The organism is Arthrobacter sp. 05L45_2, from assembly GCF_056397525.1.
The window spans coordinates 1-45,991 of sequence record NZ_JBFTNO010000002.1; the positions used below are offsets into that span (position 1 = coordinate 1).

At 68.7% G+C, this 45,991-nt stretch carries 43 protein-coding genes, 6 tRNA genes and 1 riboswitch; of the genes, 29 read left to right on the forward strand and 20 right to left on the reverse strand.

The window, feature by feature from the left end; genetic code table 11:
* Positions 1-288: 288 nt before the first annotated feature.
* The 4 genes from dut to AC1DHD_RS00250 all read left to right on the forward strand — a co-directional run bounded on the left by dut (position 289) and on the right by AC1DHD_RS00250 (position 2,799).
* Complete coding sequence (dut, locus tag AC1DHD_RS00235) at positions 289-819, forward strand: dUTP diphosphatase (protein ID WP_476877751.1); 531 nt, start codon at positions 289-291, stop codon at positions 817-819.
* A gap of 78 nt (positions 820-897) precedes the next feature.
* Entirely contained in the window at positions 898-1,626 is a 729-nt protein-coding gene (locus AC1DHD_RS00240; protein ID WP_476877752.1) for a DUF3710 domain-containing protein, read from the forward strand.
* Complete coding sequence (locus AC1DHD_RS00245) at positions 1,619-2,068, forward strand: hypothetical protein (RefSeq protein ID WP_476877753.1); 450 nt, start codon at positions 1,619-1,621, stop codon at positions 2,066-2,068. Before AC1DHD_RS00240 ends, AC1DHD_RS00245 begins: the two co-directional genes overlap by 8 nt.
* Positions 2,068-2,799, forward strand: coding sequence for a DUF3159 domain-containing protein (locus AC1DHD_RS00250; protein ID WP_476877754.1), 732 nt, complete (start codon positions 2,068-2,070; stop codon positions 2,797-2,799). Before AC1DHD_RS00245 ends, AC1DHD_RS00250 begins: the two co-directional genes overlap by 1 nt.
* Here AC1DHD_RS00250 and AC1DHD_RS00255 read toward each other — a convergent pair.
* Both AC1DHD_RS00255 and AC1DHD_RS00260 read right to left on the reverse strand, forming a co-directional pair.
* A complete protein-coding gene (locus AC1DHD_RS00255) occupies positions 2,796-3,560 on the reverse strand; it encodes a potassium channel family protein (protein ID WP_476877755.1) in 765 nt (254 codons plus the stop codon). The two genes, AC1DHD_RS00250 and AC1DHD_RS00255, sit on opposite strands and share 4 nt — an antisense overlap.
* Positions 3,557-4,231, reverse strand: a complete 675-nt coding sequence (locus AC1DHD_RS00260; RefSeq protein WP_476877756.1) for a potassium channel family protein — start codon at positions 4,229-4,231, stop codon at positions 3,557-3,559. Before AC1DHD_RS00260 ends, AC1DHD_RS00255 begins: the two co-directional genes overlap by 4 nt.
* 169 nt (positions 4,232-4,400) lie before the next feature.
* Between AC1DHD_RS00260 and AC1DHD_RS00265 the strand changes: the two genes are divergently transcribed.
* From AC1DHD_RS00265 to AC1DHD_RS00315, 11 genes are all read left to right on the forward strand, one after another.
* Entirely contained in the window at positions 4,401-6,377 is a 1,977-nt protein-coding gene (locus AC1DHD_RS00265; RefSeq protein WP_476877757.1) for an APC family permease, read from the forward strand.
* Positions 6,374-7,723 (forward strand): class I SAM-dependent RNA methyltransferase, encoded by a 1,350-nt coding sequence (locus AC1DHD_RS00270; protein ID WP_476877758.1) that lies wholly within the window; start codon positions 6,374-6,376, stop codon positions 7,721-7,723. Before AC1DHD_RS00265 ends, AC1DHD_RS00270 begins: the two co-directional genes overlap by 4 nt.
* A 147-nt stretch (positions 7,724-7,870) precedes the next feature.
* Entirely contained in the window at positions 7,871-10,684 is a 2,814-nt protein-coding gene (locus AC1DHD_RS00275; RefSeq protein ID WP_476877759.1) for an aconitate hydratase, read from the forward strand.
* 131 nt (positions 10,685-10,815) lie between these two features.
* Entirely contained in the window at positions 10,816-12,789 is a 1,974-nt protein-coding gene (dxs, locus tag AC1DHD_RS00280; protein ID WP_476877760.1) for a 1-deoxy-D-xylulose-5-phosphate synthase, read from the forward strand.
* A 41-nt stretch (positions 12,790-12,830) separates the two neighbouring features.
* Entirely contained in the window at positions 12,831-13,388 is a 558-nt protein-coding gene (locus tag AC1DHD_RS00285) for a hypothetical protein (protein WP_476877761.1), read from the forward strand.
* Between the two features lie 93 nt (positions 13,389-13,481).
* The gene (locus AC1DHD_RS00290) at positions 13,482-13,700 is read left to right on the forward strand and encodes a helix-hairpin-helix domain-containing protein (RefSeq protein WP_476877762.1); all 219 of its coding nucleotides are present in this window, start codon (positions 13,482-13,484) and stop codon (positions 13,698-13,700) included.
* Between the two features lie 100 nt (positions 13,701-13,800).
* On the forward strand, positions 13,801-14,778 hold the full coding sequence (locus tag AC1DHD_RS00295) for an aldo/keto reductase (protein WP_476877763.1): 978 nt from the start codon (positions 13,801-13,803) through the stop codon (positions 14,776-14,778).
* Positions 14,779-14,850: 72 nt separating this feature from the next.
* Positions 14,851-15,867, forward strand: coding sequence for a nucleoside hydrolase (locus tag AC1DHD_RS00300; protein WP_476877790.1), 1,017 nt, complete (start codon positions 14,851-14,853; stop codon positions 15,865-15,867).
* A gap of 112 nt (positions 15,868-15,979) precedes the next feature.
* The gene (locus AC1DHD_RS00305) at positions 15,980-16,810 is read left to right on the forward strand and encodes an ECF transporter S component (RefSeq protein ID WP_476877764.1); all 831 of its coding nucleotides are present in this window, start codon (positions 15,980-15,982) and stop codon (positions 16,808-16,810) included.
* Positions 16,811-16,813: 3 nt separating this feature from the next.
* The gene (locus AC1DHD_RS00310; RefSeq protein WP_476877765.1) at positions 16,814-17,566 is read left to right on the forward strand and encodes an energy-coupling factor transporter transmembrane component T; all 753 of its coding nucleotides are present in this window, start codon (positions 16,814-16,816) and stop codon (positions 17,564-17,566) included.
* Positions 17,563-19,110 (forward strand): ABC transporter ATP-binding protein, encoded by a 1,548-nt coding sequence (locus AC1DHD_RS00315; protein ID WP_476877766.1) that lies wholly within the window; start codon positions 17,563-17,565, stop codon positions 19,108-19,110. The genes AC1DHD_RS00310 and AC1DHD_RS00315 overlap by 4 nt, the downstream gene beginning before the upstream one ends.
* Positions 19,111-19,186: 76 nt before the next feature.
* Here the strand turns inward: AC1DHD_RS00315 and AC1DHD_RS00320 are convergent, their stop codons facing one another.
* The 9 genes from AC1DHD_RS00320 to AC1DHD_RS00360 all read right to left on the reverse strand — a co-directional run bounded on the left by AC1DHD_RS00320 (position 19,187) and on the right by AC1DHD_RS00360 (position 29,380).
* The gene (locus AC1DHD_RS00320; RefSeq protein WP_476877767.1) at positions 19,187-21,352 is read right to left on the reverse strand and encodes a 3-hydroxyacyl-CoA dehydrogenase NAD-binding domain-containing protein; all 2,166 of its coding nucleotides are present in this window, start codon (positions 21,350-21,352) and stop codon (positions 19,187-19,189) included.
* Positions 21,349-22,608, reverse strand: a complete 1,260-nt coding sequence (locus AC1DHD_RS00325; protein ID WP_476877768.1) for a thiolase family protein — start codon at positions 22,606-22,608, stop codon at positions 21,349-21,351. The genes AC1DHD_RS00320 and AC1DHD_RS00325 overlap by 4 nt, the downstream gene beginning before the upstream one ends.
* A 137-nt stretch (positions 22,609-22,745) precedes the next feature.
* Positions 22,746-24,128 carry an HRDC domain-containing protein gene (locus tag AC1DHD_RS00330; RefSeq protein ID WP_476877769.1) on the reverse strand — a complete coding sequence of 461 codons (1,383 nt, stop codon included), beginning with the start codon at positions 24,126-24,128 and terminating at the stop codon, positions 22,746-22,748.
* A gap of 63 nt (positions 24,129-24,191) precedes the next feature.
* Positions 24,192-24,836 carry a DUF3000 domain-containing protein gene (locus tag AC1DHD_RS00335; RefSeq protein ID WP_476877770.1) on the reverse strand — a complete coding sequence of 215 codons (645 nt, stop codon included), beginning with the start codon at positions 24,834-24,836 and terminating at the stop codon, positions 24,192-24,194.
* 70 nt (positions 24,837-24,906) lie between these two features.
* A complete protein-coding gene (locus AC1DHD_RS00340) occupies positions 24,907-26,007 on the reverse strand; it encodes a threonine aldolase family protein (RefSeq protein WP_476877791.1) in 1,101 nt (366 codons plus the stop codon).
* 35 nt (positions 26,008-26,042) lie between these two features.
* Entirely contained in the window at positions 26,043-26,777 is a 735-nt protein-coding gene (locus tag AC1DHD_RS00345) for an SDR family NAD(P)-dependent oxidoreductase (protein WP_476877771.1), read from the reverse strand.
* Positions 26,774-28,162 (reverse strand): DUF6421 family protein, encoded by a 1,389-nt coding sequence (locus tag AC1DHD_RS00350; RefSeq protein ID WP_476877772.1) that lies wholly within the window; start codon positions 28,160-28,162, stop codon positions 26,774-26,776. Before AC1DHD_RS00350 ends, AC1DHD_RS00345 begins: the two co-directional genes overlap by 4 nt.
* Positions 28,163-28,352: 190 nt before the next feature.
* Positions 28,353-28,874, reverse strand: a complete 522-nt coding sequence (gene msrB / locus AC1DHD_RS00355; protein WP_476877773.1) for a peptide-methionine (R)-S-oxide reductase MsrB — start codon at positions 28,872-28,874, stop codon at positions 28,353-28,355.
* Between the two features lie 14 nt (positions 28,875-28,888).
* A complete protein-coding gene (locus AC1DHD_RS00360; protein ID WP_476877774.1) occupies positions 28,889-29,380 on the reverse strand; it encodes a hypothetical protein in 492 nt (163 codons plus the stop codon).
* Positions 29,381-29,634: 254 nt separating this feature from the next.
* Between AC1DHD_RS00360 and AC1DHD_RS00365 the strand changes: the two genes are divergently transcribed.
* Positions 29,635-30,852, forward strand: coding sequence for an alpha/beta hydrolase family protein (locus AC1DHD_RS00365; RefSeq protein WP_476877792.1), 1,218 nt, complete (start codon positions 29,635-29,637; stop codon positions 30,850-30,852).
* Here AC1DHD_RS00365 and ybaK read toward each other — a convergent pair.
* From ybaK to AC1DHD_RS00380, 3 genes are all read right to left on the reverse strand, one after another.
* Entirely contained in the window at positions 30,849-31,346 is a 498-nt protein-coding gene (gene ybaK, locus AC1DHD_RS00370) for a Cys-tRNA(Pro) deacylase (protein WP_476877775.1), read from the reverse strand. The two genes, AC1DHD_RS00365 and ybaK, sit on opposite strands and share 4 nt — an antisense overlap.
* Positions 31,347-31,355: 9 nt before the next feature.
* Positions 31,356-31,826 (reverse strand): SufE family protein, encoded by a 471-nt coding sequence (locus AC1DHD_RS00375; protein WP_476877776.1) that lies wholly within the window; start codon positions 31,824-31,826, stop codon positions 31,356-31,358.
* A 69-nt stretch (positions 31,827-31,895) separates the two neighbouring features.
* Complete coding sequence (locus tag AC1DHD_RS00380; RefSeq protein ID WP_476877777.1) at positions 31,896-32,813, reverse strand: sulfurtransferase; 918 nt, start codon at positions 32,811-32,813, stop codon at positions 31,896-31,898.
* Between the two features lie 213 nt (positions 32,814-33,026).
* Here AC1DHD_RS00380 and zapE point away from each other — a divergent pair, with 213 nt between their 5' ends.
* Entirely contained in the window at positions 33,027-34,064 is a 1,038-nt protein-coding gene (gene zapE, locus AC1DHD_RS00385) for a cell division protein ZapE (RefSeq protein WP_476877778.1), read from the forward strand.
* 273 nt (positions 34,065-34,337) lie between these two features.
* On the opposite strand, the gene AC1DHD_RS00390 is transcribed toward zapE, so the two are convergent.
* The 6 genes from AC1DHD_RS00390 to AC1DHD_RS00415 form a co-directional block, all read right to left on the reverse strand.
* Positions 34,338-34,604, reverse strand: a complete 267-nt coding sequence (locus tag AC1DHD_RS00390; RefSeq protein WP_476877779.1) for an antitoxin — start codon at positions 34,602-34,604, stop codon at positions 34,338-34,340.
* Between the two features lie 158 nt (positions 34,605-34,762).
* Positions 34,763-34,837, reverse strand: a tRNA-Val gene (locus AC1DHD_RS00395).
* A 49-nt stretch (positions 34,838-34,886) separates the two neighbouring features.
* Positions 34,887-34,959: transfer RNA gene (locus AC1DHD_RS00400), tRNA-Gly, on the reverse strand.
* Positions 34,960-35,015: 56 nt separating this feature from the next.
* A tRNA-Val gene (locus AC1DHD_RS00405) sits at positions 35,016-35,090 on the reverse strand.
* Between the two features lie 40 nt (positions 35,091-35,130).
* Positions 35,131-35,201 (reverse strand) — tRNA-Cys (locus tag AC1DHD_RS00410).
* A gap of 46 nt (positions 35,202-35,247) precedes the next feature.
* Positions 35,248-35,320, reverse strand: a tRNA-Gly gene (locus AC1DHD_RS00415).
* A 1,199-nt stretch (positions 35,321-36,519) separates the two neighbouring features.
* On the opposite strand from AC1DHD_RS00415, the gene AC1DHD_RS00420 reads away from it, so the two are divergent.
* From AC1DHD_RS00420 to AC1DHD_RS00475, 12 genes are all read left to right on the forward strand, one after another.
* Positions 36,520-36,591: transfer RNA gene (locus AC1DHD_RS00420), tRNA-Val, on the forward strand.
* 86 nt (positions 36,592-36,677) lie between these two features.
* Positions 36,678-37,523: a cytochrome gene (locus AC1DHD_RS00425; RefSeq protein WP_476877780.1), complete on the forward strand. Its 846-nt coding sequence runs from the start codon at positions 36,678-36,680 to the stop codon at positions 37,521-37,523.
* Between the two features lie 104 nt (positions 37,524-37,627).
* A complete protein-coding gene (gene def / locus AC1DHD_RS00430; RefSeq protein WP_476877781.1) occupies positions 37,628-38,218 on the forward strand; it encodes a peptide deformylase in 591 nt (196 codons plus the stop codon).
* Positions 38,215-39,135 carry a methionyl-tRNA formyltransferase gene (gene fmt, locus AC1DHD_RS00435; RefSeq protein ID WP_476877782.1) on the forward strand — a complete coding sequence of 307 codons (921 nt, stop codon included), beginning with the start codon at positions 38,215-38,217 and terminating at the stop codon, positions 39,133-39,135. The genes def and fmt overlap by 4 nt, the downstream gene beginning before the upstream one ends.
* On the forward strand, positions 39,132-40,721 hold the full coding sequence (locus tag AC1DHD_RS00440) for an RsmB/NOP family class I SAM-dependent RNA methyltransferase (protein ID WP_476877783.1): 1,590 nt from the start codon (positions 39,132-39,134) through the stop codon (positions 40,719-40,721). Before fmt ends, AC1DHD_RS00440 begins: the two co-directional genes overlap by 4 nt.
* 61 nt (positions 40,722-40,782) lie before the next feature.
* Positions 40,783-41,451, forward strand: a complete 669-nt coding sequence (rpe, locus tag AC1DHD_RS00445; RefSeq protein ID WP_476877784.1) for a ribulose-phosphate 3-epimerase — start codon at positions 40,783-40,785, stop codon at positions 41,449-41,451.
* 81 nt (positions 41,452-41,532) lie between these two features.
* A riboswitch (FMN riboswitch) is annotated at positions 41,533-41,683 on the forward strand.
* A 272-nt stretch (positions 41,684-41,955) separates the two neighbouring features.
* Entirely contained in the window at positions 41,956-43,029 is a 1,074-nt protein-coding gene (gene ribD / locus AC1DHD_RS00450; RefSeq protein ID WP_476877793.1) for a bifunctional diaminohydroxyphosphoribosylaminopyrimidine deaminase/5-amino-6-(5-phosphoribosylamino)uracil reductase RibD, read from the forward strand.
* Positions 43,029-43,697, forward strand: coding sequence for a riboflavin synthase (locus AC1DHD_RS00455; protein WP_476877785.1), 669 nt, complete (start codon positions 43,029-43,031; stop codon positions 43,695-43,697). Before ribD ends, AC1DHD_RS00455 begins: the two co-directional genes overlap by 1 nt.
* Complete coding sequence (gene ribB, locus AC1DHD_RS00460; protein WP_476877786.1) at positions 43,694-44,377, forward strand: 3,4-dihydroxy-2-butanone-4-phosphate synthase; 684 nt, start codon at positions 43,694-43,696, stop codon at positions 44,375-44,377. The genes AC1DHD_RS00455 and ribB overlap by 4 nt, the downstream gene beginning before the upstream one ends.
* A gap of 23 nt (positions 44,378-44,400) precedes the next feature.
* The gene (gene ribA, locus AC1DHD_RS00465; protein ID WP_476877787.1) at positions 44,401-45,096 is read left to right on the forward strand and encodes a GTP cyclohydrolase II; all 696 of its coding nucleotides are present in this window, start codon (positions 44,401-44,403) and stop codon (positions 45,094-45,096) included.
* Positions 45,097-45,156: 60 nt separating this feature from the next.
* Entirely contained in the window at positions 45,157-45,642 is a 486-nt protein-coding gene (ribH, locus tag AC1DHD_RS00470) for a 6,7-dimethyl-8-ribityllumazine synthase (RefSeq protein WP_476877788.1), read from the forward strand.
* 94 nt (positions 45,643-45,736) lie between these two features.
* The coding region (locus AC1DHD_RS00475; RefSeq protein WP_476877789.1) for a phosphoribosyl-ATP diphosphatase at positions 45,737-45,991 on the forward strand (255 nt) is incomplete at its 3' end.

A 45,991-nucleotide genomic window follows, 5' to 3' on the forward strand; every position in this document is an offset into this window, starting at 1 on the left:
GCAGAAATACTGATCGGGGCGAACACCAGGTAACCGGCCGAAGCCAGCCCTGCAGACACCAGCCAGATCCAAAAATTCGGCCACAGCTTCTCGCTGAACAGGACTGCGGCGTCGTCGGGGGTGCTGTTGGAGGCAGGCACTGCTGCACTGGATTCGGGCATGAGCCCAGCTTTTCACTTTTCCCGGACCATTTCACCTCGGCGCCGCCRGCGGCGCCCGGGCACGCCGGACCTGCCCGGCGCCGCCGTGGTAGTCCTAGGTTCGCCCCGGGCGTTACAGTGGGTCACTGTGACTGAAGAAACCACCGCCGTGAACACCCTGCCGGCAGAGCCCGCAGCCGGCGACATTCCAGCCTACGGAACCCCCACCCTCAAAGTGCAGCTGAAAATGCTCGACGACGGTCTGGAACCGCCGTCGTACGCGCACCCCGGCGACGCCGGCGCGGACCTGCGCGCCCGCGAGGACGTGGTCCTGGCACCCGGGGAGCGGCGCCTGGTGCCCACCGGTGTGTCCATCGCGCTGCCGGACGGCTTTGTCGCGCTGATCCACCCGCGCTCCGGCCTCGCGACCAAACACGGGCTGACCGTGGTCAACGCGCCCGGAACGGTCGACGCCGGCTACCGCGGCGAGATCGCCGTGACGCTCCTGAATACTGACCGCGACGCGGCCATTGAACTTCGGCGCGGCGATAGAATTGCACAAATGGTCATCCAGCGCGTGGAGTACGCGGAGTTCGTGCCCGTCCCGGAGCTCGGCGATTCCGTCCGCGGCGGCGGCGGCTTCGGTTCCACCGGTGGTTTCGGCGCACCCCGGGCCTAACCCCCGCCCGAGGGCGCGGCTGAACCCCCAGCGGCAGCCGGGCCCGTTCGTGCAGGATCACAACTAAGGAGACAACCCATGGTTTTTGGGCGTGGCAAGAAAGCCAAGCAGGACCAGTCGACGGACACCGTTGAGAGCACGGAAGACACCGCGGCCGAAACCGGCGCATCAGCCGGCGCCGGGGACGGTGCCCTGGATGGAGCACAGCGCAGCTCCGGGCCGTACGACGTTGCGGAGATCGAGAACCAGGACGGCTACGTGGACCTCGGCGCGCTGCTGATTTCCCCGCGCGAGGGCCTGCAGCTGCGCCTTGAGGTGGAAGAAGCCACCCAGCGCGTTGTTGCCGTCACCATGGACCTGGAAGGCTCCAGCCTCCAGCTGCAGGCCTTCGCCGCACCCCGCTCCGAGGGGCTGTGGGACGAAATCCGCGAGCAGATCGGCCAGTCCGTCGGCAGCCAGGGCGGCCAGGTCGAGGAGATCGAAGGCCACTTCGGCATCGAACTCGTCGCCAAGCTGCCCGCCGGCGACGGCAGCGACGGCTACCGCGTCGCCCGCTTCATCGGCGTCGATGGTCCCCGCTGGTTCCTCCGCGGTGTCCTCGGCGGAGAGGCCGCGCTGGACCGCGCCGCCGCGGCCGGACTCGAGGAGCTGTTCCGCCAGATCGTCGTCGTACGCGGCGAAAGCCCCATGCCGCCCCGCGACCTGCTGCAGCTGCGGCTGCCCAAGGACACCGGCGTGGCCGCACCCGCGGGCGCGCCGCAGTTCGAAGAGCCCGAGCGTGGACCGGAGATAACCCAGATTGGTTGATGGACCCGTCAGGAAAGCGCCCGCCACCGTCCCGGTGCGGGGCCTTCCGGAGCGCGGCCGGGTCCTCTGCCGGGGCTTCATTGAGTCCGTGACCTATGCCCCGTCCTGCGACGTCGCCGCGTTCACCGCGATCATCACCGACCACGACGCCCCGCCGCCCAAGGCCCGGCCCGCGGCCCGCGCAGCAGCGACGGAATCGGCAGTGCCGGGATCGGCGGCCGCCGGCGGATCCGGTGCCGCCCCGGCCGGCTCTGCGGAGAACCGCCGCAAGCGTCCCGTGGTGGCCGCCGACCGGCTGCGCGTGGTCTGGCTGGGACGGCGCCGCATCCCCGGGGTGACCGCCGGCCTGGAACTCCGGCTCGAGGGCATGGTCACCGTCCGCGACGGACTGCCCACCATGTTCAATCCGCGCTACGAAATACTCTCCCGCGAGGAGCACTAATGAGCACCCCCGAGAACCCGCCACAGGCCGACGCCCCGCAGCCCACGGTGGCGCAGCTCGCCGAGGGCTACGCCGCCAAAGCCGGCCTGCACCGCTCCGAAAACGGCAACATCGACGTCCTCAAAAGCGCCGGCGGCGTCCAGGGGATCGCCGAGAGCATCCTGCCCGGCCTGGTCTTCCTGATCGTGTTCACGGTTACCCGGGAGCTGCCGGCGGCTTTGATCGCCGCGTTGGCCGTCGCCGCCCTGTTCACCGTCGCCAGGCTGGTGCAGCGCAAACCCCTGACGCAGGCGCTGGCCGGAATTGTCGGCGTCGGGCTCTCCGCCTGGCTGGCGAACTCCACGGGGAAGGCCGAGGACTTCTACGTCCTGGGCTTCTTCACCAACCTCGGCTACATCCTGGCCATGGCCATCTCGATCGCGGTGCGCTGGCCCTTCGCCGGCCTGCTTTTCGGATTCATCCGCAACGAGGGCCTGGACTGGCGCAAGCACCCGGCGCGGGTGAAGTCCTACCGGATTGGCACATGGGTAATCATCTCGGTCCTGGCCCTGCGCCTGATCGTCCAGGTCCCGCTGTACCTGATGGGGGAGCAGGGCCTCGCCGGGCTCGCCACCACCCGGCTGATCATGGGCGCACCGCTGTACATCCTGGGTATGTGGGTCGCGTGGCTGCTGACCCGCCCGGCCCCGGCCCCCGTGGGGGAGCCGGTTGCGGAGCCGGCGGGGGACTAGCCGTCGAAGCCGTCGTCCCCGGCGGGCTGGGCTTCGCGGCCGTGATGCTCGGCCGTGACCGGGTGCTGGCCGTCGCCTGATTCGCCGGCGCCGTCGGGGGATTCCGGGGCCGAGAGCAGCGCCCGCAGTCCGTCTTCCGCCGCGATGGTGGTGACGAAGAAGAGTTCGTCGCCGCCGTCGATCACGTCATCCCGGCTGGGCGTGATGGGCGCCTGGTCGCGCAGGATGGCCACCAGCGTGGCGTCCTCGGGCCAGTCGATATCGCCGACAGTCAGGCCGATGACGTGGGAGTCGTGCGGCACAGTGAACTCCACGAGTGAGGACACCCCGGTCTGCAGGGTCAGGAGCCGGACGAGGTCGCCGATTTCGACAGCTTCCTCCACCAGTGCCGTCATCAGCTGCGGAGTATTGACCGCGACGTCGACGCCCCAGGAGTCGTCGAACATCCAGTCGTTCTTGGGGTTGTTGACCCGGCCCACCGTGCGGCCGACGCCGAACTCGGTCTTGGCCAGCAGCGACACCACCAGGTTCACCTTGTCGTCGCCGGTCGCCGAAACGACGACGTCGGCGTCCTCCAGGCGGGCGTCCTTGAGGGTGCTGAGCTCGCAGGCGTCGCCCACCAGCCAGTGCGCGCCGCGCAGCCCGCTGCGGCCGATCACCTCGGGCTTGAGGTCGATCAGCAGGATCTCGTGTTTGTGGGCCAGCAGTTCACGGGCGATGGAGGACCCGACGCTGCCCGCCCCGACGATGACAACTTTCACTTAGACTCCTTGGCGGGGGACTTGGCAAGAATGTGGGCGACCTCGGAGGTGCGGTCCACGCTGAGCATGGCGTGGACGGTATCGCCGTCCTGGTAGGAGGTGCCGGGGCCGGGGAGGATTCCCTCGCCGAACCTGGTCAGGTAGGCGACGCGGATATCGGCAGCCTTCTCTAGCGCGGACACGGGGTGGCCGATCCAGCCGGAGTCAACGTCCACCTCGGCCAGCACCAGCCGGCCGGAGGGGTCGCGGAAGTCACCGGCGAGATGCTGCTCCGGGAGGATCCGGCGGAGGACCTGGTCGGCGCTCCAGCGCACGGCGGCGACCGTGGGGATACCAAGGCGCTGGTAGATCTCGGCTCGGCCCGGATCGTAGATCCGCGCCACAACGTGGGGGACGTGGAAGGTCTCGCGGGCCACACGGGTGGCCAGGATGTTCGAGTTGTCGCCGCTGGAGACGGCCGCGAAGGCATAGGCCTCCTCGACGCCGGCCTGCTTGAGCGTGTCCCGGTCGAAGCCGACGCCGGTGACCTTACGGCCGGAGAAACCCGTCCGGAGCCGCCGGAACGCGCGGTCGTCCTGGTCGATGATCGCGACCGAATGGCCTGCGTCCTCCAGTGTGTGCGCCAGGGTTGCCCCAACACGGCCACAACCCATGATCACGAAGTGCGCCACACGTGCCTCCTCAAGCTTCCTTTTTGTACTGCTGCGGTTCTGTTGCTGCGTAAAACTCTACCGGCCAGCGGCCGTCCGGAGCCGGTGCGACGGCGGCGCGGCCGGCCGCGGGCGTGCGGGCAGGCTCCGCCGTCATGACATCGCGTCCGAATCAGACTAGCTTTGTCTGGTGCTGACAATTTTCAATGCGGTGAAGCGGGTGCTGGTCGGCCGGCCCTTCCGGAACGACCGTCTGGCCCATACCCTGCTGCCTAAACGGATCGCGCTTCCGATCTTCGCCTCGGATGCACTGTCCTCAGTGGCCTACGCACCGGACGAAATCCTCCTCACCCTGGCCCTGGCCGGCGTCAGCGCGGTAGCGTTCTCGCCCTGGGTAGGCCTCGCCGTGATGGTGGTGCTCCTGACGGTGGTGGCCTCCTACCGGCAGAACGTCCACGCCTACCCCTCGGGCGGCGGCGACTACGAAATCGCCAACGAGAACCTCGGCAAGTACGCGGGACTCACCGTGGCCTCCGCGCTCCTGGTGGACTACGTGCTCACCGTGGCCGTGTCGATGTCCTCCGCCGCGGCCTACCTCACCACAGCCGTCCCGTCGCTGCACGGCCAGCAGGCCACCATCGCCACCATCGGTGTGGTGATCCTGGCCCTGGTCAACCTGCGCGGCATCCGGGAGGCCGGCAGCGTCTTCGCGGTGCCGACCTACATCTTTATGTTCTCGATCCTCGGCATGACCGCCGTCGGCATCTTCCAGGCCGTCACCGGGCAGCTCGGCCAGGCGCCGTCGGCCCAGTTCGAGATCATCCCGGCCCCCGGCTTCGACCAGGGGCTCGTCGGCCTGACCGGCGCCTTCCTGCTGCTCCGGGCCTTCTCCTCGGGTGCCGCCGCGCTGACGGGCGTGGAGGCCATCAGCAACGGTGTGCCGAACTTCCAGAAACCCAAGAGCAAAAAYGCGGCCACCACGCTCCTGCTGCTCGGCGTGATCGCCGCCGCCATGCTCGCCGGCATCATCTACCTGGCCAACGCCACCAAGGTGCACATTGTGCTGGACCCGGCCAAGGAGTTCCTGCTCAACGGCAAACCGCTCGCTGATGACTACATCCAGAACCCGGCCATCAGCCAGATCGCGCAGACGGTCTTCGGCGCCGGCTCCATCCCCTTCTACGTTGTGGTCGCCGCCACCGGCGTGATCCTGGTCTTCGCCTCCAACACCGCGTTCAACGGATTCCCGGTCCTCGGCTCCATCCTGGCCCAGGACGGTTACCTGCCCCGGCAGCTGCGCACCCGCGGGGACCGGCTCGCCTTCAGCAACGGTGTGCTCGCGCTGGCCGCGGGCGCCCTGGTCCTGATCATCTCGTTCAACGCCGACGTCACCAAGCTCATCCAGCTCTACATCGTGGGCGTCTTCATCTCCTTCACGCTGAGCCAGCTCGGCATGATCCGGCACTGGGGCCGCGAGCTGAAACTCGCCAAGGACCCCGCCACCAAACTGCGGATGATCAAATCCCGCACCATCAACACGATCGGTTTCGGCATGACCGGCCTGGTCCTGGTGATTGTGCTGATCACCAAGTTCGAGCAGGGCGCCTGGATCGCGCTGCTGGCCATGTTTGTCCTGTTCCTGATCATGTGGAGCATCCGGGCGCACTACGACAACGTCGCCAAGGAGCTCGCCGTGGATGAGGACTCCTCGCCGCGGGCCCTGCCCACCCGGGTCCACGCCGTCCTCCTGGTCTCGCACGTCCGCAAACCGGTGCTCCGCGCCCTGGCGTACGCCCGCGCCTCCCGGCCCTCCCGGCTGGACGCCATCACCGTGGACATCAGCCCCGAGGAAACCGAACAGACCCTCGAGGACTGGGAAAAGCTGGAGATTCCGGTCCCGCTGACGGTGCTGGCCAGCCCGTTCCGCGAGACGGTCACGCCCATCATGGAGTACATCAAGAACATGCGGCGGGATTCGCCGCGTGACCTGATTGTCGTCTACATCCCCGARTACGTCGTSGGCAARTGGTGGGARCARCTGGTCCACAACCAGACAGCSYTGCGSATCAARACCCGGCTGCACTTCGAGCCGGGCGTKATGGTCGCCAGCGTGCCGTGGCAGCTGAAATCCTCCGAAGAAGCCAAGAAATTGCAGGACATCCAATGAGCACCGACACCACGACGCCCGCCCTGACCGAGCTCGTCGTTGAGGTGGGGCCCGTCGCGCACGGCGGGCACTGCGTTGCCCGGCACGAGGGRCGGGTGRTCTTCGTCCGCCACGGCATCCCCGGCGAGAAAGTCAGGATCCGGCTCACCGACGACGGCGACTCCGCCAAGTTCTGGCGTGCCGACGTCGTCGAAGTTTTGGAAGCCTCCCCGGACCGGGTGCAGCACTTCTGGCACGCGGCCGACTCCCAGCGCTCCTGGTCCCACGGCCACCCGCCCGTCGGTGGCGCGGAACTGGGCCACATCACCCTGGAACGCCAGCGCAGCCTCAAGGCCGAGGTCCTGGCCGAACAGCTACACCGGCTGGCCGGCGTCGACCTCCCGGACCTCACCGTCGAGCCCGTCGGGGAAGCTGCCGCCGCGGACGCAACCGGCCTGGCCTGGCGGACCCGGGCCGGGTTCGCCGTCACCCCGGGTGGCAAGCTCGGCATGCACGCGCACCGCTCCGATACCGTCTTTCCCGTCCGGGAGATGCCCCTGGCCGTCGACGGCATCAACGCCCTCCGCCTCTGGGACATCGACCTCCAGGGCATTRAGCGGATCGAGGTCGCGGCCCCGGCGAACGGATCGCGGCCGCTGGTGCTCCTCGCGCCGGCCGCGGGGACCCGGGCGAAGCGCCTCAGCGCGATCCTGGCCCAGCTGCCCGACGACGTCTCCGTCGCCCGGGTGGATCCGGCCAACGGCGCGGTGACCCAGCTGCGCGGCCGTACCTGGGTCCAGGAATCGGCCGCCGGACATGAGTACCGAGTGACCGGCGACGGTTTCTGGCAGATCCACCGTGATGCCCCGGAGACCCTCGTGCAGGCCGTCGCCGGCTTCCTGCACGACGGCGGCTACCTTGGCGCCGGTGCGGTGGTCGCCGACCTGTACGCGGGTGCCGGCCTGTTCACCGCGCCCCTCGCGGACGCTGTGGGCGTCACCGGGTCGGTGCTGTCGGTGGAGGGCGCCCCCGGGACCAGCCGGGACGCGCGCAAGAACTTGCACGGCGCGGCCCAGGTGGAGATCATCCAGGGCAAGGTCGAACGCGTGCTGCGCCAGAAGCCGCGCAACTTCGACGCACTGGTCCTGGATCCGCCCCGCGCTGGCGCCGGCAAGGCCGTGGTGAACCAGCTTGTCGCGGCCGGCCCGCGGGCCATCGCGTACGTCTCCTGCGACCCGGCGTCCTTCGCCCGCGACGTGGGCTACTTTCAGGAGGCCGGCTGGGGGCTGGAACGGCTGCGCGCCGTCGACCTCTACCCGCACACCCACCACATGGAGACTGTGGCGCTACTGACTCCCCGGGGCTGAGGCCACTAGGATGGCAGAAGTAGTCCGACGCCGCGCACTGCAGTCCCTGACATGATCGCCAGACGGTCATGTCTTAGTTAGGATGACCTAACTAGCAAGGGGTCTGCGGCGCGACAAAGATGAAACTGTTGCGAGAGGAGTCCTGCGATGAGCATTGTGGACAGCTTCGGTTCAAAAGGCAAACTTAATGTAGCCGGTACCGAATACGAAATTTTCCGGTTGAACTCCGTTGAAGGTGCAGAAAACCTTCCGTTCAGCCTCAAGGTATTGCTTGAAAACCTGTTGAGGACTGAGGACGGCGCCAACATCACGGCCGATCACGTCCGAGCACTGGCCGGTTGGGATCCCAACGCCGAGCCCGACACTGAAATCCAGTTCACGCCGGCGCGCGTGATCATGCAGGACTTCACTGGCGTGCCCTGCGTTGTTGACCTCGCCACCATGCGGGAGGCCGTCAAGGAACTCGGCGGCGACCCCAAGCGGGTCAACCCCCTGGCGCCGGCGGAAATGGTCATTGACCACTCCGTCCAGATCGACGCCTTCGGCAACTCCGGCGCGCTGGAGCGCAACATGGAGATCGAGTACCAGCGCAACGGCGAGCGGTACCAGTTCCTGCGTTGGGGCCAGACCGCGTTCGACGACTTCAAGGTTGTGCCGCCGGGAACCGGCATCGTGCACCAGGTGAACATCGAATACCTGGCCCGCACCGTTATGACCCGCGACGTCGACGGCGCCCTCCGCGCCTACCCGGACACCTGCGTCGGTACTGACTCGCACACCACCATGGTCAACGGCCTGGGCGTGCTCGGCTGGGGCGTCGGCGGAATTGAAGCCGAGGCAGCAATGCTCGGCCAGCCCGTCTCCATGCTGATCCCGCGCGTCGTTGGCTTCAAGCTGACCGGATCCATCCCGGCCGGCGCCACCGCTACCGACGTTGTGCTGACGATCACCGAACAGCTGCGCCAGCACGGTGTGGTCGGCAAGTTCGTGGAGTTCTACGGCGAAGGCGTCGCGGCCGTGCCGCTGGCCAACCGCGCCACCATCGGCAACATGAGCCCGGAATTCGGCTCCACCGCCGCAATGTTCCCGATCGACGATGTCACCCTCGACTACCTGCGGCTCACCGGCCGCTCGGACGAGAACGTGGCCCTCGTGGAGGCCTACGCGAAGGAACAGGGCCTCTGGCACGATCCTTCCCGGGAGATCAAGTTCTCCGAGTACCTTGAGCTGGACCTCTCGACGGTTGTCCCGTCGATCTCCGGCCCGAAGCGCCCGCAGGACCGCATCATCCTCACCGAGTCCAAGGCCCAGTTCCGCGAGGACCTGCGCAACTACGTGAAGGAAGACCTCGCAGACGGCAGCCTGGACGAAGCCATCGACGAGAGCTTCCCGGCCTCCGACTCGCCTTCGTTCACCGCCTCGGCGACGCACCTCACGGAGCAGGCACCGCACGGACACGGCCCGAAGTCCAACGGCCGCCCGTCCAAGACGGTGGCCGTCAAGACCGCCGACGGCCGCGAGTTCGAACTGGACCACGGGGCGGTGTCGATCGCCTCGATCACCTCCTGCACCAACACCTCCAACCCGTCCGTGATGCTGGCCGCGGCACTGCTGGCCCGCAACGCCGTCGACAAGGGCCTCACCTCCAAGCCGTGGGTCAAGACCTCCGTGGCCCCGGGCTCGAAGGTCGTCACCGACTACTACAACAAGTCGGGCCTGACCCCTTATCTGGAGAAGCTCGGCTTCTACATCGTCGGGTACGGTTGCGCCACCTGCATCGGTAACTCCGGACCGCTCGACGCGGAGATCTCTGAGGCCATCCAGGCCAACGATCTTTCCGTGACGGCCGTCCTTTCCGGCAACCGCAACTTCGAAGGCCGGATCAACCCGGACGTCAAGATGAACTACCTGGCCTCCCCGCCGCTGGTCATCGCCTACGCCCTGGCCGGAACCATGGACTTCGACTTCGAGAACGACGCCCTGGGCCAGGACGAGGCCGGCAACGACGTCTTCCTGAAGGACATCTGGCCGAACCCCGTCGAGGTCCAGCAGGTCATCGACTCCTCGATTGACAAGGGCATGTTCGCCCGCGGCTACGAAGGCGTCTTCGAGGGTGACGACCGCTGGAAGGCGCTCGACACCCCGGCCGGTGACACCTTCGCCTGGGACGAGAAGTCCACCTACGTCCGGAAGCCCCCGTACTTCGAGGGCATGCAGGCGCAGCCGGAGCCCGTCCAGGACATCACCGGGGCGCGCGTACTGCTCAAGCTCGGCGACTCGGTCACCACTGACCACATCTCCCCGGCCGGTTCCTTCAAGTCGGACACCCCGGCCGGACAGTACCTGCTGGCCAACGGTGTGGAGCGCAAGGACTTCAACTCCTACGGCTCGCGCCGTGGCAACCACGAAGTCATGATCCGCGGCACCTTCGCCAACATCCGGATCAAGAACCAGCTCCTCGACGGCGTGGAAGGCGGCTTCACCCGCGACTTCACGCAGGCTGATGGCCCGCAGGCCTACGTCTACGACGCCGCGCAGAACTACCAGGCCGCGGGCACCCCGCTGGTGGTCCTGGCCGGCAAGGARTACGGYWCCGGCTCGTCSCGYGACTGGGCCGCCAAGGGCACCGCGCTACTGGGCGTCAAGGCAGTCGTCGCGGAAAGCTACGAGCGTATCCACCGCTCCAACCTGATCGGTATGGGCGTCCTGCCGCTGCAGTTCCCGGCCGGCGAAAACGCCGCCAGCCTGGGCCTGAACGGCACGGAAACGTTCTCCGTCGAAGGCGTCACCGCCCTCAACGAAGGCACCACGCCGAAGACCCTGAAGGTCACCGCCACGGCCGAAGACGGCTCCACCACCTCGTTCGATGCCRTCCTGCGCATCGACACCCCGGGTGAAGCCGACTACTACCGCAACGGCGGCATCCTGCAGTACGTGCTGCGCCAGATCTCCGCTAGCTAGCGGAGACAGAGCAGCACCACCCGAAAGCCCCGGTCCGTCCCGACGGACCGGGGCTTCCGCGTTCCGGCACCCGGCCCGGCTCCGAGGCGTTAGAGTTAAAAGGCATGTCTACTACCCGCAAGGAGGGGCCGTTGGGAATTTTGGAGACCATCCGGAATCCGCAGGACCTGAGCAAGTTGTCCCAGGCGCAGCTGGACCAGCTGGCGGCCGAGGTCAGGGAGTTCCTGATCGGCAACGTYTCCCAGACGGGAGGCCACCTCGGGCCCAATCTAGGCGTCGTTGAACTGACCATCGCGGTGCACCGGATCTTCGATTCCCCGCGCGACAGCATCGTTTTCGACACCGGCCACCAGTCGTACGTGCACAAACTCCTCACCGGCCGGCAGGACTTCAGTACCCTCCGGCAGCAGGGCGGCCTCTCCGGCTACCCGGACCGCGCCGAATCCGAGCACGACATCGTCGAAAGCTCGCACGCGTCCTCCTCGCTGTCCTGGGCTGACGGGATCTCCCGCGCCCGGCAGCTGACGGGCGACGGCGACCGGTACGTCATCGCCGTCGTCGGTGACGGTGCGCTGACCGGCGGTATGGCCTGGGAGGCCATCAACAACATCGCCGCGGACAAGAAGCGCCGCGTCGTGATCGTCGTGAATGACAACGGCCGGTCCTACGCGCCGACCGTCGGCGGCGTCGCGGACTACCTCGCGTCACTGCGCCCCACGATCGATTCGCTCCGCGCGGCCCCCGCCTACGAGGGCGCCCTGGACTGGTGGAAAAAGCGGCTGCAGAGCGGCGGCCCGGTGGGCCAGTTCACCTACAAGAGCCTGCATGCAATGAAGAAGGGCATCAAGGACTGGTGGGCACCCCAGGGCATGTTCGAGGACCTCGGCATGAAGTACATCGGCCCGGTGGACGGCCACAACCTCCAGGCCATGGAAAATGCCCTTGCCACGGCCAAGACCTACGCCGGCCCCGTGATCGTCCATGCCATGACCGAAAAGGGCCACGGCTACGCGCCGGCCCGGGCCCATGAGGCGGACCAGTTCCACGCCGTGGGCATCATCGACCCCGAAACCGGGGAGCCCACCGAAGCGGGCGGGGCGAAGTCCTGGACCTCCGTCTTCGCCGATGAGATCGCGGACATTGCGGACGAGCGGAAAGACATCGTCGGCATCACCGGGGCCATGCTGATCCCGGTGGGACTGCACAAGTTCGCCGCCCGTCACCCGGACCGGGTGTTCGACGTCGGCATCGCCGAGCAGCACGCCCTGACCTCCGCCGCAGGCATGGCGTTCGGCGGCCTGCACCCGGTGGTGGCCGTCTACGCGACCTTCCTGAACCGTGCCTTCGACCAGCTGCTGATGGACGTGGYCCTGCACAAAGCCGGCGTCACGGTGGTCCTGGACCGGGCCGGCGTAACCGGACCCGACGGCGCCAGCCACCACGGCATGTGGGACATGGCCATGGTCCAGATAGTGCCGGGCCTGCACCTCGCGGCGCCCCGCGACGCGTCCCGGCTCCGCGAGGAGCTGCGCGAGGCCGTGGCCATCGAGGACGCCCCSACCGTCATCCGCTACTCCAAGGGCACCGTSGGYGCSGAAGTCGARGCCSTCGAACGGCTSRGCGACGGCGTCGACRTSCTGGCCCGCCGGCCGGCAGGGTCAAACGAGAACGACGTCCTGATCGTCAGCGTCGGTGCCATGTCCGAACTCGCGCTGGACGTCTCGAACCGGCTGGGCGCCCAGGGCATCAGCTCCACGGTCGTGGACCCGCGCTGGGTCCTGCCGGTGCCCCGCTCCGTCATAGCCCTCGCCTCGCACCACCGCCTGGTCATCTGCATCGAGGACGGCGTCCGAGCCGGCGGCGTTGGATCCCGCATCCGCCAGGAAATGCGGGCCGCCGGGGTGGACACGGCACTCAATGAGGTCGGCCTCCCGGTGGAGTTCCTGGACCACGGCAGCCGGAGCCAGGTGCTCGAACGGGTGGGCCTGACTGCCCAGCAAATCACGCACGACGTCGTCGCCCAGGTCCTTGGGACCAAGGTGCCGTTCGCCCGGCCGCTGCCCGGTCAGCAGCACCCCAGCACCGGCAGCCTGCCGATCCTGTGACAGTCAACGCCGATCTTGTGTCAATTAACGAAGGGACAGCCGTGAGCGGCATTATCCGGGTCTACAAGCGCGACGACGAAGGGACCCTGCTTTTCCGGGAGGCCTGGATCGACGAGGAGTACAACGAGTTCGTGATGAACCACGGCGTCGTCGGGCACCAGAGCAAGACCGAGGAGACCGAGGCTGCGGACGCCGCCGCCGGCGAAGGACTGATGGAGGCCTTCGCCGCGCAATGCGCCGAAGACGGGTACGCGGAGATCCCCGACGAGGACCAGTTCTGGGTGGTGGCGCAGTACGCGCTCAAGACCAAGGACGGCACCAGCCGGGACCGTTACCTCGAGGAAAAGGCGAAGGACGCCCTGATCAGCCACCTCGCCTGGCGCGGCCTGGGAGTGGTGGACCGTTCCGAGTTCGCGGACGCGAAGCTCAACATCTTCTGCCTCACCCCGGACGTCAACAAGACCGTCAATGCCATCAAGGTCTGCATCCGCGGCGAGGACCTGGACTTCACCAAGCTCAGCATCGGCGCCGCCCCCTTCGGCGGGACGGAATTCAAGCTCAAACACTCGGCCAAACCGGCCAATAGTTTCTCGCTGTAGGCGACGCGGCCGGCGATGCCGGCCCGTGACCACCCGAACGGAGCCGGGCACGGCTCACACCCAATTGGGGGCAAACGACCGGAAGGCTACGCAATGACGCGAAAAACCCCTCGACCCGGCAGCACTCCACTTCCCGCGGGCCTGGCGGCGCCGGCGCGCAAGTCGCTCGCCCACGCCGGGGTGGAAACCCTGGAACACGTCCGGGAACTGGGCCGCCGCCGACTGACCGGGATGCCGGGCGTCTGCCCGCGCACCCTCGCCCAGCTCCAGGACGCCATGGATGAGCACGGGCTCGAACTGCCGGCCGGATAAGGCACCCCACCCCGCGTGCCCGCCGCCTCCGCGGGCTGACGCCGCCGGCACCTCCTTGGCCTGACGGGCCGCCGACCGCCGCCGTTATAGGCTGAATCCCATGACTGATTACCGCCGTGTGGGAAATTCCGGACTGACCGTCTCTGCCGTGGGCCTCGGGTGCAACAACCTGGGCCGCGCGAACACCGCCACCGAGTCCCAGGAGGGGACCGACGCCGTCGTGCATGCCGCCCTGGACGCCGGGATCACGTTCTTCGACGTCGCCGACGCCTACGGCCGCGAGCCGGGCCTCAGCGAAACAATGCTGGGCAAGGCCCTCGCCGGCCGGCGCGAGGACGCCATCATCGGCACCAAATTCGGCATGGACATGCGCGGGGCCAACGGCAACGACTTCGGCGCCCGCGGTTCCCGCCGCTACATCGTCAGCGCGGCCGAGGCGTCCCTGCGTCGGCTCGGCACGGACTGGATCGACCTGTACCAGTTCCACACCCCGGATCCGCTGACCCCTATCGACGAGACCCTCGCCGCCCTCGACGAGCTCGTCACCAGCGGCAAAGTCCGCTACATCGGCCACTCCAACCGGGCCGGCTGGCAGATCGCGGAGGCCGAATTCGTGGCCCACAACCGGGGCGGGGCGCGCTTCATCTCCAGCCAGAACCATTACAACCTGCTGGACCGCCGCGCCGAACTGGAAGTCACCCCGGCCGCCGAAGCCTACGGCCTCGGGGTGCTGCCGTACTTCCCCCTGGCCAACGGCCTGCTCACCGGCAAGTACTCGAAGGGGCAGGCGCCGGAGGGGTCGCGGCTCAGCCACACCCGCACCAACCTCGTCCACGACGCCGACTGGGACCAGCTCGCCAAGTTCTCGGCCTTCGCCGCTGAGCGGGACCTGAACGAGATCCAGGTGGCGTTCTCCTGGCTTGCCGCGCAGCCCTCCGTCAGCAGCGTCATTGCCGGCGCCACCCGGCCCGAACAGGTCCGGCAGAACGCGGCCGCGGTCGCTTGGGTCCCGGACGCCGCGGAGCTCGCCGAACTCGACCAGATCTTCCCGCGCACGCCCAAAGTCGCCCTGTTCTGAGCCGCCGGAGTGAGCAGCATCGTTCCGAGCCCGCGCGTGCCTGAAACCGACACCGACGTCCGCCGGATCCTGATGGACGTCGATACCGGGATCGACGACGCCCTGGCCATCGTCTACCTGCTGTCCCGGCCCGAGGTGCGGCTGCAGGCGATCACCTGTACTGCCGGGAACGTCGGGGCGCGCCAGGTGGCCCTGAACAGTTTGTCCCTGCTGGAGCTGTGCGGGCGGCAGGGGATCGAGGTGGCGACCGGCGCGGAGGTCCCGCTGCAGATACCGCTCGTGACCACCGAAGAGACCCACGGCCCGCAGGGGATCGGCTACGCCGAGCTGCCCGCCCCCGCCCAGCCGATCTCGCAGCGCCACGCCGTCGACGTCTGGGTGGAGGAGGCCCGGGCGCATCCCGGGGAAATCACCGGGCTGATCACCGGTCCGCTGACCAACTTCGCCCTCGCCCTGCGCCGGGAGCCGGAACTGCCGCGGCTGCTCAAGGGCCTGGTCATCATGGGCGGCAGCTTCTACTACCAGGGCAACACCACGCCGACGGCGGAGTGGAACACCGCGGTGGACCCCCACGCCGCCAAGGAGGTCTACGCCGCCTACCGCGGGCTGCCCGAGGAGAAACTCCCGGTGGTGTGCGCGCTGGAATCCACCGAGCGCATCGAAATGGTGCCGGCACATCTGCGGCTCCTGGGTGAGGCCGCCGGGGCCGCGGAACCCGAGCTAGTGCTGCCGGACCAGCCGGAGGGCCAGCGCAGCCGGTCCAGCAGCCCGCTGGTGGCCTGCCTGTCAGATGCGATCCGGTTCTACATGGAGTTCCACCGACTTTACGACCAGGGCTACATCGCGCACATGCACGACGCCTTCGCCGCCTGTGCCGCCGTCGAACGCACCCCGTTCAGCACCCGGCTGGCCACGGTGGACGTCGAGACGGACTCGCCCTTGCTGGCCGGGACCACGGTGGCTGACTTCCGCGGGCTCTGGGGCCTGGCGCCGAACGCCAGGATCGTGACGGGGAACAACCCGGAACACTGCTTCGACGAGCTGATCTCCTCCGTGGGCGCCCTGGCGCGCACCCTGGACGGCCGGTAGCACTGCCGAGGCCCGTCCGTGTTCCCGGGCGGGCCCGCGGATCGCTAAGATGATAGCTGCGCCGAGGTGACATGAGGCGGACGTTGCACAACCACGCCTAAGGACCCTTCCCATGTCACAGCAGCCCCTCACCCTCCCCGCAGCCGGTTCCGGGACCGGAACGGCACCCCGCCGGCGCCGGCTGCTTGAAATCGCCGGTGCCGTGGCCATCGCCGCCACCTACGTGTTCCTGGTCCTCACGCAGCCCGCGGACATCGCGAACGGGCCCACCAGCTTCTCCGCCCTGGTAGCCCTCGGCGGGTTCCTGCTGGGCGCAGTGCTGCTCCTTGTGGCCGTGCTTCCCGTCCTGCCCACCTCCACTTTGGTCCTGATGCCGGTCGCGATCGTGCTGAACGTGGGCCTCGGCCAGTTGATGGGCAACACCGGCCTGCCGTTCTACCTGGACGCGATCGGCACCGTCCTGATCGCCGTCCTCGCGGGACCGGCAGCCGGCGCCGCCACCGGCGTGCTCGGCAGCATCGCCTGGTCCTTTTTCAACCCCACGGTGCTTCCCTTCGCCGCCGGCGCGGCCCTGATCGGCTTCCTCGCGGGCATGGCGGCCCGCGCCGGACTCTTCCGCCGCTTCTACCTCGCGCCCGTGGCCGGCTTTGTGACCGGCATCCTCGCGGGCGTTGTGTCTGCGCCGATCGCGGCCTTCGTCTTCGGGGGCACCTCAGGGCTGGGCACCGGCGCCATCGTCAGCGCCTTCCGGGCAATGGGGGACACCCTCCTGGCCGCAATCACCAAGCAGGCCCTCATTTCGGACCCGATGGACAAGGCGATCGTCTTCACCATCGCGGCGCTCCTGGCCTACGCCCTGCCCCGACGGACCACCTTCCAGTTCGCGTTTGTCCGCCGCTTCCGGGTCCTCGCCGGCAAGGCCCCCGCGACGCCCGCTGACTGAGTCATGCGCCTGCACCCGTTGACGGCGCTGACCGCGGCCGGCTGCGCGGCTGTCATCACGACGGCGGCCGGCAACTGGGCGGTGTCCGTCGCCGTGGCGCTGGCCGCCGTGCTGCTCGCGGCACGTGCCCGGGTGGCGCTACGGGTGCTCGGGAGCGCTGCGGCTATCCTGGCGCCGCTGTTCCTGTCCCTGCTCCTGCTGCACGGCTTGTTCTTCCCGGAGGGCCGGACCGTCCTGGCCCAGTGGGGGTCGGCCCGGGTAACAGCCGAGGGGCTCAGCTTTGGCCTTGAGCTGGCCGCCCGAACGGCCGCATGTGTCTTGGTCTTCCTGCTGTTCTCCTTCACGGTCCGGGTCCCTGACCTCCTGACCGCCCTGGCCGCGCGGCGCATCCCGCCGCAGGCAAGCTTCGTGATCGCCTCCACCCTGTCGCTGATCCCGGCCATGGGCCGCCGGCTCGAACGGATCCGGCAGGCCCAGGAGGCCCGGGGACTCGTGATCCGGCGCGGACTCGTGCCCCGGATTGCCGCCGCCCGGCTGCAGGCCGTGCCGCTGGTCCTGGGCCTGGTCGAGGACGCCGGTGTCAGGGCACAGGCCCTGGACGCCAGGGGCTTCGGCGGACCCGGTCCACGGACCAGCTACCGGGAACTGYCGGACCCCGCCGGGCAGCGTATCTTCCGGGCCGCCGCCCTGGCATTGGCCACGGCCGCCGTCGTCGTCCGGCTCATCACCGCCTGGCCCGCCGCGGTGCCCTCGTGAACGGGGGGCAGCCGTTGCCCGCGCAGGGGCGTGCAGGGTCGGCGCCGGTTCCCGCCGGCCCCGCGCTTGCCGCGCACATCGGCAGCTTCAGCTTCCACGGCGACGACGCCGACGCGCTGCGGGACGTGCGGCTCGACGTCCGGCCCGGCACGCTCACAGCCGTCCTGGGCGGCTCCGGCAGCGGCAAGACCACGTTGGGCAAACTGCTCGCCGGCTGGCTCCGGGCCGGCCACTCCGGGGTCCTGCGCGGCAGCTTGGCCCTTGGCGCGGAAAGCTTGCAGTTCAACGGCGGCAGCGACGATCCCCGGGTGAACCCTGCGGCCTGGTCGGCCAGGGTGGGCTACGTGCCCCAGGACGCCGCCGCGATTCTCTCCACGGTGCGCACCACGGTGGCCGAAGAACTGGCGTTCGGGCTGGAGAACCGCGGTGTGCCCCGTCCCGACATGCTCCGGCAGGTGGCCCACACTGCGCGGCAGACGGGACTGTCCGAGCTGCTGGACCGCGACCCGGCCCGGCTCTCCGGCGGCGAGCTCCGGCGCCTGGCCCTCGGCTGCGCCGTCATCGCGGGCCCGGAGGTGCTGGTACTCGACGAACCCCTCGCCTCGCTGGACGCGGCCGGGGCCGGCCAGTTCCGGACACTGCTGGACGGGCTGCTCGAGGCCGGGACCGCCGTCATCCTGCTGACCCAGGCCGCGGACGCGCTGGCCCGCAGCGCCGGGCACTGGCTGGTCCTGAACAACGGAACCATGACGGCGGAAGGCCGGCCCGCCGACGTTGCGAGGGGCACCGCCCTGCGCGATGCCGCCGTCGTAGTCGACGGCATACACGCTCCGCTGCCTCCGGATCTGGGACCCGGCACCGGAGCCCCCGTCCTGGAACTGCGGGGGATCAGCTTCCGGTACCCGGCCGGAGACGCTCCTGCCGGGCACACGGACGCCCCGGACCTGCTGTCCGGCCTGGACCTCACCGTTAGAGCCGGCGAAATCGTCGCCATTACCGGCCCCAACGGCACCGGTAAATCCACGCTCCTGCGGCACATCAACGGTCYGCTCCGGCCGCAGGCAGGCGATGTCCGCGTGCTGGGCCAATCCATTGCCGGAGTTCCCACGGGCCGGATCGCGGCATCGGCCGGATTGCTCTTCCAGCAGCCGCGGGACCAGCTCTTCGAGCGGACTGTGCTGCGGGAGGCCGGTTTCGGGCTGCGCCGTCTTGTCGGTGCCGCCGCCGCGGCGGAGCAGGCCCGTGAGGCGCTGGCCACCGTCGGGCTTGCCGATGCCGCCCAAACGCATCCTGCGGAACTGCCGTCGTCCCGGCAAAGGCTGCTGGCCCTCGCCACGGTCCTTGCCCGGAGGCCCGCCCTGATCGCCCTGGACGAACCCACGGTGGGGCTGGACCGGCACGGCCTCGACCGGCTGCACGACGCGATCACGGCGGCGGCGGCGCGGGGCGCCGGGGTCGTAATGGTCACCCACGACGCCGCCTACGCCCGGGCCAACTCCCACAGGGTCCTGGCGCTCGACTGCGGGCGCCTGCGGGAGGCCTGACAAAACGGCGCAGCCGTCCCGGCCGGAAGGACGGGACGGCTGCGCGCTGGGCGGAGGGTGATCAGGAGGCGGGTGCTCAGGAGGCGGGCTCCGAAGCCACCCCCGGTGCCAGGAACTTCTTGCCGGTGACGCGCTCGGAGGCGCCCACCCGGTCCAGGTACGGGGTGATGCCGCCGAGGAACATCGGCCAGCCTGCACCGAGGATCATACAAAGGTCGATGTCCTCCGGGCCGGCCACAACGCCCTCGGCCAGCATCAGTCCGATCTCCTCCGCGAGGGCGTCCTGCGTGCGGCGCAGCACCTCGTCGGCGGTCGACGGCGAGTCGCCGAACGTCATCAGGGCCAGGGTTTCGGCCGGAATGACGGGCTTGCCGGCCTTCACCGACGCCGGATCCCAGATCGAGGTGATGCCGTTCTCGATCAGCGCCTGCAGGTTCCGCGAGACCGTAAATCGGTCCCCGAACGCGGCGTGCAGGGACTCCTGCACGTGCTGCGCCACCGGCAGGCCCACCATGGCGCCGAGGGTGAAGGGTGTCATCGGCAGGCCCATCGGCCGCAGGGCGTTGTCCGCCACCTCGGCCGGGGTGCCCTCGTCAAAGGCCGCGGTCACTTCGCCCATCAGCCGCAGCAGGAGCCGGTTGACCACAAAGGCGGCCGCGTCCTTGACCAGCACGGCGGACTTCTTCAGGCCTTTGGCGAGCTCGAACGCGGTGGCCAGGACGGCGTCGTCGGTCTTCGGCGCCCGGACGATTTCCAGCAGCGGCATCACAGCCACCGGGTTGAAGAAGTGGAATCCCACCAGGCGCTCCGGGTACTGCAGATCCTCGGCCATGGCCGTGACGGAGAGTGACGAGGTGTTGGTGGCCAGGATGCATTCCGGCGAGACGATCGCCTCGACCTCCTTGAACACCTGCTTCTTGACGTTGAGCTCCTCGAACACCGCCTCGATCACAAAGTCGGCGTCGGCGAAGGCCTCCTTGGACACCGAGCCGCTGACCAGGGCCTTGGTCCGGTTGGCGGCGTCCGCGCTGATCCGCTTCTTCGCCAGCAGCTTATCCACCTCGGCGTGGACGTAGCCCACGCCCTTGTCCACCCGGGCCTGGTCGATGTCCGTCATCACCACGGGGACCTTGAGCTGGCGGGCGAAGAGCAGGGCGAGCTGGCTGGCCATCAGCCCTGCGCCGACGACGCCGATCTTCGTCACCGGGCGTGCGAGCTTGCGGTCCGGGGCGCCGGCCGGGCGCTTGGAGCGGCGCTGCACGAGGTCCAGGAAGGCGTAGACGGTGGAGCGGAATTCGTCCGTCTGCATCAGGTCCGCCAGGGTCTCGCATTCGAGTTCCGCGGATTCGGACTGGGTCAGGGTGCGGTTGGCTTCCAGCACGTCCAGCACCTTGGCCGGGGCGGGAGAGGCGTTGGAGGTCTTGGCCTCCACGAAGGCGCGGCCGGCGGCAACGGACGCCGCCCAGCGTTCGGCGACCTCCGGGGCGGCGGGATCGACGGCGTTGGCCCTCTCGGGGCTCACGGCACCGGCAATGACCTGCGCGGCCCAGGCAACGGACTGCTCCACGAAGTCGGCGGGTTCGAAGATGGCGTCGGCCACGCCGAGCTCGTAGGCCTGCGGGCCGGTGAGGGTGCGGTTGTTGCTCAGCGGGTTCTCGATCATCACCTTTACGGCGTTCTCCGGCCCGATCAGCCGCGGCAGGATGTAGACGCCGCCCCAGCCCGGGATCAGCCCGATGAACGCTTCCGGCAGGGCCAGCGCGCCGGCCCCGGTGGAGACCGTGCGGTAGGTGGACTGCAGGGCAATTTCCAGCCCGCCGCCCAGTGCCAGGCCGTTGATGACCGCGAAGCTGGGCACACCGAGGTTGGCCAGGGTGGCGTAGACRTCGTGGCCGAGCTGGGCCATCCAGAGGCCCTGCTCCCGGCCGCTGACGGACTTGACCGTGGACAGGTCCGCCCCGGCCACCAGGAAGTACGGCTTGCCGGTGACCCCGACGCCAACGATCTCGCCGCGTGCCGCACGGTCCCGCAGCCCCTCGAGTACGGTGCCGAGTTCGATCAGGGTGTTCGGGCCCAGGGTGGTGGGTTTGGAGTGGTCCAGGCCGTTGTCCAGGGTCACCAGGGCAAACGTGCCGGGGCTCGTGCCGTTGACGGCGGGGAGCTGGATGTCCTGGACGTAGGAGTGCGTCACGGTTTCCTGCGGGAACAGCTCGGCAAGTTTGTGGAAATCGGCGGCGCTCATGCTGCGGCTCCAGTCTGGGTGGTGTAGTCGGCGTGGTGCGGGTTTTCCCAAATGACGGTCGCCCCCATGCCGAGGCCGATGCACATGGTGGTCATGCCGAAGCGGACGCTGTGGTCTTCCTCGAACTGCCGGGCGAGCTGGTTCATCAGCCGGACGCCGGAGGAGGCCAGCGGGTGTCCCACGGCGATCGCGCCGCCGTAGCGGTTGACGCGGGGGTCGTCGTCGGCGATGCCGAAGTGGTCCAGGAAGCTGAGCACCTGGACGGCGAAGGCCTCGTTGATCTCGAACAGGCCGATGTCCTCGATGCCCAGTCCGGCGTTTTTGAGGGCCTTCTCGGTGGCCGGGACCGGGCCGATGCCCATGACTTCGGGTTCGACGCCGGCGAAGGCGTAGCTGACCAGGCGCATCTTCACCGGCAGGCCAAGTTCCTCTGCGGCATCGGCGGAGGCCAGGAGCGCGGCGGTGGCGCCGTCGTTGAGGCCGGCGGCGTTCCCGGCGGTGACCCGGCCGTGCGCGCGGAACGGGGTGCGCAGCGCGGCGAGGTCCTCCACTGAGGTGCCCGGGCGCGGCGGCTCATCCACGGTGTTCACGGCCCAGCCCTGGCCCGGCTTCATGGTGGCGACGGGCACCAGGTCCGGCTGGATCTGTTCCTTGGCGTAGGCGGCGGCCAGCTTGTCCTGGGAGGCCACGGCGTAGGCGTCCGTGCGGTCCTTGGTGATGGCGGGGAACCGGTCGTGCAGGTTCTCCGCGGTGTTTCCCATGTTCAGGGCGGCGGGGTCCACGATCCGCTCGGACATAAAGCGCGGGTTCGGGTCCGCGCCCGCGCCCATCGGGTGGTTGCCCATGTGTTCGACGCCGCCGGCAATGACGACGTCGTACGCCCCAAAACCGATGCCGCTGGCCGTGGTGGTCACGGCGGTCATGGCGCCGGCACACATCCGGTCGATCGCGAAGCCGGGAACGGTCCGGGGGAGCCCGGCGAGCAGGGCCGCGGTGCGGCCGATGGTCAGGCCCTGGTCACCGGTCTGGGTGGTGGCGGCGATGGCTACCTCATCGATGCGCTCGGGCGGCAGTGACGGGTTGCGGCGCATAAGTTCGCGGATGCATTTGACCACAAGGTCATCGGCGCGGGTGCCGGCGTAAATGCCCTTCTCGCCGGCGCGGCCGAAGGGGGTGCGGACGCCGTCGACAAACACGACGTCGCGGACGGCACGGGGGCTTCCGGTGCCCTGCTTTGCGCTGCTGGCTTGGCTCACGTATTACTCCTCATTGAGACATGGGTGCCGGAATCCAGGCCGCTGCCGGTGACGGCGCGGCACAGGATGATCCTGGCGGCATCCCTAGCTATGTTACTCATCAGTAACATAGCTGGCAAGGAGTAGTGGCCGGCCGGTCAGGAACCGGCGCCCGGAGCCTCAGCCGGGGCTGCTTTGGGTTCCTTGGGCGGCACCGGCTGGGGGTTCAGGAACGCCTCGGTGATCAGCGGCGTGGCCAGCTGGATCTGCCAGAGCCGGGCGCCCAGGTTCTGGAGCTCTTCGGCGATGCCTTCCTCGCTGATTTCCGCCGGCGGACGCCACGCCACGCGGCGCAGGTAATCCGGGGTCAGCAGGTTTTCCACCGGCAGGTTCAGTTCCTCGGCCAGGGCCTGCAGTTTGGGCCGGGCCGTGGCCAGGCGTGCCGCGGCCTCCGGGTCCCGGTCCGCCCAGACGCGCGGCGGCGGGGGAGCGTTCGTGGGCAGGTGCAGCGGCGGCAGCTCCTCCAGGGTGCGGGCGGTGCTGATGCAGCGCAGCCAGCGCGGGGCCTCGCGCTGGGCCGCGCGGCCGTGGAAGCCCTTGGTGCCGAGCAGCTGCGGGACCGTGCTGGGCATGGCCTTGGCCGCGGCCACCAGGGAGGAATCGGGGATGAGCCGGCCCGGGGCGACGTCGCGCTTCTGGGCTAGGGAGTCACGCTCCAGCCAGAGTTCGCGGACCGCGGCGAGCTGCCGGCGGTCACGGATCTGGTGCAGTCCGGAGGTCTTGCGCCACGGGTCCACCCGCGGAGGAGCCTGGCCGGCCTCAAGGATCGCGGCGAATTCCTGTTCCGCGTAGTCCAGTTTGCCGTCGGCGGTGAGGAGCTCGATCAGCTCCTCGCGAAGTTCCGTGAGGACCTCGACGTCGAGGGCCGCGTAGCGCAGCCAGGGCTCCGGCAACGGCCGGGTCGACCAGTCGGCGGCCGAATGTTCCTTGGCCAGGCCGAAGCCGAGGAGCTGTTCGATGACCGCGGCGAGGCCCACGCGCGGCAGGCCGGCCAGGCGTGCGGCGAGCTCGGTGTCGAAGAGTTTGTCCGGCCACATCCCGAGTTCGGACAGGCAGGGGAGGTCCTGGCTGGCCGCGTGCAGGATCCATTCGACCCCGCGCAGCGCGTCGTTGATGATGCTGAGGTCGCCGAAGGGCTCGGGGTCGATCAGCCAGGTGCCGGCGCCTTCGCGCCGGATCTGGACGAGGAAGGCGCGCTGGCCGTAGCGGAATCCGGAGGCCCGCTCCGCGTCCACCCCGGCGGGGCCGTGCCCTGCGGCGAGGGCCGCGGCGCAGCGTTCCAGTCCTGACCGGGTCTCGATGACAAGGGGCACGCCGTCACGGGGGGCGTCGAGGTCGATGACCTCGGGGACCAGGCTGTCGAAGCCTTCCACCGTGATGTGGGCCGGGGTTTCCGCGGCCTCCGATGCGCCGGCGGCCGTGGCGGCCGCTGCAGTGGTGGACGGGCCCGCGGTGGTGGTTTCCGGATTATGAGGGGTCATGATGACCCCAGTTTACCGACATCGCGGGCGTTAGCGGCCGAAGCGGCGTCGGTCCGGGTCCGGTCATGACAGCCGCGGACGCCTGCGGGGCAGTGCGGAGACCCCTTCGGGCAGGGGCGGCAGGCCTGCGAACGTGCACACCATGTCCGACCACGCCTCCAGGTGGGCCGTGATGTCCTTGCCCTCGGGGGTCCAGGATGCACGCAGTTCGATGTCGATGGTGTCCGGCCTTCCGGCGAGGGTGCCGAAGCTTTCCGAGAGCACCCGGGTGGCCGTCCCGCCGGCCGAGCGGTACGGCGCGCGGTGGGTTTCCAGCGCCTCCACGAGCCAGGTCCAGGCCACGGAGCCGAGCATTTCGTCGTTGCCCATGTCCGGTTCCAGCTGGGCGCGGATGTAGGTCACGATGCGGAACTGACCGTCCCAGACTGCGGAGCCGTCAGGATCGTGCAGGAGGATAAAGCGGCCGGTGGCGAGTTCGACGTCGTCGCTGCCGGACGCCGGCGCCAGCGCAGCAGCGGCGGGGCCATGGACCGCCCCGGAGGCACCGTCGCCGGGGACCACAACCTCCGCGCCCAGCGCGACAGCGTACGGTGCGAGCCGGGCCGGTGCCGGGATCTCGTCCAGGCGCAGCTCGCTCCGGCACCGTGCTGATCGAAGGGTCCCCAGGGCGAAGAGGAAATCCGCCGGAACCTGGTCGAGTGCGTTCACAGTGAAAGGTTATGCACGGGCGTGGTCCCGGTCCGGCAGGCTCGCCGCCCGCCGGAACCGGGGTCCGATCCTAGCTGTCCGCGAGCTCGCGTTTGACCGCGGCGATGAAGGAATCAACGTCGTCCTCGGTGGTGTCGAAGGAACACATCCAGCGGACTTCGCGGTTCGCTTCGTTCCAGTCGTAGAAGCGGAACGACTTCCGCAGCCGGTCGGCAACGCCGGCGGGCAGGACGGCGAAGACACCGTTGGATTCGGTGCGCTGGCTCAGTTCGACGCCCGGGATGGACTCGACGCCGGCGCGCAGCCGGGTTGCCATCGCGTTGGCGTGCGAGGCCGAACGCAGCCAGAGATCGCCCTCGAGCAGGGCGATAAACTGTGCGGACATAAACCGCATCTTGGAGGCCAGCTGCATGTTCATTTTGCGCAGGAACAACAAGCCGTGGGCAGCCTCCGGGTTCAACGCAATGACCACCTCGCCGAACAACAGCCCGTTCTTCGTGCCGCCGAAGGAAAGGATGTCCACGCCGGCGTCGCGGGTGAAGGCGCGCAGCGGGACACCGAGGTGGGCCGCGGCGTTGGCCAGGCGGGCACCGTCCATGTGCAGTTTCATGCCCTTGGAGTGGACGTGTTCGGCGATGGCGCGAACCTCGTCCGGGGTGTAGCAGGTGCCGAGCTCCGTGGTCTGCGTGATCGAGACGGCCAGCGGCTGGGCGCGGTGTTCGTCGCCCCAGCCCCAGGCTTCATGGTCGATCAGGGCCGGGGTGAGTTTGCCGTCCGGCGTCGGGACCTGGAGCAGCTTCATGCCGCCGATCCGCTCCGGGGCGCCGTTCTCGTCCATGTTGATGTGGGCGGTGGAAGCGCAGATGACCGCGCCCCAGCGGGGGAGCAGGGACTGGAGCGAGAGGACATTCGCGCCGGTGCCGTTGAAGACGGGGAAGCATTCGATGCCCTCGCCGAAGTGCTGCTCCATCAGTTGCTGCAGCCGGGCGGTGTAGTCGTCCTCGCCGTAGGAGACCTGGTGGCCCTCATTGGCGGCCGCCAGGGCCGCGAGGACCTCGGGGTGCACACCGGAGTAGTTGTCCGAGGCGAAGCCCCGGACCGACGGATCGTGGAGCCGCGCCGCGGCGCTGGCAGGGGCAGTGTCTGTGGTGGTTTCGACCGTGGTGGTCATCTCGTTGCTCACACTTTCAGTTTAGGGGTGCCGGCTTACCGGGCCAGCGGCAGGCGCCGGCCGTTCAGTTCAGCGGCGGGGGTGCGGAAGAGGTCGACGGCGGCGGCGGCCAGGTCTTCGACGTCGGTGAAGCCGGCGAACGTGCGCTCGGGCGACGCCGCGCGCATGGCGGCGTCGACCAGGGCCTTGACCACAAAGACGACGGCAGCGCTGTGCTGCTCCACCGGGTCTTCCTTGCGCCCCGACTGGGCGCGCCGGAAACCGTCGGCCACGGCGAGGGTCCACGCCTCGGCGGCGGCTTTGGCGGCGGCGTAGCTGGCGCCGCCCGCCGTCGGCGCGGCCACGGCAGTGGACGAGACGATGGCGAGGCGGCCGTTAGCCGACGCGGCGAGGTTGTCATAGAACGCGCGGCTGACGTTGCGCAGGGTGGTGACGGCGTTGCGTTCCAGGAAGTCCCAGTCCTCATCGCTCTGGTCCGCGATGCCCTTCGCGCCGCGCCATCCGCCCACCAGGTGGATCACGCCGTCAATGCCCCCGGTCGGTCCGGTGAGGTCGGCATGGAACTGCCGGACGGCGGCCGGATCAGCGAGGTCGCAGGTCAGCGGAACGACGCCGTCGCCCGCTGCGGCTGCTGCCGCCTGGATGCGGCCGGCATCGGAACCGACCGTGAAGACCGTGTGGCCGGCACCCCGGAGGGCGCGGGCGACGGCGATCCCGGACGGACCGCTGCCGCCGGCCACAAGGATGTTCAGGGGCGTTTCACCGCTCATTCGGCGGCCGTGTCCTGGCGGTTGCCGGTGGACCCCGTGATGCCGGCGGTCGATTCGATGACGGTCCGCATCTTCTTCTCCAGCGCCTCGTAGAACATGGAGAGCGGGAATTCGTCGTCGAGCACCTGGTCGGTCAGGCCGCGCGGCGGCCCGTCCAGCGGCAGGGCGCCGGGCCCCTTGGACCAGACGGATGCCGGGTTGGGTGTCACCGTGCCGGAGATGAGCTCATAGGCGGCCAGCCAGTGGGCCATCTTGGGGCGGTCGATCGAGCGCCAGTACAGTTCCTCGATCTTTGCGCCGAGTTCCACCACGACGTCRGCGGCCTCGTCCCAGTCGATGCTGAGCTTGCTGTCGGTCCAGTGCAGCACGTGGTGCTGGTGCATCCAGGCGAAGAGCAGCTGCCCGCCGAGGCCGTCGTAGTTGCGGACCCGGCTGCCGGTGATGGCGAAGCGGAAGATGCGGTCGAAGATGACGGCGTATTGGACCAGCTTGGCGTGCCGGCGTGCTTCCGGATCAGCGTCCTCGTCCTTTTCGATCCTGACGGACTCGCGGAAGGCGGTGAGGTCGCAGCGCAGTTCCTCCAGCGAGTACAGGAAGAACGGCATACGCTGCTTGATCATAAAGGGGTCGAACGGCAGGTCGCCGCGCATGTGGGTGCGGTCGTGGATGAGGTCCCACATGACGAAGGTTTCCTGGGTCAGTTCCTGGTCCTCGAGCAGGGCGGCGGCGTCAGCCGGAAGCTGCAGGGAGGTGATGTCCGCGGCGGCGGCCAGGACCCGGCGGAAGCGGGCGGCCTCGCGGTCGGCGAAGATCGCGCCCCACGTGAAGGTGGGGGTCTCGCGGACGGCGACCGTCTCGGGGAAGAGGACGGCGGAATTAGTGTCGTAGCCCGGGGTGAAGTCGAGGAAGCGGATCGGGACAAAGAGTTTGTTGGAGTACTCGCCCGCCTCCAGGCCGGCGATGAACTCCGGCCAGATGACCTCGATGAGGACGGCCTCGACCAGGCGGTTGTTGCTGCCGTTCTGGGTGTACATCGGGAAGACCACGAGGTGCTGCAGGCCGTTGACGCGCTGCTGCTGCGGCTGGAACGCCTGGAGGGAGTCCAGGAAGTCGGGGACGCCGAAGCCGCCGTCGGCCCAGCGCCCGAAGTCGACGGCGAGCAGCTCGAGGTAGCTGGCGTCGTGCGGGAAGGCCGGGGCGAGGGCCGCGATGGCCGTGGTGATGGCGGTGACGTGGGCGGCGGCCGCCTCGTGGTCGGCGGCGTCGGGAACGGAACCGTCCTTCACCTGCAGGGCCTGGAGGGCGGTGGCGGCGGCCTTGAGGCGCTGCCACTCCGGGGATGCGGCGGTGATCGGGGCAGGTGCGGTGAGGGCGGTCGTGGTCATCGTCGGTCGCCTTTCTGGTTGCTGGGAACGTCTACGGCGAGCGTAGCAAGCAAACAGAACCTCTAACCCAAAAAGCAGCTGAGCATAAGAAACTCTGGGGCATCCGGACTGCGCCGGGCCGCCCAGCTCCAGCCCGGCGAGGGCTAGCGCCGGCTGGAGCTGGTTTGGCGTCGGTTTGGCGGAGAAAGGCTCAGGCGTCCGTGCCGGCGGCGGGTGCGTCCTCCGCGGCCACCAGCTTCAGCGAGACCGAGTTAATGCAGTAGCGCTGGTCCGTGGGCGTGCCGTAGCCCTCACCCTCAAACACGTGGCCAAGGTGCGAGTCACACGCCGCGCACCGGACCTCGATCCGTTCCATCCCTAGGGTGCGGTCGTGGATATAGCGGACGGTGCCATCAGCCAGGGGCGCCCAGAAGGAGGGCCAACCGCAGTGGGAATCGAATTTTTCCCGGCTGGTGAAGAGTTCCGCGCCGCACGCCCGGCACTGGTACACACCCTCGGTGTGCGTGTCCCAGTACTCCCCGGTGTACGGCCGCTCGGTCCCGGCCTGGCGCAGCACCCGGTATTCGTCCGGGGTGAGTTCCTCGCGCCACTGCTGATCGGTCTTTTCAACCGGGGACCGGCCTGCCGCGGCCGAATGGCCGGCCGCCGCGTCGGTGCCGGTTGCGGGGGAGGCGACGGGAGCGACTTTGGGTTTGTTGCTGAAGATACTCATGCCCTCATCAACGCTCAGGAGTCCCCGATAAATCCCGAGCCCGCATACAGGTGCAGCACCGGCAGGCCGAGCTTGTCCTGCGCCTCGTTGGCCCAGTCGGTGTGGAACGTGTCCGCGACCGCGTGCGGACGGGTAATCACGACGGCCTGCCCGGCATTCAGTTCCTTGACCTTGGCAACGAGGCCGTCCACGGCCCGGCCTTCCACGATCTCGCCACTCACGCCGCCGCCGATTCCGCCGAGGGCCGCCAGCGAGGTGGCAAGTGTTTCCGCCGCGGCGGTCCGTTCCACGCCGGGGTCGGGTTGCTTGGCGGTCAGCTGCCGGAAGGCCTTGGCGATTTCCAGCATGGAGAGGTTCTCCAGGAAATCCACCAGCAGATGGCGTTCGGTGTTTGCCGGTACCAGCACCACCAGCGGCGCATCGCCGTCGGCCACGAGGGTCTCGATGTTGACGCGGTCGTCCGCGCCGAGGGGCTCTTCTGTCAGGATGACGATGGGATCGCTCATGCCCCCAGCCTAGTCCCGCCCTCACCGGGCCGCACGGATTAGCCGACGGTGCGCCGGATGCCGTGCTTGGCGGGGAGTTCGGTAAGAATGGTTCCATGGCCTCCACCCAGCGCCTCGTCCCGCCAGCCCCCCGCACGCCCACCGCCCGGGCAACGTCCCGTGCGCTTCCGGTGCCCGCCCGCCGCGGCGCCGCGCCGGACCTGGGACTGCCCGAGACGCGGGTCTCGGGTAACGCGAAGTGGGYCGTGGGCGGCATGATCGGCGGCGGAGCGGCAGCGGGCCTCCTGGCCGCCGGTTCCTCGGCGCTGGCCCTCTACTTTGCCCGCAGGGTCATCACTCCGGTCCGGGTCCGCGAGGAAGACCAGGAAGTGCTGGCCGTCATCCGCGAAGGCCGCGGGCTGCAGGTCATCCTCAAGGCCACCCCGGATTCCACCGTGGAAGGGGTGTACGGCTTCTTCTTCGACGGCGGGCGCGGCCACGCACGGCTCGGACGGATCCTCTCGTATTCACCCGCCGAGCAAACGGTCCTGCGGGAGGTCGAGGCGGTCTACAGCGGCGACCTGACCACGGCGCGGCGCGGTTACTGGAGCGGGGCCGTCCAGCCCGATCCCGGGTCCATCGGGCTGCCCGCCACCGAAGTGCAGATCGAGGTCGACGGCGGCCTGGCCCCGGCGTGGCTGATCCCGGCCGCCCCCTCGGCCGATGCGCCGCCGTCGGAAGTCTGGGCGATTATGGTGCACGGCCGCGGCGCCACGCGCCAGGAGGGCCTCCGGGCCGTGCGCGTTGCCCGGGAGCTGGGGCTGTCCAGCCTGCTGATTTCCTACCGTAACGACGGGCTGGCACCCTCGGCCGAGGACGGCCGTTACGGCCTGGGGTCCACGGAGTGGCGCGATGTGGAGTCCGCCATCAGCTATGCGCTGGAGCACGGCGCGCGGGAGGTGGTGCTTTTTGGCTGGTCCATGGGCGGTGCCATCTGCCTGCAGACTGCGGACCTTTCCCGCCACCACCACCTGATCCGGGCCATGGTCCTGGATGCGCCGGTTATTAACTGGGTGAACGTGCTGGCCCACCACGCCGAGCTGAACCGGATCCCGTCCGCCGTCGGCCGCTACGGGCAGCTGATGATGAGCCATCCATTGGGGCGCCGGCTGACCGGGCTGGCCGCGCCGGTGGACCTGAAGGCGATGGACTGGGTCTCCCGCGCGGTGGAGCTCCGGACGCCAACCCTGATCCTGCATTCCGTGGATGACGAATACGTCCCCTACGGCCCGTCGGCCGCCCTCGCCGAAAAGAACCCCGAGATGGTGACATTCGAGGCCTTCGACACCGCGCGGCACACCAAGGAGTGGAACGTTGACCCGGAGCGCTGGGAGTCGCTGGTCAGCGCCTGGCTGCGGCAGCAGCTTGCTCCCCGGCCGAACCCGGGCAGGCCCGATCCCATGACTGCCCCGGACGCCACACCCGCGGGCTAGCTTCGCGGCGTGCCGATCCTGGCCGTGGCCGCCCCAGTCAGCCGGATGAGGTCGGACGGGCTCAGCTCCAGGTCCAGGCCGCGGCGGCCGCCCGAGACAAGCATGGTCTCCACGTCCAGGGCGCTCTCGTCCACCACGGTGGGGGAGGGCTGCCGCTGGCCCAGGGGAGAGATGCCGCCCAGCACGTAGCCGGTGCGGCGCTCGGCCGTTGCCGGGTCCGCCATGACGGCCTTCTTGCCGCCCAGCGCGGCGGCTATCGCCTTCAGGTCCAGGTTGCCGCTAACCGGTACGACGCCGACAGCGAGTCGCCCGTCGACGTCGACCATCAGGGTCTTGAACACCCGGGAGGTTTCGATCCCCAGCACCTCGGCCGCTTCGAGGCCGTAGCTGGCGGCGGCGGGGTCATGGCTGTAGGGGTGCGCGGTAAAGGGAACCCCGGCCGCCGCGAGAGCCGCGGTGGCCGGGGTTCCCTGGGACGCATGTTTGCGTGCCACCGGACTGGTTCAGCCCTGCTGCGGCAGTGCCGCGACCTTGCGTTTGATCCGGCCCAGCATTGCCGTCATGCCGCGCATGCGCAGCGGCGTAATAGCCCGCGTCAGGCCCAGCAGTTCGGGCATGTCGTCGGGGACCGCCAGGATCTCGGCCGGGCTGAGCCCGTCCAGGCCCTCGTGCAGGACCCCGGCGAAGCCGCGGGTTGTCGGTGCCTCGGGCGGGGCTTTGAAGAACAACCGGACCCGCTCCGGACCGGAGCCCGCACCGCCGTCGTCCGCTGGTTCGGTCTCAATGGTCAGGAACAACGGTGACTGGCACTCCACCACCTGTTCCATCAGTTCCGGGTGGTCCTGGAGCCGGGCAGGGGGATCCGGCAGCTCGCGCGAGAACTCGAGGAGCAGCTGGAGCCGCTCCGCCTCCTCGAGGGCCTGGAAGTCGTCCACAATGTCCGCCAGCGCGGCGGGAAGAGCTGAAGTATTCATCATTCCCAGCTTACGCACGGCCCGCTGGTTTTGGCGTGCCGGCGTCTAAGCTCCTCGCGCCCATCCCGGCTACCGTCCGGCCGGAACGGTGCCGCGGTCGGTGCCCTTCGCGATCGGGACACGCACGGCGTTGCCCCATTCGGTCCAGGAGCCGTCGTAGTTGCGGACGGTTTCGAAGCCCAGGAGGTACTTGAGGGCGAACCAGGTGTGGCTGGAACGTTCGCCGATCCGGCAGTACGCCACGACGTCGTCGCCGTCCTTCAGGCCGGCTTCCTCGAGGTAGAGGGCTTCCAGTTCGGGGCGGCTGCGGTAGGTGCCGTCCTCGGCCGCGGCCCGGGCCCACGGAATGGAAGCTGCGGTGGGGATGTGGCCCCCGCGCAGGGCGCCCTCTTCCGGGTAGGCAGGCATGTGGGTGCGCTGGCCGGTGTATTCCTCGGCCGAGCGGACGTCGATCAGGGGCTTGCCGAAATGCGCCAGGACGTCTTCCTTGAAGGCCCGGATCGGGGCGTCGTTTCGCTCCACCACGGGGTAGTCGCCCGGGGCTGGCACCGTCTTGTCCGTGGTGATCGGGCGGCCTTCGGCGATCCATTTGTCGCGTCCGCCGTCAAGCAGCCGGACGTCCTCGTGGCCGAACAGGGTGAAGACCCAGAGGGCGTAGGCAGCCCACCAGTTGGACTTGTCGCCGTAGATCACTACGGTGCTGTCCCGGGAGATGCCCTTGGCGGCGGCAAGGGCCGCGAAAGCCGCGCCGTCGACGTAGTCACGGGTGACCTCGTCGTTCAGGTCGGTGTGCCAGTCGATCTTGACCGCGCCGGGGATGTGGCCGGTCTCGTACAGCAGGACGTCCTCGTCGGACTCGACCACCACGAGCTTGCCGCCGTCGAGCGCGCCGCCTTCCATGGCCGCCGCGAGCCACCCGGTGGACACAAGGCGTTCGGGGTGGGCGTAGGCGGTGAATTTCTCGTTCTGCTCAACGGGGTAGGGCATGAAGTTGGCCTTTCACTGGGCGTCGGGGAGGCCTGGCGTGAGGTGCTGCGCGGCGCCGGGCCTTTACCCACACTAACCACGCCCCGGCGGGATTGCTTCCCCGACTACATACTCTGAAATATGGGCTTGCTCACTCCCGTTCGTCGCCCGGAAGGGAAATCCGCCTTTGCCGGTATCCTTTCTGGGGACACGAGACCAGCAGAACGGACCACCTTGGTACAGATCGAACAGCTCGCCGCCAGAACACCGGCGGTTTCCGTGGATGAACTCCTGAACGGGTTTTATCCGTCGCCGCGCTTCGGTGAGGTTTCCTTCGCCAGCTACCGGCCGGATCCGGCGCAGCCCAGCCAGGCCCAAGCCGTCCACGCCCTGCAGAACTTCGCCGCCGGCGTCGGGTCCGGGGACGGCGACGGCCTGTTCAAGCGGCTGTTCGGCAAGAAGGACACGTCCCGGGCAGGCATCTACCTGGACGGCGGCTTCGGGGTGGGCAAGACCCACCTGCTCGCGTCGCTGTGGCACGCGGCTCCTGGGCCCAAGGCCTTCGGGACGTTCGTGGAGTACACCAACCTGGTGGGCGCATTGTCCTTCCGCAAGACCGTGGAGGCGCTGAGCCACTACAAACTGGTCTGCATTGACGAATTCGAGCTCGACGATCCGGGCGACACGGTCCTGATGTCCCGGCTGATGCGCGAGCTGGCCGACGCCGGCGTCAAGCTCGCGGCAACGTCCAACACCCTGCCGGGCTCGCTCGGCGACGGCCGGTTTGCCGCCGTCGACTTCGCCCGCGAGATCCAGGTCCTGGCGGACCAGTTCGACGTCGTCCGCATCGACGGCGAGGACTTCCGCCACCGCGGCCTGCCGAAGGCGCCCGCGCCCCTGCGCAACGACGAACTGGCGCACCACATGAAGGCGGAGTTCGACGGCCAGACSGTGGCCAAGGAYGAATTCAGCACCCTGATCAACCACYTSGCSGGKGTGCACCCGAGCCGCTACCGKCAGCTGATCGACGGGATCGACGGCGTSGTGTGGCGCAACGTCGAGACSATCACCGAGCAGGCCGTGGCGCTGCGCTTTGTGGTCCTCGCGGACCGGCTGTACGACAAGGACGTGCCGATCCTGGCCAGCGGCGTGCCGTTCGACCAGCTCTTCACCGAGGAGATGATGACCGGCGGGTACATGAAGAAGTACTTCCGTGCCGTGTCCCGGCTGACCGCCCTGGCCCGCGAAGGACAGAACCACGAACCGTCGTAGGCGGGTGGTGGTAGCTGGTAGCTGGTAGCTGCGGGCGTGCGGCTGTTGGCAGCAGTGCCGCAGTGCCGCGGGGGAGCGCCGGCGAACGCCGCGGGTGAACGCCGCGGGTGATTGCATCGGGTGCCGGCGGTTTCAGGGCACGGTGGGGAAGCCCGCCGCGTTGGTCCCCGCCCGGTGATCGTACGCGACCCCACGCGTCCACCTCGGCCTTTAAACGCCAAAGGTGCCGGCGCCACCTCTCGGCGGGACCGGCACCTCATTGACGTACCTGGGTCAGAGGCCCTGCGGCCGGGTTTCCCCGGCGACTGGCGGCTCCTCCGCGACGTGCGGTTCGACGACGGGGGCCGTTTCCGGTTCCACGTTCGACTTGTCCACGAAGTCAGAGGCGCCACGCTGGACGGAATCGACCTTGTCGGCGTACTTTCCGCCGGTCTTGGAATCGACGAAGTCACCCGCCTTCTCGATACCGTCCTTGATGGCCTGTTCGTTGCCATCAATCAGATGCTGAGCCTTGCCCTTTAGATCGTCAAGTAAACCCACGGGCACCTCCCTTCTGTCGCGGAGCCAGATCGCTCCTAGCACTTTCGATCCTAACCGGAGGGTTGGGGGGTGCCAAGGGTTGTCCGCCCAGAGGAGAAAGACCCCCGCAGCGTGAGGGGTCAGGATACGAAAAAAGCAGCTCCGGGGGAGCTGCTGTGTGGTGGGCGATACTGGGATCGAACCAGTGACCTCTTCCGTGTCAGGGAAGCGCGCTACCGCTGCGCCAATCGCCCGCAACCGGAAGGATCCGGAGTGGAGTTGTGTAAAGCTGAAAAACAACAGAGCGGACGACGAGATTCGAACTCGCGACATCCACCTTGGCAAGGTGGTGCTCTACCAGCTGAGCTACGTCCGCATTTTAGTCCGTTCCGGCCAGGCCGGTGGTACTGGATCAAGCAAGTTTCCTCGCTTTGGTGGGCGATACTGGGATCGAACCAGTGACCTCTTCCGTGTCAGGGAAGCGCGCTACCGCTGCGCCAATCGCCCCTTTGCATCCGGCCGGAACCGGAAACCAGGGTTTTCACCGAGGTGGGTACGGGATTCGAACCCGTGTATACGGCTTTGCAGGCCGCTGCCTCGCCTCTCGGCCAACCCACCGTGTAGACAGGATTCCGAAGAACCTTTGCCGTGACAGTGTCCTGCGAGCGGACGACGAGATTCGAACTCGCGACATCCACCTTGGCAAGGTGGTGCTCTACCAGCTGAGCTACGTCCGCAATGTTGCCTGCGATTCCCTGCCGYATTCGGCATTTCCTCGCGTTCCAACGAGTAAGAACTCTATAGGAGGTTCAGGSAATCTACAAATCGGGCGTCCGTTGACGGCGACCGACCCCCGTCCTTCCCTGCAATCTAGGGGATTTTGCTAATTACAGGAGTGTAATTAGCGCTGGCTTCCGGGGCGGCGCGTTGTTGTTCTGACGAGCGGCCTGGGGCTGCCGCGGCGGGGTCGGCGCCGTGAGGTTGGGAGTACTTCGGTGCGTCGGTTCGCCAAAGATGGCCGCTATCCCGACCCACTTGGCGGCCACTTCTGGTAATTGGGCGCACAAACCAGCGATCTCAGTCCGATTCAGCGACGTCAGCGGCCACGGGGCTACCCACGGAGCCAGGTACCGGCCTAATGCAGCGATTCGCCAAAGATGGCCGCTATCCCGATCCACTTAGCGGCCACTTCTGGCAATTGGGCGCCGAGCCCAGCCGACCCGGACGGATGAGGGAGGACAAGAGCGGTTCCTTGCCATTGAACTACGACGCCGACCTTGGCGAGGATGGGTGACGACGCCGGGGTGGCGTCGACGTCATACGACGCCGGCTGCGGCTCATCTAAAGGATCCAGGCGGCCACCGGCAACGTCGATTCGCCAAAGATGGCCGGTAAGCCACCCCACTTAGCGGCCACTTCTGGCAAATGGGCGCAGCGCCAACCATCTTGGCCGGCTTCGACGACGGCCTTGCGGCGGGGCAGCCGGGCGACGACGTCGACGACAGGGGCCTAGGGGATCGTGGCGCTTCGTTCGCTACCGTCGCCCGAATGCGACAAGTTGGCTATCCAGTACGTCGATTCGCCAAAGATGGCCGCTATCCCAGCCACTTAGCGGCCACTTTTGGCAAATGGGCGCCGAAACCGCCGGCTCGTGCGTCTGCAGTGCCGTCACGATCACGGGCAACCGAACGACGACGTCGACGACGGGGGCCTGGGGAGCGACGGGCCACGTTGGCTACGGGCCCCCGAATGCGACCAGGTGGCCATCCAGTACGTCGATTCGCCAAAGATGGCCGCTATCCGAGCGACTTAGCGGCCACTTCTGGCAAATGGGCGCAGCGCCAACCCCACGTCCAGACCCCGCGCCCACCCAAACCGCCGTCGGAATGGCCGATTTCGATATTCCGCCAGGGTGGGCTAGCATTCAATGGCACCGGGGCGATTGGCGCAGTGGTAGCGCGCTTCGTTCACACCGAAGAGGTCACTGGTTCGAACCCAGTATCGCCCACCTGGAAAATGGTCCGTTCCGCTCTCAGAGCGGGGCGGACCATTTTGTTTTCCTACAGCGTCMGACCCCCGTGAAAGAGTCTTTCTATGACCGCCCCGCTTCTCGCCCACGCCACCGAATACGGCCGGATGTACGCCCGCTCCACTTCGGCGCAGTTCACCGTTCCGTCCATCACCACGGTGATCGGCCAGCAACCGCACGGCCTGGACGGCTGGTTCGGGTACATGGGAGCGAACAGCCTCGCCTCGGACCCCACACTGCCGGCCATCCTGGGCAGCCCCGCGAAGGTCCGGCAGGCAGTGAGCCGCGCGGCCAAAGCCGCCGAGACCCACCGGGACGACGCCGCCAAGCGCGGCGACCGGGTCCACAACTACTGCGAACAGGTGGCTCTGCGCGCTCTTGGCCGCCCGCACCAGATGAAGGAAACCCGTGAGGCACTGGCTGCCAACGGGGAGGAAGCCTTTGCCGCCCGCTTCGACGAATGGTGGGAGCTCTTCCAGGTGGAGCCGATTGCCCCGGAGATCACGGTGTGGAACCAGACCGTGGGCTACGCGGGCACGCTGGACCTGGTGGCCCGGATCAACGGCCGCACGTGCCTCATCGACTACAAGACCAAGGGGACCAGCCGGGACGGGACGGTCAAGCCCCTCGACGCAAAGGTCGTGATGCAGCTGGTGGCCGGGATGAAGGCCGAAGAAAGCCTGGTGGACCCGGTCGCGGGGGAGTGGGAGCCGTGGCAGCACGGGGATTCACCGCTTCTGCTCGCGGTCGCCATCGGCGAGACGGAGGTCCGGCCGGTGCGGGCCAACCCGGATGTCCTCAAGCACCACTGGTGGAAGTTCTGTGCGTTGCGCAGGGTCTGGGAGATGTCCGCGGACACGGCGGCGGCCGGGCCGGCCCTGCTGCCAATCGCCCCGCCGGTGGCCCGCTGACCCTAACCGCTGACCCTGAATCCCCGGGCCGCCATGAACGAAACCCGGGGCTGCCACTAAACTGGTCGGGATCCCTAGCCGCCCACCGTGAGGACAGACTGACCATGGCCATACTGAATATCCGCATCATCGGGGACCCTGTGCTGCGCACAGTTGCCGATCCCGTGACGGAATTCGGGCCGGAGCTGGAAAAGCTCGTCGCCGACATGATCGAAACCATGGAGGACGTGGAGGGCGCCGGCCTGGCCGCGCCGCAGGTCGGCATCAGTCAGCGAGTCTTCACCTACCGCATCCGTGGGGTTGAGGGGCACATTATTAACCCCGTCCTGGAGAACAGCGATGACTTCCAGCCCGACGAAGTTGAGGGCTGCCTCTCCATCCCCGGCCTGGGCTTCCCGGTCCGGCGCCACCGCGCCACCCGGGTCACCGGCGTCGACGTCCACGGCAACGAGGTGGTGCTCGACGGCGAGGGGATGCTCGCCCGCGTTTTCCAGCACGAGACCGACCACMTGGACGGSATCCTGTTCACSGACCGGCTCGAGGGCGAGGACCGCAAGGCGGCCCTGCGCGCCATCCGCAATGCAAACTATGACGCCATTACGGAGCAGACGACGTCGAAGCGCGCCAAGACGGTCGGCTCCAGCTTCGGGGGCGGCAGCTTCGGCCAGGGTTCGTCCTTCGGGATCGGCCAGTGAGGGTTCTTTTCGCAGGGACTCCCGCCGTGGCCGTCCCTGCACTGGACGCCCTCGTCGCTGCCGGTTTCGACGTCGTCGCCGTGCTGACCCGGCCGGACGCGCCGCTGGGACGCAAGCGCATCCTGACGCCGTCGCCCGTGGCCGCCCGCGCCGCCGAGCTGGGCATCGAGATCATCCACGCCACCCGGGTCGACGCCGCGGTGACGGCACGAATCGCGGCGGCCGCGCCCGACGTCGCCGCGATCGTCGCGTACGGCGGCCTGATTCCGCGGGCGGCCCTCGATATCCCGCGCCACGGCTGGATCAACCTGCACTTCTCGCTCCTGCCGGCCTGGCGCGGTGCCGCACCCGTGCAGCGCGCCATCATCGCCGGTGACGACATCACCGGCGCCGTGACGTTCCGGCTCGAGGAAGGCCTCGATACCGGCCCGGTGTTCGGCACCGTCACCGAGGCGGTGCGGCCCACGGACACTGCCGGGGATCTCCTGGAACGGCTGTCGCACAGCGGCGCCGTGCTGCTGAGCCAGACCCTTTCCGCCGTCGACGCCGGCAGGGCCTCGGCCATTCCACAACAGGGCGAGGTCAGCCTCGCCCCCAAACTTGGCCTTGACGATGGCCGCCTCGACTGGCAGCAGCCGGCCCTGGCGATTGGACGCAGGGCACGCGGGGTCACCCCCGAGCCCGGCGCCTGGACCATGTGGGACGGGCAGCGGGTCAAGCTTGAGCCGCTCGTGCTGCGGCCCGGCGCGCCGGCACTCCGCCCGGGCCAGCTGGTGCTCGACGGCAAGGCCGTCCTGGTGGGTACCGGCTCACATCCTGTGGAACTCACCCGGGTCCAGCCTTCGGGCAAGAAAATGATGAACGCCGCCGACTGGGCGCGCGGGCAGGCAACACTGGAAAGCGTGGTCTTCGAATGAGCGAGTCCGGAACAAGCGGCAGCGGCCGGGGCCGGGGGGAGCAATCTGGCGGCCAAGGCGGCCAAGGCAACCAGAACGGCCAGGGCAACCGGGGCGGCCAGGGCCAGCGCAACTCCAAGCGCAACGCCCAGGGCCGGGAGCGGAACCGTGGCCCGCAGCGGGGATTCACCGAGAACGCTCCCTCCCAGCGCACCCGGCGCGCCGATCCCGCCCGGCTGGTCGCTTTCGAGGTCCTGCGTGCCGTGGCCGCCGAGGACGCCTACGCGAACCTGGTGCTGCCCGCCCGGATCCGGCACCACGGCCTGGACAAGCGCGACGCCGGTTTTGCCACCGAGCTCAGCTACGGCGCCCTCCGCGGCCAGGGAACCTATGACGCGATCCTCGCCCGCTGCGTGGACCGTCCCCTGGACCAGCTCGATCCCGCCATCCTCGATGCCTTGCGGATCGGGGCGCACCAGCTTCTGGCCATGCGGGTCCCGGCGCATGCTGCCCTGGACGAAACCGTGGGCCTGGCCCGCGCCGTGATCGGTGCCGGCCCGTCGGGCCTGATCAACGCCGTGCTCCGCAAAGTTACCGCGCACACACTCGAGGAATGGCTGGAGCTGATCCTCCGCGACGAACAGGACGAGACCAAGGTGGCCTCCGTCCGCTACGCCCACCCCGAATGGATCGTCCGCGCCTTCCGGCAGTCCCTCGTGGCGCATGGTCGTCCGGTCACGGAAATCAACGACCTCCTCGAGGCGGACAACGCGGCCCCCGTCGTTAACCTGGTGGCCTTGCCCGGCCTCGGCAGCCTCGACGAGGCGCTCGAAGGCGGTGCCACTCCCGGGGAGCTCGTGGAGGGATCCGCGCTCTCCAGCGGCGGTGACCTTGGCCGGCTCGCCTCCGTGCGGGAGGGCAGCACCCGCGTCCAGGACGTCGGCTCGCAGCTGGTGGCCCGCGCGCTGGCCTCCGTGGACCTCACCGACGCAGGTGCCGGGCCCGACGGCGAACGCTGGCTTGACCTCTGCGCCGGCCCCGGCGGCAAGGCTGCCCTGCTCGGCGCCCTGGCCCGCCAGCACGGTGCCACCCTGCTGGCCAACGAACCCGCACCCCACCGCGCGAAACTGGTCCGGCAGGCGCTGACGGCCGTGCCGTCCGAGGTCTGGGACGTCCGCACCGGCGACGGGCGCGAGGTTGGCGCCGAGATGGCCGGGAGCTTCGACCGCGTGTTGGTTGACGTGCCCTGCACCGGACTCGGCGCACTGCGCCGCCGCCCCGAATCCCGCTGGCGGCGCACGCCGAAGGACCTGGTGGATCTCGGCCCGCTGCAGCGCGACCTGCTCAAGTCGGCGCTCGATGCGGTCAAGCCCGGCGGCGTTGTGGCCTACGTGACGTGTTCCCCGCACCCGGCCGAGACCACCGCCGTCGTCACCGATGCCCTGCGCAAGCGCGAGGACCTCGAACTGCTGGACGCCGGAGCCGCCCTGGACGCCGTCAGCCTCACCGGACACCTTGAGGCCGGCCACGAACTGACCGCCCAGCTCTGGCCGCACCTGCACCGCACGGACGCCATGTTCCTGGCGCTCATCCGCAAAAAAGCCTGAGCCCAGGGCCATACTGGCACCAGTTTCCCGATTTCCGACCCGCGCTACGACAAGGACATCCATGGCCCACCGCTGTATCCACCCGAGCATCCTTTCGGCGGACTTCGCTAACCTGCAGTCCGAACTGCAGAGAATCAAGACTGCCGACGCCGTGCACGTGGACGTTATGGACAACCACTTCGTGCCCAATCTCTCGCTGGGGCTTCCCGTGGTCCAGCGGCTGCAGGACGTCAGCCCGATCCCGCTGGACGCACACCTGATGATCGATCACGCCGACCGCTGGGCACCGGCCTACGCCGACGCCGGGCTGGCGTCGGTGACCTTCCACGCCGAGGCCTCCATCGCACCGGTGAAACTGGCCCGCGAACTGCGCGCCCGGGGCGCCAAGGCGGGCATCGCACTGCGGCCCGGCAGCAGCGTGGAACCGTTCCTGGACATGCTCGGCGAACTGGACATGATCCTCATCATGACCGTGGAACCCGGCTTCGGCGGCCAGGAGTTCCTTGATCTCACGCTGCCCAAGATCCGCCGGGCCAGGGCCGCCATTGACGCGTCGGGACTGGACATCAAGCTCCAGGTCGACGGCGGCATCACCGAGGAGACCATCTGGCGGGCGGCCGAGGCCGGCGCCGACGTCTTCGTCGCAGGGTCCGCGGTTTACGGCGCCGACGACCCCGCGGACGCCATCGCCCGCCTCCGTGAAGCGGCCGGCAGCTGGCCGGGCAGCTGACTAAAACATGACGAACGGTGTACCGTCCGCCCGCGGGAATAGCCGGGCGGCGGCCGCAGTTGTGTCAGAATAGCTACACACATACGTGCTCCGGGGTCGGTGTAAGTCCGAACCGGCGGTTATAGTCCGCGACCCGCGAGCCGGCACTTCCCACTGGGAAGCTAACGGCGGACGGTTGAACCGGTGGAATTCCGGTACCGACAGTTAAAGTCTGGATGAGAGAAGCACGTACAGCTGTTACTGCGGCGCCCTTCGGTGCCGCGGCAGTGCGCTGTCGTATACCCCCGGAGCCATCGCGGTTCTAGAGGGAAGGAACGACACACACATGAACCCCTTGCGATGGCTCTTCGCCCACTCCGAGGTCCCCGGGGACCCGAGGAACGGCGCATGAGCGTCCAAACGGCTTCCGGGCCGCAAGACAAAGACCACGAAGACTTCGCCGCGGCCGGCTTCACCGCGGCCGGCTTCAGCGCGGCCGGCTTTAGCGCCGCAGAAACGGCGGCGATGGACGCTGCCCTCGCAGCGGCAGCCCAGGGCCCGCGCGGCGCGAACCCGCTCGTGGGCGCCGTCGTCATTGGGACAGACGGCACACCCCTGGTGACCGGCTACCACCGTGGTGCCGGCACCCCGCACGCAGAGGCCGACGCCATCCAGCAGGCCCGGGCGGCGGGCCTGGACCTCAGCGGCACCACCATGGTGGTCACGCTTGAACCCTGCAACCACTGCGGCCGGACCGGCCCCTGCGCCCAAGCCATCATTGACGCGGGCATCGCCGATGTCGTCTACGCCGTCGATGACCCGCACGACCCGGCCGCCGGGGGAGCCGCGACCCTGCGCGCCGCCGGAGTGCGCGTTCGCTCCGGCCTGGCCGCCGTCGAAGCGCTGGACCTCAACCGCCGCTGGTTTGACGCCGTGGCCGCCAAGCGCCCCTTCGTCACCCTGCACATCGCCCAGACCCTCGACAGCAGGATCGCGGCCGGCGACGGCACCAGCCAATGGATCTCCAGCCCGGAGTCCCTCGCCGACAACCACGCCCTGCGGGGCCGGATCGACGCCATCCTGGTGGGAACCCAGACCGTGCTGGTGGACGACCCCCGGCTTACCGCGCGCACACCGGACGGAACGCCGGCGCCCAAGCAACCGCTCCGCGCGGTCATGGGGCTCCGCGGCATCCCCGACGACGCTGCCGTTCATGGTGCCGACGGCAAGGTAATGCACCTGCCCACCCGGGACCCCCGCGAGGCCCTGGACCAGCTGTTCGACGCCGGTGTCAGGCACCTGATGGTCGAGGGCGGTTCACGCATCCTTAGCGCTTTCCTGGCCGCCGGACTGGTCGACGAGCTGATCGTCTACCTGGCCCCGACGCTCCTCGGCTCCGGCACTCCGGCCCTGGAAGACCTCGGCATCCGCACCCTCGCCGACGCCCAGCTGTGGGACTGGGACGCTGCCACCGGCGGCGCCGTGCGGATGCTGGGCCGCGATCTGCGGCTGCACCTTCGCCCCGCCGCCGGGGCCACCGACACTTCATCCGATTCCACCCCGCGCAACGCCGCGGACACCGCCGCAGGAGGCAACTGATGTTTACCGGAATTATCGCCGAACAGGGCAAGGTGCTCTCCGTCGAACGCGACGGCGACACCAGCGCCACGCTGCGCCTGCACGCCCCCAGCAGCACCGACGGCCTGGCCCTCGGCGGTTCAATCGCGGTCAACGGGGTTTGCCTGACCGCCACGGACATCGAGGGCACGGACTTCAGCGTCGACGTCATGGGCGAGACCCTGGTCCGGAGCACCATCGGCGCGCTGGCAGCGGGGGACCCGGTCAACCTCGAACGCTGCGTCCAGGCCGGTAGCCGGCTCGACGGCCACGTTGTGCAGGGCCACGTTGACGGCGTCGGCGAACTTGTGGAACGTGAGGCGCTGGGCAACTGGGACCGTCTGCGCTTCGCCGTCCCGTCCGGGCTGGCCCGCTACATCGCGGAAAAGGGCTCCATCGCGGTCGACGGCGTCTCACTCACCGTCACTGCCGTGAGCCCCGCGCCGGACCCGGCACCGTGGTTCGAAGTCGGCCTGATCCCCACCACCCTCGCCGAGACCGGCCTGGGCGCCAAACCGCTGGGCGGCCGCGTCAACCTTGAGGTGGATGTGCTGGCCAAGTACACCGAACGCCTGCTCGCCTTCGCCCCCACCGGGCACGGCGGGGCCCGCCACGCTGAGCCCGCCCACAGCCAGGCGGCCGCAAAATGAGCGGGCTCCAGGACCGCCACGGCGTGGCCGTCGACGCCTCGGCCGGCCTCGACCCGATCGAGGACGCCATCCGCGCCATGGCCGCCGGCCGCCCCGTGCTGGTGGTGGATAACGAGGACCGCGAGAACGAAGGCGACATCATCTTTGCCGCGCAGCACGCCACCCCGGCCCTGATGGGCTGGACCATCCGTTACAGCTCGGGCGTGATCTGCGTGCCGCTGACGGGCGAACGTGCCGACGCCCTGGAGCTGCCGCCGATGACGGCCATCAACCAGGACTCCAAGGGCACCGCGTATACGGTGTCGTGCGATGCGGYCGTGGGCGTCAGCACCGGTATTTCCGCCACCGACCGAGCCCTGACCGCCCGGATCCTCGCGGACGGCACCAGCCGGCCAAATTCCCTGACCCGTCCCGGGCATGTTTTTCCGCTTCGCGCCGTTAAGGGTGGTGTGCGGGAGCGTCCCGGCCACACCGAGGCAGCCGTTGAGCTGTGCCGGCTGGCGGGCCTTGAACCCGTAGGCGTAATTGCAGAAGTGGTGCACGACGACGGAGAAATGATGCGGTTGGATGGACTTCGCGGCTTTGCCCTCGAACACGGCTGCCCGCTGATTTCGATTGCTGATCTGGTGGCGTACCTTGAAGCCGGCAACACCGGCAGCCACGCGGCGGAATCCGCCTGAGACCCTTGGACTGAGGAGAAACAATGACGACTTCTGAAGCGCAGCCGGCCACCCCGGSMCAGCRGCTGCACCCTGTCAGCGGCGGACCGATCGTCCAGCTGCCCACCGCSTACGGCGAYTTYGTGGCSCAGGCCTGGACCGAYCTGGASACCGGCGCSGARCACCTCGCCGTCAGCTCCCCGCTGCCGGCCACCGACGGCCAGGCACCCCTGGTCCGGCTGCACTCCGAATGCCTGACCGGAGACGTCTTCGGCTCCTACCGCTGCGACTGCGGCGAACAGCTGGCCTACGCCCTGGAGATGATCCACGAATTCGGCGGCACCCTGCTCTACCTGCGCGGCCAGGAAGGCCGCGGCATCGGCCTGGCCAACAAGATCAAGGCCTACGCCCTGCAGGAGGCCGGGTTCGACACTGTGGAAGCCAACGAACAGCTCGGACTTCCCGTCGACGCCCGCTGCTACAAGGCCGCCGCGCAGATCCTCGCTGAGATGGGCCTGCACGAGATCCGCCTCCTGAGCAACAACCCGGACAAGCAGGACCGGCTGGCCAAGGCAGGAGTGCGGGTGGTTGAGATGGTCCCCACCGAGGTGCCGTCCCGCGAACAGAACCTGCGCTACCTGCAGACCAAAAAGGACCGTATGGACCACCGGCTGGTTCTTGACATGGAACCGGCCGCGCCGGCCAACGGACAGCGCGGCTTCGAGCACGAGCAGGACTGAGGCCGCGGGCCCGGCCCGCACCTCGCAAACCCCACCGACTTCCCACAGCAAGGAATCCCTATGAGCGGCCACGGCGCACCCCAGATTGACCTGACCACTTTCGAACCCGAGCAGACCTCCCAGCTGAGGCTGGCCATTGTGGCCGCGAGCTGGCACACCAAGATTATGGACGGCCTGCTCGACGGCGCGTTGCGGGCAGCCAAGGACGCCGGCATTGCCGAACCGACCGTGCTGCGCGTTCCCGGAACCTTTGAGCTGCCGGTCGCGGCCGCCCGGCTGGCACCGCACTTTGACGCCGTCGTGGCGCTCGGCGTCGTGATCCGCGGTGGCACCCCGCACTTCGAATACGTCTGCGAAGCCGCCACGCTGGGCCTCACCGAGGTCAGTGTCCGCACCGGCGTTCCGGTCGGCTTCGGCGTGCTGACCTGCGACACCGAACAGCAGGGCATTGACCGTGCGGGCCTCCCCGGCTCCACCGAGGACAAGGGCCACGAAGCCGTGGCGGCGGCCCTGGCCACGGCGGTCACGCTCAAGCAGTACTCCTAACCTGGCCTCGCAGGCTGTGTATTCGCTCACATCGGCGCCGTCATGCGGCGGCCCGGCAGGCGTGGTCTTGCCGTGAACAAGTAGGCTGGAGGGCGTGAAGAATTTCGAATCGCTGTTCGCAGAACTGAGTGAGAAGGCAGCCTCCCGCCCGGAGGGCTCCCGCACCGTCGCCGAACTGGATTCCGGAGTCCACGGCATCGGCAAGAAAGTCGTGGAGGAAGCCGCCGAGGTTTGGATGGCTGCCGAGTACGAATCCGATGAGGCCGCCGCGGAAGAAATTTCGCAGCTGCTCTATCACCTGCAGGTTCTGATGCTCGCCAAAGGCCTCAGCCTGGAAGACGTCTACAAG

Bases quoted from the DNA above. Each gene is read 5' to 3' on its own strand.
- AC1DHD_RS00240 (WP_476877752.1), top strand. From the start codon at position 898: ATGGTTTTTGGGCGTGGCAAGAAAGCCAAGCAGGACCAGTCGACGGAC.
- AC1DHD_RS00250 (WP_476877754.1), top strand. From the start codon at position 2,068: ATGAGCACCCCCGAGAACCCGCCACAGGCCGACGCCCCGCAGCCCACG.
- AC1DHD_RS00290 (WP_476877762.1), top strand. From the start codon at position 13,482: ATGACGCGAAAAACCCCTCGACCCGGCAGCACTCCACTTCCCGCGGGC.
- AC1DHD_RS00295 (WP_476877763.1), top strand. From the start codon at position 13,801: ATGACTGATTACCGCCGTGTGGGAAATTCCGGACTGACCGTCTCTGCC.
- AC1DHD_RS00300 (WP_476877790.1), top strand. From the start codon at position 14,851: ATGGACGTCGATACCGGGATCGACGACGCCCTGGCCATCGTCTACCTG.
- AC1DHD_RS00305 (WP_476877764.1), top strand. From the start codon at position 15,980: ATGTCACAGCAGCCCCTCACCCTCCCCGCAGCCGGTTCCGGGACCGGA.
- AC1DHD_RS00330 (WP_476877769.1), bottom strand. From the start codon at position 24,128: ATGACCCCTCATAATCCGGAAACCACCACCGCGGGCCCGTCCACCACT.
- AC1DHD_RS00340 (WP_476877791.1), bottom strand. From the start codon at position 26,007: ATGACCACCACGGTCGAAACCACCACAGACACTGCCCCTGCCAGCGCC.
- AC1DHD_RS00345 (WP_476877771.1), bottom strand. From the start codon at position 26,777: ATGAGCGGTGAAACGCCCCTGAACATCCTTGTGGCCGGCGGCAGCGGT.
- msrB (WP_476877773.1), bottom strand. From the start codon at position 28,874: ATGAGTATCTTCAGCAACAAACCCAAAGTCGCTCCCGTCGCCTCCCCC.
- AC1DHD_RS00360 (WP_476877774.1), bottom strand. From the start codon at position 29,380: ATGAGCGATCCCATCGTCATCCTGACAGAAGAGCCCCTCGGCGCGGAC.
- AC1DHD_RS00365 (WP_476877792.1), top strand. From the start codon at position 29,635: ATGATCGGCGGCGGAGCGGCAGCGGGCCTCCTGGCCGCCGGTTCCTCG.
- AC1DHD_RS00375 (WP_476877776.1), bottom strand. From the start codon at position 31,826: ATGAATACTTCAGCTCTTCCCGCCGCGCTGGCGGACATTGTGGACGAC.
- AC1DHD_RS00380 (WP_476877777.1), bottom strand. From the start codon at position 32,813: ATGCCCTACCCCGTTGAGCAGAACGAGAAATTCACCGCCTACGCCCAC.
- AC1DHD_RS00425 (WP_476877780.1), top strand. From the start codon at position 36,678: ATGACCGCCCCGCTTCTCGCCCACGCCACCGAATACGGCCGGATGTAC.
- AC1DHD_RS00440 (WP_476877783.1), top strand. From the start codon at position 39,132: ATGAGCGAGTCCGGAACAAGCGGCAGCGGCCGGGGCCGGGGGGAGCAA.
- rpe (WP_476877784.1), top strand. From the start codon at position 40,783: ATGGCCCACCGCTGTATCCACCCGAGCATCCTTTCGGCGGACTTCGCT.
- ribD (WP_476877793.1), top strand. From the start codon at position 41,956: ATGGACGCTGCCCTCGCAGCGGCAGCCCAGGGCCCGCGCGGCGCGAAC.
- AC1DHD_RS00455 (WP_476877785.1), top strand. From the start codon at position 43,029: ATGTTTACCGGAATTATCGCCGAACAGGGCAAGGTGCTCTCCGTCGAA.
- ribH (WP_476877788.1), top strand. From the start codon at position 45,157: ATGAGCGGCCACGGCGCACCCCAGATTGACCTGACCACTTTCGAACCC.